Below are 55,292 nucleotides of genomic sequence, written 5' to 3'. Positions count from 1 at the left end.
CGTCGTCGAGGGAACAGTCCGGCGGATTGCCGGTGAGCAGGCGGATATCGCGGTCCAGTCCAACGGCTCCACCAGCACCGTCACCGTCAACACCGCGGTGGATGTGCCTGTATTGGAGTTGCTCGACGTTAGTCTCTCAGCCCGCGCAGTTGCACTGCCGGAGCAGGAATGATGGGTCTTCGTGCAGGCAAGGAAGCTGGATCCGGCACCGTCCTGATGACCGGCGTCGCCTTGGCTGCCCTGCTGCTGCTCTCAGTTGTAGTCCTGTTTGCGCAGGCGTCAGTGGCGGCCTCGAGGGCAGCTACGGCCGCGGACCTGTCCGCGCTTGCGGGGGCTGATGCTGCGCGCGGTCTCCGAGACGGGAACCCGTGCGCGGTAGCCGCCGAAGTAGCTTCCCTCCAGGACGCCCGGCTGACGGGATGCGTGATCGAGGGAGAATCAGGACACATCGTGCGGATTTCCACCGAGGTCGATTCCATTCCCGCGCTTCCCCCGGCATCGGGGCGTGCCCGAGCCGGTCCACCGTCATCAGATCCCTAGTGGAAGGAGGATTGCCCGCCCGACATGTCCTTGCCTGGCGCAGGCTCCCCGTCCGGGGCCTGCGCCAGCAGCATGCTGAGCAGGGTGAGTGCACCGTGCTTACTCAGCGGGTTGTTGCGGTTGCCGCACTTGGGAGACTGAACACACGAGGGGCAACCGGTGTGGCACTCACACGAGCGGATGGCCTCAGCGGTAGCACCGAGCCAGGTCTTCGCCGCCTCAAAACCCCGTTCAGCAAAGCCCGCGCCGCCCGGATGGCCGTCGTACACAAAAATGGTGGGGAGCCCGGTATCAGCATGGAGCGCAGTGGACACTCCGCCGATGTCCCATCGGTCACTCGAGGCGACCAGCGGCAGCAGACCGATCGCGGCATGCTCAGCGGCATGAAGAGCGCCCGGCAGGTCAGCCGCGCTGATCCCACTGCTCTCAAGCAGGCGGTTATCGCACTCGAACCAGACGCTCTTCGTGAAGAGATCCCGCGCACCGAGCTCCAGCGGTTCCTCCCCGAGGATCTCGTTCGAAACAAAGGCCTTGCGCTGGAAGGAGATCACCTGGGTGGTTACCTTGACCTCCCCGAAGCACACCCGGATGGGGCCCCACGAGGTGTTGCGCAGCTCGGAAATCACCTCAATCTGCGTGACGTCCCGGGCCTGTGTGTAGTAGTCGGGATTGGAACGGGTCACTATGGCGCAGTGATCCTGTTCGTTTAGTTCCTCCACCACGTAGCTCTGGCCCTGATGAACATAGACGGCGCCCGTGTGAGCCTGATAGTGGCTCTGCGGTGAATCCATGGTTCCAAGAACGGTGCCGGTTTCGCTCTCGATGATATTGATCGGGCCGCCGCCGTCCGCCCGCAGGTTCACCATGCCGGCAGCACTCTGCGGGTGCGTCCAGAACCACCCTGCCGGACGGTTGCGCAGCAGCCCCTGATCCACCAACTGAGCCAGCAGGGCAGGAGCCGTTTCCCCGAAGAGGGGAAGGTCCTCAACCGTCAGCGGCAGTTCCGCCGCTGCTGCACAGAGGTGCGGTCCCAGCACATAGGGGTTGGCGGGGTCGAAGACCGTTGCCTCCACACCAACGTCGAACACCGCTTCGGGATGGTGCACCAGATAGGTGTCCAGCGGATCGTCGCTGGCCACGAAGGCGGCGAGCGCGTCCTGACCTGACCGCCCGGCCCGCCCGATCTGCTGCAGCAGGGACGCACGGGTCCCCGGCCAGCCCGCCACGAGGACGGCATCCAGACCTGTTATGTCGATCCCCAACTCCAGCGCGGACGTGCTCGCCACACCGAGCAACCGGCCGGACCGCAGCGCACCCTCCAACTGACGGCGCTCCTCGGGCAGATACCCTGACCGATAGGCCGCGACGCGCGCCGGCAGCGTGGGATCCACTTCGCTCAGCAGCCGTTTGGTATTTGCCGCGATACTCTCGGCACCTCGGCGGGACTTGATGAAGGCAATGGTCCGAACCTGCGCAGAAACCAGATTGGCCAGTAGATCGGAGGTTTCCGCAATGACGGTCCTGCGCTGCCGGGCGCCGTTCTCGCCCCGAAGATCGGTCAGCTGCGGTTCCCAGAAAGCCACCGTCGTCGACCCGTGTGGCGACGTGTCCTCGGTGAACGCCTGAACTGGAGTGCCGATCAGCTTGCCGAAGGACTCCGCGGGGGCAGCCGATGTCGCCGAGGCCCCGATGAACACGGGGTCCGCGCCGTAGTAGGCACAGACGCGTCGCAACCTGCGCAACAGGTTGGCGACGTGGGAACCGAAAACACCGCGGTAGCTATGCGCTTCGTCCACGATCACGTAGGTAAGGCGCCGGAAAAACCTTGCCCACCAGGTGTGATTCGGCAGGATGCCGTAGTGAAGCATGTCCGGGTTCGCCAGAACCAGGTTGGCGTGGTCGCGGATCCAGCGACGCGCACCGGAGTCGGTGTCGCCGTCGTACGTATCTGCGCGGACCGTAGCCAGCCCCAGAGAGGAGATGGCTGAGAGTTGGTCAGCGGCCAGCGCTTTTGTCGGCGAAAGATACAGCGCGACGGCGCCGGTCGGCTCAAGCGACACTCTCTCCTCAAGTGCCGAACGGTGGATGGCGTCAAGGACCGGCAGTTGATAGCTCAGAGACTTGCCCGAGGCAGTACCCGTGGCAATGACGACGTGGGACCCCGCATGGGCGGCATCCGCCGCAGCACTCTGATGCTTCCAGGGCTCTACTATTCCTCGGGCCTGGTAGGCCTCCACCACCTCAGGGTGCACCCATGCCGGCCACGGGCTGTGCACTGCGTCGCGGGCAGGGAGTTCCCTGACAGAAACGAGCTGCTCAGGATCAACTCCGCCGAGCAGCGGAATCAGGGAATCATGGGCAGCCACTTGCCCAGTTTGTCACCCCGGCACAAATCAGCGGCGGATCACAAAAGCATCAGCCAGGTGCGTCCACCCCAAATACTGGTACAGCTGGCGTCCCTCCTCGGATGCCATCAGCAGGCCGGTTTCAACATCGTCTTCCAGGATGTCGGCGGTCAGCGCGCGCATGACAAAGCTGCCAAGGCCCCGCCGCCGGTGCTGCGGAGACGTGATGATGCGGTCGTAGACTGCGTGTTCATCCTGCTTGGCCACCGAACCCCGGGCAGCCTCCTCACCGTTCACGGTCACCGAAACACGCCTGCAGTCATCCTCGCGAATGTGCTCGAGTTTGAACTCGTCGTCCGGTGGCCGGGGGGCTTCGACATCCTGGCCGTCCATCTCTGCGCACATCAGAGCCTGCTGGCGGTCCGTGACCCGAAGACCGAGCGGAGCCGCGGCTTCGAGGAGTTCCTGCGCGCGGTTGGTGACGACGGTCAGCACACGAAGCGGATCTTCGCGGGTCTCTCCGGCGAGCTCGAGCAATTCTCCGATCGTGGGCTCATAGACGATGGTTTCGAGGTGGTTCTGTTGGTCCGTGAGCAGAACGGACAGGCTGCTCCCGTTCTCCTGCGGCGTGTAGCCTCGGCATTTTGCCCAGCCGAAAACCCAGGTGCGGACAAGTTGATCGGAAAGAGCGGCTCCCATTCCTGAACGATAGTGGGGACCAGACCGTAAAGACATAGCCCGGGAAAGAGGTTGCCGATTTGAGACCTCGCGGGCGGCCTGCCGGTACCCTTGAATGCGTGTCAATGAACCGGATTGTCCTGTATTACGCGTTCACTCCGCTGTCCGATCCCGAAGCGGTGCGGCTCTGGCAGCGCGCCCTGTGTGAAAAATTGGGACTCCGCGGCCGCGTCCTCATCTCCAAGGACGGCATCAACGGCACCGTCGGCGGGGAACTGAACGCCGTCAAGGAGTACGTGAAGGCAACCCGCGAGTACCCGGCGTTCAAAAAGATGGACATCAAATGGTCCGAGGGCGGGGCGGAAGACTTCCCCCGGCTCAGCATCAAGGTCCGCGAGGAGATCGTGTCCTTCGGCGCGCCGGGGGAGTTGAAGGTGGATGAAAACGGCGTGGTGGGCGGCGGCACCCATCTCAGGCCGGAGCAGGTGCATCAGCTGGTCAGCGAACGCGGCGACGACGTCGTCTTCTTTGACGGCCGCAATGCCCTCGAAGCGCAGATCGGCAAGTTCCGGAACGCGATTGTCCCGGAAGTGAACACCACCCATGACTTCGTGCGCGAACTCGATTCCGGGAAGTACGACCACCTCAAGGACAAACCGGTGGTCACATACTGCACCGGGGGCATCCGCTGTGAGGTGCTTTCCAGCCTGATGGTCAACCGCGGATTCAGCGAGGTCTACCAGCTTCAGGGCGGCATTGTGCGCTACGGAGAGACGTACGGGGACGCGGGTCTCTGGGAAGGCTCGCTGTACGTCTTCGACAAGCGCATGCACGTAGAGTTCAGCAAGGATGCCAAGACGATCGGCAAGTGCGTTCGCTGCTCCGCGCCCACCAACAAGTTCGAGAACTGCTCGAACCTGAGCTGCCGGAACCTGACGCTGTACTGCGCCCAGTGTGCCTCCGACCCCGCCACGCTTCGTTGCCCCCAGGGGTGCGAGACGGACGAGGCGGAAGCCACCGCAGTGGGCGCCGCCTGAGCTGAGCCGGCTTTCCCCCGCTCTCACCCGGCCGCCAGCTCAAGCACGTGTCCCTCATGCAGCGCAAGGTACACACGATCGCGTAGAGCGTTCGCTTCGGCATCGGTGAGTGTCCGGTCCAGTGCCTGCAGCGTCAGGCGAATCAGCAGATTCACCTGCCCCGGCTGGGCGTCAAGACGGACGACGGCGGCAGCCGGCAGCTGCTCCACCGGCGTGCGGGCGCGGATCACCAGCGACTCCAGGATCTCCGCCTCCGGACCGAGCGCTTCCCGGGCCGCATCTCCCAGCGTTTCCTCGTCTGCGTCGGGATTGCAGAGAATCGAAAGATCGCGGCGGACAGCCGGCATGAGGGAGACGGGGCGCCATGGTTGAAGATCCAGCATCTGAGCGGCGATACGGGGGTCGGGTGAGCGCAGCAGCCGGATGTCATCCACGCCCTTTCGCAGCATGAGTGCCCGGTCCAGTCCCATTCCGAGCGCGAGGCCGCTCCAGCGACGAGGATCCAGTCCCGAGGTGCGAAGAATTCCCGCACGCACGAGGCCGCACTCAGCCAGTTCGAGCCAGCCGGCGGGCGTCTCTACGTCGATCTGCAGGCCGTGCGACGTATAGGAATGGTTGGCGGGAACGGTCCGCCAGCGAGCCCCGGGCAGGACTGCCTCGACAACGGCGGCGGCCATACTACGCAGGTCAGCCTCACCCAGCAGCCCACGCGCCTTCAAGCGCCATAGGTCAACCTGGTGCGGTGTGCCTACGTGCGTGCGGTCGACGGCGTCGCGGCGGTAAACCAGGCCCGGAAGGACATGGAGCCGATCATACGGCTGCTCAATGTCTGCGAGGGAATCAAGAACGGCGGGGATTCCGGCGGACGTGTGGCTTCGAAGCATTACTGTGGGGCTGGCGTGGCGCGAGTACCGGACGTCCCGGGTGACGTCGTTCGGCGCATAGCCCAACCGGTCGTAGTTGTCCGCCGTGGCAACGAGGCCAGTGGTTCGCTGCAGCTCGGCGGGAATGCTCCAGGCCCGCGTCAACGAAGTGATGACGCCGTCGAGCAGGTCCTGCAGCGCGTGAGGTCCCTGTTCCGGATCGGTGAGGTCACGGATGGACAGGGCGGCGGTGAGCTGGGGGATGGAAAGGTACATGGTCGGTCCTTCGGGAAGTGTCTAAGGAGGGGGTGGAGGAAACCCCCGGCCGCGGACACCGTGCGGACCTGGCTGCTAGAAGACGTACAGCGGATAGCCCTCACGGCCGACAGGCGGCCGGGGGCTGGTAAATCGCTGGCTGGTAAGCATGGAGCAATGGTACGCGACGGACAGATGTTGCGGAACGCTACGGCGCTTCTGCCGGCTTCCCGCCGGGGACCAGCCCCGCGGTCCACACCATTTCCGCACCGGAGTTGGTCACGCGGAGGGTGAGCTCGTCCGCCGCCGCACGAAGCTCAAGAGGCGCTGTCACTGCCGGACTGTCGCAGCTCGTGGTGCCATTGCTGATAGTCGTTCCGTCTGCAAGTAGTTCCAGGGCCATCGCGTCCCCGCCCGCACACGCCATGGTCAACTCGTACCACCCTGGTTCGACGTCATAGAAGGATCCGCCGCTCGCCGCGTCCCCCTGATGTCCGCCGGCGAAAGACATTCCGCGTTCCGTCCCCAACATTGACTGCGACCAGGACTCCAGGTCCACCGAGGACGGATCAACCTCCGGTTCGGCCGCCGTGCAGGCGCTGGTCATCAGGGCAACGAAAAGGCCGGAGACTGCGAGCGCTACCCGCCGCGGTTGAGTTCCCATGCGCTCAGTAAACAGCATGGAAGGCTCCGGCCCAATAGGCTTGCTCCGTGTCGATCATTGCCGCAGTACCCCACGCCCCGCGCAGCGATGACCAGAGTCTGCTCGACCGTCTTGCAGCGGACCTGACCGCGGCGAACTACACGGTCGACGGCGTGGCAGACCTCGTGGGCACTGATGCCTACGCCTCGCTGGAGCGGGACCAAACGGTTCCCGCTCTCCTGGCCGCACGCGCCGCCCAGCGCAGCGAAGGGGAGGACAGCGCCGGAAGACCGGACAGCACAGAAAGCCGGCTTGCCGCCGTCGTACTGGTTTTCCTGCTCGGCGAGGCGCTGCCCACGGCCGTCCTGGACGGCGCACTTCCGTCAATTGGTGCGGGCGGGTTGCGCTCGCTGGGACTGGTTGAAGAGTACGACGGCGGTCTCCGCGCCCTGATCGACCTGCGCCCCTACTCGTCAGACACCGGAGGCGGAATCTGGGTAGCCTCGGACCTCGGCTCCCACGTCCGGCCCGGGGTCCTGCGGACCGACCATGTGCTCGGGATCGGCCGGGCGTCGCTGACGCTCGCCCAGTTCGCAACACGCGCGCCGGTCGAACGCGCGCTGGACCTCGGCACCGGCTGTGGAATTCAGACCTTCCATCTCCTGGCGCACGCGGAGCACGTCACAGCGACTGACGTCTCGGAACGTGCGCTCGCAGTCACGCGATTCAACTTGCTGCTCAACGCTGCGGCACTGGGGATCGATCCGGAAAACCTGGAGGCCCGGGTTTCGCTTCGGCGGGGCAGTCTGCTGGAGCCGGTGAGCGGCGAGACGTTCGACCAGGTGGTATCCAACCCGCCGTTTGTCATTACACCGCGCCACTCCGGCGAAACCAGGGATGAGCAATTCACTTACCGGGACGGCGGCCTCGCTGGTGACGACATCGTCTCCTCCCTGATCCGCGACCTTCCATCCGTTCTGATCCCGGGCGGATCGGCGCAGCTCCTGGGAAACTGGGAGATCCCGGACGGTTTCACCTGGCAGAGCCGGTTAGCGGGATGGCTGCCGGAAACCGCAGACGCCTGGATTGTTCAGCGGGAACAGCTCACGCCCACCCATTACGCCGAGACGTGGCTGCGCGATGCTGCCGAGAACCGGAACCCGACCCGCTTCGCCGACCGCTTCAGCGACTACCTCGCCGACTTCGCCTCCCGTTCCGTCGAGCACATCGGCTTTGGCATGGTGTGGCTGCGGAACGCCGGAGGACCGGCGACGCTGCGCCGGTTCGAGGAAATCACTTACGAGCTCGAACAGCCCATCGGACCGCATCTCGTCGCAGCGGTTGAACGGCATGACTGGCTCGGAAACTGCCGCGACCTGGCCGACGAGCACCTGCTCGTCGCCGGGGACGTCACGGAAGAGCGGCACCAGCGTCCGGGCGCTGAGCATCCCGGGGTGATCCTGCTGCGGCAGGGCGCGGGCTTCAGACGCACCACGCTGCTCAGCACGGAGCTGGCCGGTTTCGTGTCAGCGTGCGACGGCGACCTCACCGCCGGCCAGATCATCGGCGCCCTTGCGTCGCTGTTGGACCGCGACGACGACGCCTTCGCTGCTGCACTGCTGGACGAGGTGCGCAACCTGGTTGCGGACGGCTTCCTCGTCCCCGAACCGGTGTCTCCAGCCAAGCCGTTACCCTAGTGCAGGTAGGCGTACCGCATACTGAGAAGGGCAGGACGCCCACCAATTCGAATATTGAGCTCAGAATGAGCGGTTGTTCTGCTGTTTAAGAAGCACCTGTATCGAGGAGTGAAGTGCCAGCTAAGGCAACGGACAAAAAGCCCGGCAAGAAGCTCGTCATCGTCGAGTCTCCAACCAAGGTCAAGACGATCGCCGGCTACCTCGGCGAGGGCTTCGAAGTCGCCGCATCGATGGGACACATCCGGGATCTGCCCCAACCATCGGACCTGCCCGCGGAGCTGAAGAAGAGCTCGCTCGGCAAGTTTGCGGTGGACCTCGAGAAGGACTTCGAGCCGTACTACGTAGTATCGGCAGACAAGAAGAAGCGCGTCGCCGAGTTGAAGGCGGCTCTGAAGGACGCCACCGAGCTGTACCTCGCAACTGACGGTGACAGGGAAGGCGAGGCTATCGCCTGGCACCTGCTCGAGGTACTGAAGCCGAAGGTCCCCGTGTACCGGCTCACCTTTCCGGAAATCACGCGTGAGGCCATCCAGCGTGCCATGGAGGAGCTGCGCGATCTCGACATTCCAATGGTTGATGCCCAGGAAACGCGTCGAATTCTTGACCGGCTCTATGGCTATGAAATCTCCCCGGTGCTGTGGCGCAAGGTTGCGCGCGGCTTGTCTGCTGGGCGCGTTCAATCGGTAGTCACCCGTCTGGTGGTCGAGCGTGAACGTGAGCGTATGGCATTCCGTGCGGCGTCGTACTGGGATCTCACGGGTACGTTCTCGCCGGAAGACACTTCGAAGGGCGAGTCCTTCAGCGCGAAACTCATCTCCGTGGACGGCACCCGGGTTGCCACAGGCAAGGACTTCAGTGACCTCGGTCAACTGAAGTCGCAGAACGTCACTGTGTTGAACGAGGCAGCCGCTACCGCCCTTGTCGAAGGGCTTGAGCAGGCCGCATTCGAGGTTCGCTCGGTTGACACCAAGCCGTACACGCGCCGCCCCGCCGCGCCCTTCACCACCTCGACGCTGCAGCAGGAAGCCGCACGCAAGCTTCGCTACTCATCACGGGTCACCATGCAGGTTGCCCAGCGCCTGTACGAGAACGGTTACATCACCTATATGCGTACGGACTCTGCGGCGCTGAGCGATCAGGCGATCAACGCCGCGCGACGGCAGGCCTCGGAGCTTTACGGTCCCGAGTTCGTGCCTGATGCTCGCCGCGTCTACAAGGGAAAGTCCAAGAGTGCGCAGGAAGCCCACGAGGCCATCCGTCCGGCCGGTGACTCCTTCCGCACACCCGCCCAGGTGGCCAAGGAACTGCACGGTGACGAGTTCAAACTCTATGAGCTGATCTGGAAGCGCACCGTCGCTTCCCAGATGGCGGATGCAAAGGGTTCGACGGCGTCGGTACGCCTGGGGGCCCATACGCCCGATGGCAAGGACGCGGAATTCTCGGCCTCCGGTACCGTCATCACCTTCCGCGGCTTCATGGCCGCCTATGAGGAGGGCAGGGACGCTTCTCGGGACGAGGATGACGCAACAGGCGGGACCGATCAGTCCGGACAGGGCGGCCGGTTGCCGAACCTCACCACGGGCGATGCCCTCGGCGCCGAAGCTATCCAGCCCATCGGTCACGAAACCTCCCCGCCGCCGCGCTACACAGAAGCGTCGCTGGTGAAATTGATGGAGGAACGCGGTATTGGCAGACCCTCCACCTATGCGGCAACAATTTCCACCATCATGGACCGCGGATACGTCCGAACGCGCGGACAGGCGTTGGTGCCGAGCTGGATCGCGTTCTCCGTGGTCCGCCTGCTCGAGGAGCACTTCCACGACTATGTGGATTATGACTTCACTGCTGCACTGGAGGAAGACCTCGACCGCATCGCGCGTGGCGAGGAGAGCCGCGTCCAGTGGCTCAACTCCTTTTACTACGGGGACCGCAAGGACACCGGGCTAAGCACGATCGTGAACGACCTCGGGGAAATCGATGCACGCCGCATCAACTCGGTCGAAATTGCCGAGGGCATCATCCTGCGCGTGGGCAAGTTCGGCCCGTACCTGGAGAAGCCATTGCCCGCTGATGCGCCCGAGGGCACCGAGCCGCAGCGGGCCAACGTGCCCGAGGACCTCGCTCCGGATGAGCTGACGGCGGAGAAGGCCGTTGAGCTGATGAACACTCCAGCGTCCGAGGAACGCGTCCTTGGCACGGACCCCGAAACCGGGCGCACCATCGTGGCGCGTGACGGTCGCTACGGCCCCTACGTAATCGAGCTCATTCCCGAGCCCACTGCCGAGGACCTGGCCAACCAGCCGGTGGAATACTACAAGAACGGCAAGCCCAAGCCACCCAAGAAGCCCGTCAAGGTGAAGCCGCGCACCGGATCGCTCTTCAAGTCGATGACCGTTGAGACGGTCACTCTTGAGGAAGCGCTGAAGCTGATGAATCTTCCCCGCGTCCTCGGTAAGGATGCTGAAGGTCATGAGGTCACCGTCCAGAACGGACGCTTCGGGCCCTATCTGAAAAAGGGTTCGGACTCCCGGTCGATCGGTTCGGAAGAGGAAATCTTCACGATCACGCTGGAGCAGGCGCTTGAAATCTACTCCCAGCCGAAGCAGCGCGGCGGGCGCACTGCGACGCCGCCGCTGGCCGAATTCGGCGATGATCCCGTGTCGGAGAAGCCCATTGTCGTCAAGGAAGGCCGGTTCGGCCCGTACATTACGGACGGCGTCACGAACATCACCGTGCCGAGGTCCACTGCCATCGAGGAGCTGACCCGGGAAACTGCTGTGGCGTTGCTGGCAGAGAAGCGGGCAAAGGGACCGGCGCCGCGCAAGTCCGGCGGCCGCGCACCCGCGAAGCGCAAGGCCACCGCACGCAAGTAGTTCCAATCTCCGACGCCGGCTCGGCTGACGGTTGAGCCGGCGGAACCGGCGCGCGACATAATGGGGGTATGCGGCTAGGCGTCCTCGATATCGGGTCCAATACAGTGCATCTACTTCTCGTGGATGCTCATCCGGGGGCGCGGCCCGTGCCCTATGCATCCCACAAACGTCCGCTCCAGTTGGTGAGCTACCTCGACGCAGAGGGACTGATCAGCGACGAAGGGCAAGCGGAACTGGTCGGTTTCATTCGCGAGGCTCGTGCGTTTGCAACCGATCATCGCGCAGAGGATTTTCTCGCGTTCTGCACCTCGGCCATCCGCGAGTCGGGGAACGGCGAGGACGTGCTTCGTCGCGTTGAGGCGGAGACCTCCGTGGTCCTGCAGGAGCTTTCCGGTGACCAGGAAGCGGCCATGACCTTCCAGGCGGTGCGGCGCTGGTATGGCTGGAGTACTGGGTCGCTCCTCAACCTGGACATCGGCGGGGGTTCATTTGAAATGGCGATGGGCCGCGACGAACTTCCTGAAGTTGCCCGCTCGGTCCCACTTGGTGCGGGGCGCCTTACACGTGAGTGGCTGCCCGGTGACCCGCCTGCGCCCCTCGACGTCAAAAATCTGCGCAGGCACATCCGGCAGACCCTCAAGGAACCGGCGGCCAGCTTCGCCCGTCTCGGTACACCGCATCTGGTTGCCGGGACGTCGAAAACCTTTCGATCCCTGGCCCGCATCGCCGGGGCTGCGCCGTCGGCGGCCGGACCCTTTGTTCGCCGTACCCTGCGTCTGCAGGATCTTGCACTGTGGGCGAAGCGTCTGGAAGCAATGTCAGCGGCGGACCGGACAAACCTGGACGGGGTGTCCGAGCTGCGGGCCCGACAGGTTCTTGCCGGTGCGCTTGTGGCTGAGGCAGCGTTTGAAATCTTCAATGTGTCCGAGATGGATATCTGCCCCTGGGCGCTGAGGGAAGGCCTGATCCTCCGCCGCTTCGACACTCTCATGTTTGAAGCGGATGAACCCATGCCCTCTGTTGGGGTTGGCCATGTGCGTTTGGGGACCCATTGAGCGCAAGTACATTAACGCGGGGCCGGTCGAGTGAGCAAAAAAGTGTGCCGGTGAGCCGCAGCGTGATTGGGGGAAACACTGCTGCGGCTCACCGGCACAGACCGAGCCAGGGAGAGCCCGGTCTCATCACTCGCACCTTTATGAGGTAATAACGACTGTACTGCTATTTCTGGATATTCAGCCCCATGCAGGCTGTGAGGATGCTGGGAATCACTTCCTCATGACACGATGGGCCGATGGCTATCAACATCCCACAGCACATTTCCTTTCTAGGCTGCGGCTCCATGAATGGCGCAATTCTGGCGGGCTTGCTTGCCGCCGGGCTTTCTCCGGCGCAGGTGACCGCCACTGTACGAAATCCTGAGAAGGCGGCCGATCTCTCCCGAAGGAACGGCGTGTCCGTTCTGTCATCAGTGAAGGACCCGGATGCCAACCGCACAGCGGCGGCCAAGGCCGACGTCGTACTGCTGGGGGTGAAGCCAGTTGGCATCCTTGACCTGGCACGGGAAATCTCACCGGCACTGAAGCCGGGCACGGTGGTGATCAGTGTTGCCGCTGCTATCTCCCTCGCCATGCTTGAGGCGGCTTTGCCGGAGGGCCAGCCGGTCATCAGGAGCATGCCCAACACGCCGTCGAGTCTTGGTCGCGGCGTGCTGTCCATTTCCGCCGGCACCAGCGCGACGCCCGAGCTCATGGAGCAGGCGCGCACCGTCCTGGGAGCCGCGGGCACCGTCGTCGAGATCCCGGAAGCGCAGGTCGATGCCCTTTCTGCGGTGAGCGGCTCCGGGCCGGCGTACGCGTTCTACCTTGCCGAGGCAATGGCGGCCGCCGGGGTCAAGCTCGGCCTCGATGAGGAACTCGCGAAGCTGCTCGCTACCGAGACCGTGGCCGGTGCCGGATTCATGCTTGCGGAGGAGGGTGCTGACGCAACGGCACTACGCACGGCAGTGACCAGCCCGAACGGAACAACGGAGCGCGCGATTGCCACCTTCGATGAGCAGGGCCTGCCGGATATCGTGGCTGCGGGCGCCCGGGCGGCAGCTGAGCGTGCCGCTGCCATCACCCGTGAACTCGGCGGTTGATCGTTCAGCGGTAGCCGGACGGGCGGTAGGCAGGCACTCAGGGGCGGGCGGCGAAGCGCTCGAGGAGGTCCACGTGTCCCGAGACGATCAGCATGTCGCGGCTGGTCACTTTAGTTTCCGGCCGGGCGTAGGTGAAGTCCTCACCGGGTGACTTCACACCGACCACAGTGATCCCGTACTTTGAGCGCACCGCCGATTCGCCAAGGGTGAAGCCCTGCGTTTCTTTCGGCGGGTACATCTTCACGATGGCAAAGCCGTCGTCGAACTCGATGAAGTCGAGCATCCGCCCGCCCACGAGGTGAGCGGCCCGCTGCCCGGCGTCGGCTTCGGGGTAGATCACGTGATTGGCGCCGATGCGCTTCAGTATCTTGCCGTGTGAGGGTGTGATGGCCTTGACCCAGAGGTTGTCAATATTGAGGTCCACCAGATTGGCGGTGATGAGGACGCTTGCCTCAATGGAGGTTCCCACACCGACGACGGCGGCGGGAAACTCCTGTGCGCCGAGCTGGCGAAGCGCGTCGATATTGGTGGCGTCGGCCTCCACCACGTGGGTTAGTGTGCCCGACCACTTCTGAACCAGTTGCTGGTCCTTCTCGATCGCAAGGACCTCACGGCCCTGCTTCACCAACTGTTCCGCCGTGGCTGAGCCGAATCGTCCCAGCCCGATCACGAGTACGGGCGCATTGTGTGCTGGTCTGTCAGCCAATGATCGGCCTCTCTTCGGGGTAGTGGTAGAGCGTGCTGCGCTGCCGCAGGGCAAGCGCAGAAGCAACGGTAATCGTTCCGAGGCGTCCGGCGAACATGAGGGCCGAGAGCACGTACTTTCCTTCCGGTGGAAGTTCGGCGCTGAGGTTGGTGCTGAGCCCGCAGGTTGCGAAAGCAGAAATGACCTCGAAGAGGACCCGGTTCAGCTCCTCTCCGGAGATCCACAGGATCAGGCCCGTGCCGATGAGCACGATCGTTGCGCCGGTGAAGATGACAGAGATGGCCACCCTCATGGCGCCCTGCGGAATCTTCCGTCCGTAAGCGCTGACGTCCGAGTCGCCGCGGGCTTCGGCGAGGATCGCGAGGAACATGACGGCGATGGTTGTGACCTTGATGCCGCCAGCCGTGGAGGCCGACCCGCCTCCGGCAAACATGAGGGCGTCAGTCAGGAGCATCGTTGTCGGCTCCATCTGTCCCTGATCGACCAGGTTGAAGCCGCCGGAGCGGGTCATAATCGAGGCAAAGAGCGCGTTGATCACCTTGTCGCTGCCGCTCAGGTCGCCGATGGTTCGGCTATTGGACCATTCCATCAGCCCCCACAGCACCATCCCGGCGAACACGAGGATGAGGGACACGTTGATGGTGAGCTTGGTGTGCAGGCTCCACTTCCGGACGTGGTGGCGGAACTGGACGAGGATGAGGATGACCGGGAATCCGAGGCTTCCGACGAACACACCGATCATCAGCGGAATGAGGATCCAGAGATCGGTTTCGTAGGGCACCAGGCCGTCCGAGTGCGGAGTGAATCCGGCGTTGTTGAAAGCCGAGATGGCGTAGAAGAATCCGTGCCAGACTGCTAGCCAGAACGGTTCGCCGAGGATTATGAAGCGCGGGATCAGGGCCAGCGCAAGCACCAGTTCCACCACGACGGAGGTGGTGATGACGATTCGCAGCAGTGTGCCCACTTCACCGAGGCGGCTGGCGTTGTTCAATGCGGATTGCGCGAGTAACTTGCCGCGGACGCCGAGCCGCTTGCTGACCACCAGTGCCAGGAGCGAGGCGAGGGTGAGGGTTCCGAGCCCGCCGACGAAGATGCCGATGAGGATGATCAACTGACCGAAGAACGACCAGTGGGCTGCCGTGGACACCACAGTCAGTCCCACTACGCACACTGCGGAGACCGCTGTAAACATGGCGTCGTGCAGGGGAGTGACTTCGCCGGTGCTGCTGGCGAACGGGAGGCTGAGTAATCCGGTGAAAATGAGGACAACCAGGGCAAAGACCAACAGCGCAACGCGTGCCGGTGAACTGTTTACTACGCTGTCGATGAAGTCGCGTGCCCGGCCAAGCAGCTGCAGATGAACCTGGTCTTCCCCTCCTAACCAGGAGGGGTGTGTTCGTGCCATGCTTGCTGATCCGCTCCGTTTCTCCTGCTGAGTCCTTCGAGTAGTAAATCACTTCCACTCCTGCGCCGTGGGCAGGACGGGTCCGGATCGCGTAGCCTGCTTGAGTGGCCAGTAGCTCCGTTCCCGCCGTTGCAACGAGAGTGGTGTGGGACGAATCCATGCTCGCGTACAACTTCGGTGCCCATCACCCCATGAATCCGCAGCGGCTTGAGCTGACTGCCCGACTCATTCGCGAGCTGGGTTTGTTCGACCTTCCGCAGGTTTCCGTGGAGGTTCCGGATGTGGCCGATGAAGCCAGTCTACGGACGGTCCATGACGCCTCGTATGTGCAAGCCGTCAAGGCGGCGGACGAGGATCCCGAGGCCTGCGATGGCACATCGGGGTTTGGAACTGACGACACTCCTGCCTTCGCCGGAATGCATTCCGCCAGTGCCCGATTGGTTGGCGGTTCTCTTGCTGCAGCTGATGCAGTCCTGTCCGGCACCGTTCAGCATGCCGTGAACTTCGGCGGGGGAATGCATCATGCCGGCCGGGCCCGGGCAAGCGGGTTCTGCATTTACAACGATGCCGCTGCAGCGGTCCAACGGCTGCTGGATGCCGGTGTGAAACGCGTGCTCTATATCGACGTCGATGCTCATCATGGAGATGGGACCCAGGAGATTTTCTGGGATGACAAACGCGTCATGACCATCTCGCTTCACGAGACCGGCATGAGCCTTTTTCCGGGAACGGGATTCCCAAACGAGATCGGCGGTGCGTCGGCTTCCGGGTACGCGGTCAATGTCGCGCTGCCCACTACCACCGGGGATTCCGGATTCCTGCGGGCGTTCCATGCCGTTGTGCCGCAGCTGGCCGCCGCATTCGCGCCTGAGGTGATCGTCAGTCAGCACGGTTGCGACGGTCACGTGGACGATCCCCTCACCAACCTGCGCATCACCGTCGATGCCCAGCATGCCGCAGCGGTAGCGGTTCGTGATCTCGCCTCGCAGCACTGTGACGGCCGTTGGATCGCGACCGGTGGCGGCGGGTACAACATCACTTCGGTTGTGCCGCGCTCGTGGACCCTCCTTACGGCGGTGGCAGCCGGTGCCGACATCACACTGACGACGCCGGTACCCGCCCCGTGGCGGACGTATGTCGCCGAGCGCTTTGGTCGCGAAGCACCTTCCTTAATGGGTGATGGCTCTGACACCTGGTGGCAGTCGTGGGAAGCCGGGTTTGACCCAAACGAGAATTTGGACCGGTCGATCATGGCAACACGCAAAGCCGTATTTCCGCTTCACGGGCTGGATCCCTGGTTCGATTGACCTGGTTCGATTGACCCTCTGGATGGTGTTGGCTGACGCACGGCTGCTGCCAGCAACCCCTGTGGGAAACCGAGGGATGCCGCTTTCGACATATACGGATATGGTAATGGGATGGTCATGGATGATGTGTTCGGGGTCATCGCCGAAGCCACCCGCCGCCAGATTCTGGGCTCATTGCGGGACGGGGACAAAGCGGTGGGTGAGTTGGTGCTAGAGCTTGAAGTGAGCCAGCCCACGGTTTCGAAGCACCTCAAAGTTCTGCGGGAAGCAGGGCTTGTCACCATGCGGGCGCAGGGCCAGAAGCGCTTTTATTCACTCGAGCCGGAGCCATTGCTCACCGTTGCCTCCTGGCTTGCCGAGTTCCAGTTGCCCGCTCAGAAGGTCAACTCCTCGCTCCCGCCAGCCGTCCTGGAACCGGAACTCGATGCGCTGGTCTCAGTAGGGCCGGGCGTTACTCCCATCGATGGCGCTCAACCGTTCGGGCGGACCGTCGGCAGAGCTGCCGAACGCGCTGCCGACCTTCTGTCCCAGTTTCCGAAGCTGCGCCGCCGCAAGGAGTAGCCGCCGTGGGTGCTCCGTGCCCACGGCCTTCTGCTTACCTGCTGACTGTTCAGGGCGCGGGGATTTGGGCTCGCCGGCACTAGTCGTTTCAGCTGTCCCTGCTGCCTGAGACGTCCGGCTAAGTGCGCGCGATTTGTTCAGCAGAGTGTCCAGTAGTGGTTGCGTTGGGGTTGTTGGTGTGGGTCGAGGTGTGGGGGTGGGATGAACCAGGGGAGGCGGTCCCGTATCTGGATGGTCCATTCGTTTTGATGGATCAGATGGTGGTGGTGGCTGCACAGAAGTATTCCGTTGTCGGTGCTGGTGGTTCCGCCGTGTGACCAGGGTTGGATGTGGTGGGCTTCGGTCCAGTGGGCAGGCATGGTGCAGGTGGGGAAGGCGCAGCCTTGGTCTCGGGCGATGAGGGCTTTGCGTTGTTTGGCTGTGAAGAGCCGTTGTGTGCGGCCGAGGTCGAGGATTTCGCCTTGTCCGCCGAGGACGACCGGGATGATGTCGGCGTCGCAGGCGATTTTGCGGGCTGTGCGGGCGTTGACGGGCCCGGTGTAGGCGAGCGAAGCGCCGCCGGCTGAGGAGAAAGAGGCGTCGGTCGACGGTCCGGTGGCGGATGGGCCAGCAGAAGTGCCGGTGAACGTACCGGTGGCGGGGGAAAACACTCCGGTGCGGGTTTCGAGGTCGCCGAGGAGTGTTTGGTAGTCGATGGTCACGAGTACCTGCGGCCGCTGCCCGCCGGTGGCGGGTAGCTTGTCGGTGGCCAAGGCTATCTGGCAGGCTCCGACGAGTCCGTCCAGGAGCAGCTGTGCCCGTGTCCTGGTCTCGGCGGGTGCTTCGGACTGTTCGCCGCCCGCTTCGCCGTTGGTGCTGCTGTCGCTGGTGTGGCCGTCGCCACCCGCTCCGCCGCTGGTGCTGGCGTCGCTTCCGCTGTCTCCGGGGTTGGTGGTTCGGGGGTTGGTGGCGGTGTTCATGATGGTGGTGAGGTATTCGTATTGTTCATCGGTGGCGGCGATGTCGAGTAGGTGGAGGCCGCGTTTTTTGCCGCGGAGGAATACGCCTTGGCGGGCGGTGAGTTCCTTCTCGCTCGGTTCCGGTCCGTCGGGGTCCAGGTGCGCTTCGACGCGGCCGATGAGTTTGGTGAGGAAATCGGGATCGAAGCGGGTGGCGCTGGCGGTGAGTTGGGCTTCGATCGTGTTGAGCACGGCTGGTTCGGTGGTGAACTGTGCGCGGTCCAGTGCGCTGTTGATCATGGTGGCTGCTTTGCCGGACACCACTCCGGCTGAGACCGCCGCTGCGAGGTGTGCACAGGCGGCGGGTAGGGGTTCTCCGGTGAGTGTGGTGCGGGGGATGAGTTTCGCGCCGAGGCGGAGCCGGCGGTTGGCTTCGCTTCTGCTGATCCGTAGCCGGTCCTGCAGGTATCCGGCGGTGCACCGGTAGGCCGAACGCCCACCGGACTGACCGGACAAACCGAACGCGAAACCGACACCACCACCGGTGGGGGTCCCGTTGTCGGTCGTGGTGTTGTTGGTGTCGGTGGGCTTGCCGCCCGCTGCGGCGCTGCTGCGATCCACTGCCGTTGCCGCAACGAGCTGAAGGTACTCGACCGTCCGGGACAGATCCTCGATCCCGGTCAAATGCTCGGCGACGTTGATCCTGTCCCATTCCCGCGAACTCGGCCACCAAACGCGAGGTGTACGCGGCAAGGAGCTGCTTCAGCTCGCTGATCGAAGGTTCGGAGCAACCGGCCGGATCATCGAATCCGAAGGCTGGGAGAGCGCGCAGCCGTTCGCCGGGGAGGGCGTCGAGTGCGGCTGTCAGGCTCATACTTCATTCTATTAGAAGATATCTTCGAAAGAAAGGGGATGTGGGAAACTTTCAGCGTTGGAGAACTTTCAGCGTCAGCCGTCACATACCGATACCAAAGTTCACAATTCAGATGGCGCCGTCTAACCTCGTTTCATGACAACCCGTTGGTATGCGTATTTTGCGTTGGCTCTGGAGGAGCCTGCGGCCTGACACGCTGACCAACACCTTCAGAGCCAATAGGGCAGGACACGTTTCCTGCCCTTCGTCGTTTCCACGGCGGGTTCTGTAGGACAGCCCCGCCGGAGAACCACCTTCGAAAGCCGGGACCATGAAAACCCTTACTTCAGCCTCTTCCAATCTCAATGTCCGCAGCATTGATCCGCTGCCCACGCCCGCCGCAGTTCTCGCTGAACTTCCTGTCAGTTCCGAGGTTGCAGCATCAATCCGCCGCTCGCGCGAAGAAATCCGGGCAGTCCTCAATGGCGTGGATGATCGCCTGCTCGTCATCGTCGGTCCCTGCTCAATCCATGACCCCGACGCCGGTATCGAGTACGCGCGCATGCTGGCTGACGCCGCGCAAATGCACCGCGAAGATTTGCTGGTGGTTATGCGGGCATACTTCGAAAAGCCCCGCACCACGGTGGGTTGGAAAGGGTTGATCAATGACCCGCACCTGGATGGGAGCCATGATATTGCCGCCGGCCTGCGAACGGCCCGTAGGTTCCTTCAAGAGGTTGCCGCCCTGGGACTTCCACTTGGCACCGAGTTCCTCGAGCCGATCAGCCCCCAATACATTGCGGACCTGATCAGCTGGGGTGCAATCGGCGCCCGGACCACCGAGAGCCAGATCCACCGCCAGCTGTCCTCCGGCCTGTCCATGCCCGTGGGGTTCAAGAACGGAACCGACGGTGGCGTCAGGGTGGCACTCGACGCCTGCGCTGCCGCAGGTGCACCGCAGACCTTCCTGGGGGTCGATGAGGGCGGACGCGCAGCCCTCGTCTCGACCACCGGAAACCCGGACACCCATTTGATCCTTCGCGGCGGATCCGACGGCCCGAACTACAGCCCCGCCCACATTGCGCACGCCTCTGCCGCGCTTGCTGCGGCAGGTCAGAACCAGTGCCTCATCGTGGATGCCAGCCATGCGAATAGTGGCAAGGACCATCGGCGGCAGGCGGACGTCGCCCGGGAACTTGCGGATGCAATATCCGGTTCCGGCACCATAGCCGGCGTCATGCTGGAAAGTTTCCTCGTAGAGGGCGCGCAGAAACTTGATGTGACAGCTGGAGGCAGACTTGCCTACGGCCAGAGCGTGACCGACGCCTGCATGGGCTGGGGTGTTACGGCATCGGTGCTTGGCGATCTCGCGAGAGGTTCGCGCCGGCGTCGTCAGGGTGGCGTTTCGTGACCTTGGCGTGCTTTCACTTTGGTCACAGGAACCACTAGAGTATCTCCCTAGACGGATAATCCTCAGGTCTCAAGGCGACACGCCGTCCGGCGTTCCATCAAGTGCGGTGGGCGCGCCTCTCAGGGTTAGCTCCAGAGAAAAGGACAGTGGTGAGATGGCGAGCGGCAGCAACTTCTCCGACGTGCGCTTCCTGACAGTTGCGGAAGTTGCCGAAGTGATGCGGGTATCGAAGATGACCGTATACCGGCTGGTGCACTCAGGGGACATGCCGGCGGTTCAGTTCGGGCGTTCCTACCGGGTGCCCGAATCCGCTGTGCAACAGTATCTGCGCTCCGCATCCGTGGAGGGTGAGTCGGGTACAGGCTAGGGTCGCGGATGGTGCCGGTCAGGGAGACCGGTCTGAGCGGGTACTCTGTTAAGAAGCGTTTTGCGTAGACGGTCGTATGTGCGGCCGCATGATGTACGTCACCGCGATGTGCGTCTTTTGTCAGATTCGAACGCCCCTGCCGCAGTTCATGCGGTAGAGGTTGTCCGGAACCGGAATGAATAGTTTGTGAGGACTCTATGGGTTCAGTAATCAAGAAGCGCCGCAAGCGGATGGCGAAGAAGAAGCACCGCAAACTGCTTCGCAAGACCCGCCACCAGCGCCGCAACAAGAAGTAGCATCGCATCCGGTCCGCCAGTGAGGCGGACCGGTTTTGCATTTAAGGACTAGCCTCTCATGCGGGTGAAGCCGCGCCACAGGCCGTAGATGGCACCGGCTCCCGTTGCTGCCTTGAGCCCCAATGTTGCCGCACGGCGGCCGCTTCGAAAATCATAGATTGGCCAGTTGGAGTCACGGGCGTGCTTGCGAAGGCGATGGTCAGGGTTGATAGCGATCGGGTGGCCAACAATGCTGAGCAGTGGCACATCGTTGTAGGAATCGCTGTACGCCCAGCAGCGGGACAGGTCCAGGCCCTCTTTCCGGGCAAGTTCGTTGACGGCCGTGGCCTTTGCCGGCCCGTGGAGGAACTCACCCACGAGCTTGCCTGTGTAGAAGCCCTCAGAGACCTCTCCCACAGTGCCGAGTGCACCCGTGAGCCCAAGCCGGTTGGCGATCACGCTGGCCACTTCGACGGGAGTGCCCGTGACCAACCAGACGCGGCGCCCGTTGCGGAGGTGCTGTTCCGCGAGGGCACGCGCTCCCGGCCAGATCTTCGACGCGATCATTTCGTCATAGACTTCTTCGCCAAGGGCCAGCACATCTTCATGCGCAATGCCGATAGCGAAGGCAAGAGCGGCATCACGGACAGCATGGATGTCGGTCATGTTCTCGCCGCGCATCACGAAGCGCAGCTGTTTCCAGGCCAGCCCTGCGGCAAAACGGAGCGTGAAAGCGCGCCGCTGGTACATCTTGCGCGCCACATGGAAGAGACTGGCGCCGCGCATCATCGTGTTGTCGACGTCGAAAAATGCTGCTTCCCCGGCCGGTCCGCCCAGCGGAGAAGATTCGGCAGGCACAGTCTCCGTGGAAGACCCGGGCTCGACTGCGGGTCGGAGGCTGGCTGCGGACATAGCACGAGTCTAATCACTGGTTGGCGTTCAGCGTGTCCGCGGACACCCACAGCAACCAGCCGATTTTTCACGCTTCGAGGGCGTTCCGTAATGGCGACCTGCACGGAGCCCGCGGCCAGTAAGCTTGTGGACCATGACTCAGCAGACCCAACCGCCTGTCGCGGAATGGAGCACGGGCCTCGTGTTGGTGACGAGGCCGGACTGCCACCTCTGTCACGCCGCCCGGGAGATAGTGAGCCGCGTGGCTGCCGAACTGGGCGTGCTTTGGCGGGAAGAGTCGATTGCCGATCACGCCGATCTGCTGGAACGATTCTCGGAAGAGGTGCCGGTTCTGCTTCTCGACGGGGTCCAGCGGGACTTCTGGACAATCGACGAAGCGCGCCTGCGCAGGCTACTCACCTGAGCCGTTGTGCTCAGCGCCCTCCTGACTTTGAGGGCTTCCACCAGGGACCTAAAGTGGGACTATCCCGCCGTCATCCTCCGGCGGGCGGGCGGAGCAGTTCAGGCCGCCGGCGAACAAATAACGGAGAGATGAACCAGTGACCATGTCGGAGCTTCCCGGATTACGGTCCGCCGCGAGCGATCAGCAGGGCAGGCAAATTCCGCCTGCATCGCTCGCCCGCCTGACCATTTATCTGCGCGCCCTCAACTCCCTTCTGGCGGAGGGGATTGAACGAGTGTCTTCGGAGGAACTGGCAGACGCGGCGGGCGTGAATTCGCCCATGCTCCGCAAGGACCTCTCCTACCTGGGTTCCTACGGCACGCGGGGTGTCGGCTACGACGTCCAGTACCTGAACAGCCAGATCTCCACAGCCCTGGGACTGACCCAGGACTGGCGGGTGGCCATCGTCGGAGCCGGAAACCTCGGGCGTGCGCTCGCCGGGTACTCGGGGTTCCAGTCGCGGGGCTTCGAGGTGGTCGCGCTGTTCGACGCAGATCAGATGATCGTCGGTACGGAGGTCGGCTGGCTGCGCGTCAGCCCAGTGGAGGATCTGACAACCGTGCTTCACAGGACGCGCGCCAATATGGCTGTTCTCGCGGTACCAGCGGGCGTTGCACAGCAGTTGTGCGATGAACTTGTTGCGGCCGGGGTGACAAGCATCCTAAGTTTCGCGCCGGTAGTGCTGCAGGTTCCTGACCGGGTGCAGCTGCGCAAGGTGGACATGGCCACGGAGCTGCAGATCCTCGCTTACCACGCACAGCGGGCGCAGGATCCGGATCTTGATGCCGGTTCCAGCGCCCGCGCGGCCCAGTAGGGCCGGTCCAGCAAGCTTCTGCGCGCTAGTGCGTGATTTGCTGCCGCTTGAAGTAGGCGTTGGACGGCTTGAGCCAGCACAGCACAACTCCGGCGACGCCAAGCAGCACCACGAGCACGTTCAGCGCGATGGAGAATCCGCTTGGCTGCAGGCTTTCCCCACCCAGCTGCGCCTGGACTTCAGCGTTGCCCTGCAGCGCGGCGAGCGTCACCCAACTCATGATCATGAGCAGAACCGAAATACCCGCAAGAACAGTGGCGGTTATGCGTGCCCAGTTGTGTCCCTTGCGGATGAAGACGGCCAGCAGGACGTATACGCCGGTGGTAAGGATGCCGACAACGATCCCGATGCCGACACCGATTGCAGCCGCTCCCGCCGGCCCACCCGTGGTGCCTGATCCCATCAGGGTGGTGATGAAGTTGAGAACCCCAGCGGCGATGATCAGCCAAAAAGCCAGATTGACTTCCTTGGGGAGGGGCGGCCGCGCCTGTTCCGGCATGCGGGCTGCACTCGGGTAGGCATACCCTGCGGGCTGGGCCGACTGGTAGGAGTATGGAGATGCAGGTTTCTGCGGTTCGGGGGAGAGGCCCGCACCGGAGTTCTGTGTTGGTCCGGGCTCATTGGGATTGAGTGACTCAGTTCCGGAGAGCTGGTGCGGATCGCGTTCTGAAGGATCGTGTGATGGCGTACTCATGCGCTCAGCGTACCGCCGTCAAGCTTTCGCCGTCGGGCTTTCAGGACAGAAGAAACGAGGGGGCGTGCCGGAAAGCCGGCACGCCCCCTCGAAGGGATTCGTGAGCAAAGAGCCTAGTTGGCCGAGGGTGCCACGAAAGCGGCGTCAAGGTTGATGGTCACCTTGTCGCCCACCAAAACACCGCCGGCCTCAAGAGCTGCGTTCCAGGTCAGGCCGAATTCCTTGCGGGAAATGACCGTCTGGCCGGAGAATCCAGCGCGGGTGGCACCGAAGGGGTCAACAGCAACACCGTTGAACTCGGTATCGATGGCAACTTCCTTGGTGATCCCGCGGATGGTCAGGTCGCCGATCAGCTTGTAGGTCTCGCCGGCGCCTTCGACCCGCTTGGACACGAAAGTTATCTCGGGGAACTGCTCAGCGTCGAAGAAGTCGCCGCCGCGAACGTGGGCGTCGCGGTTCTCATCGTTCGAGTTGAAGGATTCGGTCTTGATGGTTGCGGTGACCTGCGAATCCTCGAGTGAGGATCCAACCTGCAGCGTGGCGTCGACGGTGTCGAAGTTCCCGCGTACCTTGCTGATCCCGGCGTGGCGGACGCTGAAGCCCACTTCGCTGTGCGAGCCGTCGAAGTTCCAGGTGCCCTGAGTGAGTCCGGTGGGGATAGCCATGATGTTTCTCCTGATCTGTCGTGCTTTGGGTTGGTGTGCGGCCGAGGCGACCGAACGAGCGTGTACCTCTAATAAACATGCATTTGCATCTTTTATTCCATCAATTGCTTCAATGTTCAAATATTTTTCTCTACCGCCTCTTCCGACAGCCAGTCGCCGGCCGATTTAGCCCTCTGGCGCGAGGGATGCGAAACTTGATGACATGCCCTCAGCCACCGTTCACCTCGTGCGCCACGGCGAAGTCCACAACCCGGACGGGATCCTCTATGGCCGCCTGCCCGAGTTCCATCTGTCAGAGCTCGGTCGTGAGATGGCCGAGCGGGTTGCGGGCTACTTTGCGGAGCGCAGGAACGACGGCGCCGACATCGTGCATCTCGTCGCCTCACCCCTCACGCGCGCACAGGAGACCGCTGAACCGACAGCTCGTGAGCTCGGCCTCACCGTTGTAACCGATGAGCGCATCATCGAGGCGGAGAACCGGTTCGAGGGGATGGCGCAGGTCGCCCAGCAGATCAAGCACCCCCGGCACTGGAAGTCCCTGCGAAACCCGTTCACTCCATCCTGGGGTGAGCCGTACAGTGCCCAGGTTGAGCGCGTCATGTCCGCTGTCCATGATGCGCGGCGCGCGGCGTTGGAAGCTTCCGGCGGCAAGGACGCCGAGGCGATCATGGTCAGCCATCAGCTGCCCATCTGGGTTGCGCGGCTGGCAGCCGAGAACCGGCGGTTGTGGCATGATCCGCGCCAGCGTAAATGCACGTTGAGCTCCGTAACCTCCCTCTATTTCGACGGCGACCAGCTCACTGGCGTGCGGTATGAGGAGCCCTGTGCTGATCTATTGCCGCGCGCGAAGAACATCCCGGGAGCGTAATACAATTACTACACGTTGTAGAACTCGTGGAAGCCGTTGTGACTCAAACTGAAGCCGCCCCGCGCCGCCGGCCAGGCCGCGCACTGATGTGCCTTGCCGCGTCGGCGATTGCCGCCGTCGTTGTCCTTTCTGGCTGTGCTGCACAGGACCCGCTGGCCCAGCAAGCGGCCGAGGGCAGCAACAAGAATTACATTGCCGGCGATGGTTCCGTCACCGAGTACGCCGCTGCCGAACGCGGTGAACCCGTCCAGATCGAGGGGACCCTCTACAACGGCGAAACTGTTTCCTCATCCGCGTGGCCAGGAGAGGTGACGGTACTGAACTTCTGGTACGCAGCGTGCGCACCCTGCCGGGAAGAGGCTCCGGACCTCGTTGCGCTGCATGAGGAGTACCAGTCGGAGGATGTGCAGTTCTACGGCGTCAACATCAGGGACAGCAAGGAGAACGCCGAGGCCTTCGAGCGCAACTTCGGCATTCCCTACCCCAGCTTCAACGATTCCGACGGCGGGGTCCTCCTGGCGATGACCAGCCACGTCCCGCCGCAGGCTGTGCCGACAACTCTCGTGCTTGACAAGGAGGGCCGCGTTTCGGCCCGCATACTGGGCCTGGCCGACAAGGGAACCCTCAGCGCACTCATTGACTCCGCGCTGGCCGAGTAGTGGCTGTGTCCGCTTCCCTCCCACTCGGTGCCGCTATGGCCCTCGCGCCGGCCGGGAATGCCTTTGCCGATACGGTCCTGAACGGTTCAATGCTCCTTGCTCTGCCAGTGGCGCTGCTCGCAGGCCTGGTGTCCTTCGTATCACCGTGTGTGCTGCCCCTGGTGCCCGGGTACCTCGGCTACGTCAGCGGACTCACCGGTGTGGATCTGGAGCAGCAGAAGCGTGGACGGATGGTCGCGGGAATCGGGCTGTTCGTCGTCGGGTTCTCCGCAGTGTTCATGGCGTACGGAGCGCTTTTCGGTCAGCTGGGAGCCTGGCTGGCAGGCTCGCAGGAGTGGCTGATCCGGATCTTCGGGCTCGTGGTGATTGTGCTCGGCATCGTCTTCATGGGCGGGTTGTCCTGGTTCCAACAGGACCGGAAGCTCCACGCCCGCGTACCGAGCGGCCTCTGGGGTGCGCCGCTGCTGGGCCTCACCTTCGGTCTTGGCTGGGCGCCCTGCATCGGGCCCACGCTCTCAGCCGTGCAACTGCTGGCTTTCTCCAACGACGGCGCCAGTGCCGCCAAAGGCGCGCTCCTCACCTTCGTGTACTGCCTGGGCCTGGGACTGCCCTTCCTGCTGATCGCGCTCGGACTGCGGCGGGGGATGGGAGCCATGAAATTCTTCCGACGCCACCGGCTGCTGCTGCAGCGAACCGGCGGCGGAATGTTGATACTGGTCGGCGTGCTCATGGCGTCCGGTGTCTGGAACCTGTGGATCAACGAGCTTCAGCAGTGGCTCGGCGGCGTGACGTTACCGATCTGAACAACTGATGGCTAAACCAAAGGAAGACTCCATGGCAACGAAGGAGCGAGAAGACGGCGTCGCGCTGCCCGCTCTTGGATTCCTCGGCACCGTGCGCTGGATGTGGACTCAGCTGACGAGTATGCGTACAGCCCTCTTCCTGCTGCTCCTGCTGGCGGTCGCCGCCGTGCCCGGTTCGCTCTTCCCGCAACGCCCGGCAAACCCGGCAGTCGTCACCCAGTACATTCAGGACAATCCGGAGACCGGACCCATTCTGGACTGGTTCCAGTTGTTCGATGTCTACTCGTCCGTCTGGTTCTCAGCGATCTACCTGCTCCTGTTCATCTCACTGATCGGGTGCGTCATCCCGCGCGCGATGGTCCACGGCCGTGCCTGGCGGTCGAAGCCGCCCCGGACTCCGAGCAGGCTCTCGCGGATGCCCGCTCACGGGACATTCGTCCTGCCGGCCGCGCAACAGTCCCAGCCCAGCCGCCGGGGAGGGGAGCGGCCCGTCTCGGCGGGTGCCGCCGTCGTCGACGCCGCAGCTGTGCTGAAGAAGCGCGGCTACCGGGTGGATGTGCGAGATGAAAACAGTGCGCGGCCCTCCGTCGGCGCAGAGCGGGGATTCCTGAAGGAGCTCGGGAACCTGGTGTTCCACGTGTCCCTTATCGGCGTGCTCATTTCCGTTGCCGTGGGTGGGCTGTTCGGATACCGGGGGCAGAAAATCCTGATCGAGGGTGAGACCTTCGTGAACACGCTGGTGGGTTATGACTCCTTCACGCCGGGCACCAACTTCTCCGAAGACAACCTGGACCCGTATTCGATCACGCTCGAGGACTTCGAGGTGCAGTTTGACCGGCAGCTCACGCATTACGGCCAGCCCATCGACTTCACCGCCACCATGACCACCAGGACCGCTCCGGGGGCTGAACCGGAAGAGCAGATCCTGAAGGTCAATGAACCGCTGACCATCGGCGGCACCAGCGTGTACCTGGTAGGCAATGGCTACGCCCCCGTCATTACGGTGCGCGACGGCGAGGGCAACATTGCGCACCAGGGACCTGTTGTGTCCATTCCACAGGACGGACTCTTCACCTCCCTCATCGTGCTGAAAGTACCGGACGCACAGCCGGACCAGCTCGGTTTTGTCGGGTTCTTCCTGCCCACCGCAGCAGTTGACGAGAACGGCGTCTCCTTCTCCCGCGACCCGGACCCCTTCCTTCCGCAGCTGAACCTCAATTCCTACTACGGTGACCTCGGACTCGACGACGGAAATCCGCAGAACGTCTACGTTCTGGACACGGACACCCTGACCGAGCTGAACAGCCGGAACAGCGAGGCGGGCGGCATTGTGCTCGACGCCGGGGAAACGTTCGAACTGCCCGATGGCAAGGGCTCCATCACCTTCGACGGGCTGCGCCGCTATGCAGCCCTGGACATCACGCATGACCCGGCTGAGCTGGGCGCCCTGGTGTTTTCCTCGCTTGCGCTTGCCGGGCTCAGCGCGTCCCTGTTCATCGGCCGACGCAGGGTCTGGATTGCCACCGGCACACGCACTGACGGCAGCATCACGGTCGAGTACGGCTTGCTGGCGCGCGGTGAAGACCACCGTCTGGCGGGCGAAGGGGCAGCGATCGAAAAACTGCTCCGGCAACGCTGGCTGGCAGACAGCACCGAAGACGACGAGAATGAGACAGCGCACGCGGGGGCGTCAGCGCCCGGAAGCGGTAAGGACAACTGATGCAGAACATAAACCAGACCCTGGGACAGTACAGCGAGCTCTTCATGCTGCTCGCTGCCCTGGCGTACACAGTGGGATTCCTCGCGTTCACCTGGGACCTCGTCAAGAGCAGCCGGCGCATCCGCGAGATTGAAGCCGGTCTCGCGGAATCCGCCAAGGACCGGGAGCTGGTGCTTGCTGGCGCCGTGGCCGGAGGCAAGCGCGGAAAGGCATCCGCTGACGGCGCTCCAACGGGCTCAACCGCCGACGACGCCATGGACTATCAGGGAGAGCGACGCTCCGCCGCCCGCATCGCCGTCGCGCTCACCATCGTTGCTGCGGTGATCCATGCAGTAGCTGTTGTCACCCGCGGCGTTGCCGCTGGCCGCGTGCCGTGGGGCAATATGTACGAGTTCTGCACCACCGGCGGGCTGGTGGTCGCCGTCGTCTTCCTGTTGGTGCTCACCCGCAAGGACCTGCGCTTCCTCGGAACCTTCGTGATTGGCCTCGTGGTAGTCATGCTGTGCGCGGCCACCATTGGATTTCCGACGCCGGTGGCTAACCTGGTGCCTGCGCTGCAGAGCTACTGGCTCATCATCCACGTGTCCGTGGCCGTTGCTGCCTCCGCCCTTTTCACCCTGACCTTCGCGATGTCCGTACTTCAGCTGATCCAGGCCAGCCGGGTTGCACGTCTCGCCTCCGGCGGTGAAGACCGGCTGCCGTTCATGCGGCTGGTTCCCTCCGCGCTGAGCCTGGAGAATCTCTCCTACCGGATCAACGCGATCGCGTTCGTGCTGTGGACCTTCACCCTCATGGCGGGCGCAATCTGGGCGGAGAAGGCCTGGGGCCGGTACTGGGGCTGGGACACCAAGGAAGTCTGGACCTTTGTGATCTGGGTGGTCTACGCCGGTTACCTCCACGCCCGGGCAACCCGTGGCTGGACCGGGACAAGGGCGGCCTGGCTCTCGATTGTCGGCTACCTGTGCATCGTCTTCAACTTCACGATCGTCAACATCTACTTCTCGGGACTGCACAGCTACGCCGGAGTCTGATCCAACGCGAAGTTAAGCCTTCAGCTCCTGATGATGCGTTGCTGTCTCGCCGTTGATATGGCGGCGGTGCGGTTGTCCACGCCGAGCTTGTCGTAGATATGGACCAGATGCGTCTTCACGGTTGCCTCGCTGATGAACAGCTCTTTGGCAATACGCCGGTTCGGCATGCCGGTGGCAAGGAGTTCCAACAGCTGGATCTCGCGGGCGCTCAGGGACGTCGTCGGGCTTGAGATGCGGCCCATCAGACGCGCGGCTACTTCCGGTGCGAGCGCTGTCTGTCCGCGGGCCGCGGACTGCACCGCTCGACGGATTTCTTCCGGCGGAGCGTCTTTCAGCAGATATCCGCCGGCTCCGGCCTCCACAGCAGCGATGATGTCCGCGTCGGTGTCATAAGTGGTCAGGATCAGCACCTGCGGCGGGTCAGCCAGCGCGCGGATGCTCCGCGTCGCCGTGACTCCGTCCATGCCTTCGCCCATCTGGAGGTCCATGAGGACAACATCCACCGGGTGACCGAGGGCCGCGCGTTTTTGTACTTCTGCCAGGGCGGCAGCGCCGTCAGCCACATCTCCGGCCACGAAGACGCCGTCGAAGTCGTTGAGCATTGCCCTCAGGCCGGCCCGGACAACCGGATGGTCGTCCACCAGAAGTACGCGGATCTCAGTCATCCGCTGTCCCGTCATCAAACGGCAGCAGGGGCAAACGGATGCCGACGACGGTGCCCTCACCTGCCTCGGATTCGATGTCAAGAACTCCGCCCAAGGCGCTGATCCGCTCCCGCAGGGCCCTCAGCCCGAATCCGGTTCCATCTGTCCGCTTCATCGCAGACTCAAGTGCACCATCCACATTGAACCCCCTGCCGTTGTCGTAGATATCGAGCGTTACCTCTGAGCCCACGAAGGTGAGCGTGACGACGGCGGTGCCCGCCCCTGAGTGCTGCAGGGCGTTGGACAGAGCCGATTGCGCGGCACGCAGGAGAGCAACCTCGTACGGAGCCGGCATCCGGACGGGTGTGCCGTCAATCTCAAACCGGCAACGCAGGCTGGTGCCCTGGGCTGCTGCCTGCTGTTCGACGCTTGCGCAGGTTCTGCGCAGGCTGCCGACGAGGAATTCGGGATCACCTTCAGCCGCACTCAACCCGCGCACAAAGCGGCGCGCGTCCGCAAGATTGTCGGACGCCGCCTGCTGCACCGTGCGAATGCGTTCCCGCGTCGTATCCGTTGCCCCGGCTTCGAGTGAGGCTTCGGCTGCACGTGAGATGAGGACAATGCTGGACAGGCCCTGCGCCAGCGTGTCATGGATTTCCCGGGCCAGACGCTCCCGTTCAGTGAGCACTCCGGCCTGGTGCTGCGTCCGTGCAAGCTCAGAACGGGTGCGCCGGAGCTCCTCGAGCGCCTGCCGCTGGTTGACGCCCTCCAGGTAGAGGCTCTGGTAGACGATCGTCATGACTACCGCGAAGACCGCACCGAACGTCGGACCGAGGATCATCGGCGCCTGGAGCTCTCCCTCGCGGCTCCACTGGGCCGCAATGACGACGCCGGTCAGGAGGACGATCGCAACCACTGCATGCCTGGTGCTGAGCAGGTGCAGGTGCAGGAAGAAGAGGGCGAATGCCAGCCAGGAGAAGTCGGCACTGAGCACCATGAGGACAATCCAGAGCCCGGTGACTCCGGCCAGCCAGAACCGGGCGTAGCGGGTTCCATGCGACGACGACGGCGGCACCACCTGCCGCTTGGCGGCCCGCTTCTCGCTGATGGTTCCGGCCAGGTACAGTCCGCCGAGGCACAGGGAGAAGAGAAGAACCGGATACACGACTGCCGGGCCGGGTTCGGAACTTGCGGTCGCCGCCACTCCCACCAGAAGCAGTGCCAGGAAACCGGCGTGAAGGGTGATCCGGAGCATCCGCAGGACGGTTGGAGCGGCCATGTATCCGGCCGTGCTCGCGGGGTCTCGCATACAGCAACCCTAGCCGCGCCGGGCGACAGCGACATCAACCGAATGGTTGACCGACGATTGCGGAGGCCGGCGCCCACTGCCCGCGGAGTGTTTACCGCACAATGGCGGGAGGATGCCTGCTAACCCGCGATCGCCCTCAGCAGGGGCGCCATCCGGTAGGGAATCGGTTGGCGCAGGAACATGCTGGTCCTGGTCCGCAGGATTCCCGGACACAGGCGGATTTCCTCGGACACCCGGTAGAGATCGTCAGGGTCCCGGGCCACCACGCGGCACAGCAGGTCTGTCTCGCCTGCAGGCGCAAGGCATTCGATGACCTCTGGAATGGCGCGCAGTCCCTCAACAGCGAGGTCTATGCGGTGCTGATCCAGCTCGGCAGCGACATGCGCGGAAATTCCCATGCCCAGTGCCTCCGGATCAATCCGTACGTTGTGCGGCCTGAGGACTCTTTCACGCTCGAATCGGTCGAGGCGGGCCTGGACGGTGCCTCGGGCCAGGCCCGTCCGCTGGGCGATCGCGAGAATGGTCATCCGAGGCTCGGCGTCGAGTGCCTCGAGCACAGCCCGGTCAATGGCATCTCTGGTGTGGCGCGGTTCCTTGTTCATCGGTCTGCGGAGCTCTCCAGGTGGGGGCTGGTCAGATTGACCACTATTGTCGGAAGGATTTCATTCAGCGTAGTCATTCTGACTATCCAGACCAAGGGCTGTTGTGCAAATCTTTGCACAGACCGTCAAATAGGTGACATGGAAGTGGAAACGGGACACCATCTCGGGAACACTGTGCCGCGGCTGTCAGGGAACATCAACCCGCAGCCGTGTCAGGTAGCCCACAAGGCTTTGCCTGAGCGCTACGCAAGACCGCCTACGTACCGGCCTAGGCGGTCTTGCCGTCGCTGGCCGTGCCCTCGTCGTTCTTCTTCTTCTCCGCTTCGCGTGCACGTTCCTCAGCGTCGCGCTTTCGCTGTTCGGCCTCGCGGGCTTCCTGGCGACGCCTGACCTCGAGGTCTCGCAGAAACTGGGGATCATCATCCGGTGCCGTGGGGCCCCGCTTCTGGCGCTGGGCTGGGCGGTCGTCCCTGCCCGGCCGACCGAAGAGGAACCAGAGGCCGGCGCCCAGAAGGGGGACGAGGAGGATGGTGAAGAACCAGGCGGGTTTCGAAATGCTGCGCACCGATTCTGCCCGGCTCATGATGCAGTCGAACAGCGCGTAAATGATGACGGCGATCCCCAGGATCACGAGGAGCAGCAGCAGGCGGGGCATGCATCAATTGTAGGCGAGTAAACTTGAGACGTGCCTTTCCTAAAATTCACCGCTCTGCGCCTCGGCTTCGTCGCGGTGTTCTCCGTGATCTGCTATTCCTTGGGTCTGGGCGCGATCTTCTCGGTGATAGCCGGTGCAATTCTGGCGTGGTGCGTCACATACCTGTTCTTCCGCGAGATGCGCAATCGTGCCGCGTCCTCCCTGCAGCGCCGTTTCCGTGACGGAGCTCCGCCGGTCCGTTCAGCCAGTGAATTGCGTGATGCGGACGCCGAGGACAGCCTGGATCCCAACACCCCGGTGAATTCCGACCGCCGCAAGCCCTAGCTCCGCCGTGGAGGCGTAGCCCGGCCGCTCAAAGCTAGGCCAGCACTCCCGAGAGCACCACACCGGCGCCGAAGAGCACGCTGAAGCCGAGGTTGATGATGCTCGTCTGCTTCAGGACCGGAATGAGGCTGCGGCGCTTTTTGCCCTTGAGCATCAGCCAGCTCGGCATCAGGCACAGAGGGATGAGGAGCAGCACCAGCAGCACCCACGGGTAGTCGTAGACCAGGAGCAGCGGCAGCAGCAGGGCCACCGCGAGCATCATCACATAGCTGATACGGGCGGCGGTATCGCCGAGACGGACAGCGAGGGTAAGCTTGCCGGCTTCCCGGTCGGTGGGAATGTCCCGCACGTTGTTGGCCATCAGCAGCGCCATGGCAATGATTCCCGTGCAGACCGCACCGACCCATGCCGGGCCGCTCAGTTGACCTGCCTGCGTGTAGGTGGTTCCGAGGGTAGCGACCAGTCCAAAGAAGACGAAGACAAACAGGTCGCCCAAGCCCATGTAGCCATAGGGATTGCGCCCGCCCGTGTAGCCCCACGCAGCGGCTACGCAGCCGAGGCCCACGAGCAGCAGGAACCACGCCTGGGAGAGCACAATCAGTGCGATTCCAGCGAGCATCGCCAGCGCGAAACATCCGAAGGCCGCCCACTTCACCTGCCGCGGCTTCGCGGCCCCGGAACCCGTCAACCTCAGCGGGCCGACGCGGTCGTTGTCCGTGCCGCGGATTCCGTCGGAATAGTCGTTGGCATAGTTCACTCCCACCTGCAGGAGGATGGCGACGAGTGCGGCGAGCAGGGCGTTGACGGGTTTGAACGCGCCGAGGTCAAAAGCCGCAGCGCAGCCGATAATGACGGGCGCCACCGCCATGGGAAGTGTGCGGGGGCGCGCTCCCTCCACCCATTGCGCAGCTGTTGCCACGGTGCTCCTCCGGTTATCTGTTCTCTGGATTTTCGCTTGGATGCCCTGAACCTGCGGGCGGATTCGCTACAGCGCTGACTGCTCGAACAGTGCGCGCACGGCCATCCGGTCGGGTTTGCCATTGGGCAGCATTGGGAGTTTATCGAGCGTCAGCACAATCCTTGGGGCCGCGTGTGACCCAAGATGCTCCTGCGCATGCTGCCGCACTGCGTCCGGATTGACCGAGCCTACGACGGCGGCAGCCACCTGTGCGCCCCACTCCGGATGCGGTACCCCCAGCACCAGTGCTTCGCTGACCCCCGGCATGCCCTCAAGGACACTGGACACTGCGACCGCGGACACCTTGAGTCCGCCTGTGATGATGACGTCATCCACGCGGCCGTGGACGGTGAGGACGCCGCCGTCAATAGTGCCGTCGTCGTCCGTTCGGAACCAGCGCCGGCCGGAGTTGAAGGGAAATTTTTCCCGGGTGAGATCCGGCTGGCCCAGGTAGCCGTCCGCCAGGACCGGTCCGCTGATCCAGAGCCGGCCCTCGTCGTTGGTGAGCTGCACGCCTTCGAGGGGGACGCCGTCGTACACGCACCCGCCGCAGGTTTCACTCATGCCGTAGGTGCGGACGATCTTCAGGCCGTGTGCGCGGGCTCTGCTGCGGAGGGCGTCGGTGACCGCCGCCCCGCCGAGCAGGATTGCGTTGAAGCGCTGGAGCGCCTTGATGGTGTCGGGGGCCGGGTCCTCAAGCAGCCGGTGGAGCTGCGTGGGAACCAGGGACGTGAAGCGCACTTTGTCGGTCAGCTCACCGGCAGCTTCCGTGAATCGCTCCGGGCTGAACGTCACGGTAAGGTCCATCGCCCACGGCCGTGTCCCCGCGTACAGCGAGCGCACCAACACCTGGAAGCCGGCCACATAGTGCACGGGCAGGGTGAGCAGCCACTGGCCCTCGGACTTCAGGGCGTAGGCGGTCCCCATGGCGGATGCGGCAAGGGCGTCGACGCTGAGCATGGTCTGTTTTGGGGTGCCGGTGGAGCCGGAGGTGCTGAGCACTGCGGCGATCTCATCGTTGGGCAGTTCGCCATTGAAGCTCTGATGCCCATCGGAGTGCGGTGCTACCGCGGGTCCTTCACCGGCAAGGGCCGCTGCGAGAGGTGCAAGCAGTGTATGTGGGTCGAAGCCGGGCGGAGTGTGAACGGGGAAGAGTTCCATGGGCGCCTAGAAGTAGTAGGGGAAGCTGGACCAGTCGGGACTGCGCTTTTCGAGAAACGCTTCCTTGCCCTCGACCGCTTCATCGGTCATGTAAGCCATGCGCGTGGCCTCGCCGGCGAAGACCTGCTGGCCGGCCAGGCCGTCATCGGCCAGGTTGAACGCGAACTTGAGCATGCGGATTGCCTGCGGGCTCTGGTTCGCGATGTCTGCCGCGTACTCAAGCGCCACGTCCTCGAGCCGCTCGTGGTCAACGGCCTGGTTCACGGCGCCCATGGCCACCATGTCCTCGGCCGAGTACTCCCTGGCGAGGAAGAAAATCTCGCGGGCCTTCTTCTGGCCGATCTGGCGCGCGAGGAGCGCCGAGCCGTAGCCGGCATCGAAGCTGCCTACGGTCGCGTCGGTCTGCTTGAACTTGCCGTGCTGCCTGGAGGCGATCGTTAGGTCCGACACAACGTGAAGGCTGTGCCCGCCGCCTGCTGCCCACCCGTTGACGACGGCGATGACCACCTTGGGCATGGTCCGCATCAGCCGCTGGACTTCAAGGATATGGAGCCGGCCGGCGCGTGCCGGGTCGATGGTCTCCCTGGTCTCACCCTCTGCGTACCTGTACCCATCCCGCCCACGGATCCGCTGGTCACCGCCGGAGCAGAAGGAGTGCCCGCCGTCCTTGGGAGAAGGGCCGTTGCCTGTGAGGAGGACCGTTGCAACGTCCGGGGTCATTCGTGCGTGATCCATTGCGCGGTACAGCTCATCCACCGTGCCAGGGCGGAAGGCGTTACGGACCTCAGGCCGGTTGAACGCAATGCGGACAGTCGGCAGATCGCGTGTGCCGGCGCCGCGGTTCTGGCTGCGGTCCACGTGGCGGTGGTAGGTGATGTCCTGCAGATCCTCGAACCCCTCCACGAGCCGCCAGCGGGCAGGGTCGAAGACATCGGATACCTGGGGTGGGAGATCTGTGGTCACCAATCGAGTCTAGCTTTGGAGACGGGGGGAACTTCAAAGTGGTGGGCCGGCTAGCTCACGCAGAACTCATTACCTTCCGGATCCGTCATCGTGTACCAGATGTGCGGGCCTTCATTGCCCTGGTACAGGAACCGTGCGCCACGCTTTTCCAGTGCGGCCCGCACGGCGTCCTTGTCATCACCGTCAAGACGGATGTCCAGGTGCGTGCGGTTCTTGACCGTCTTGGGCTCGGGGACCTTGACGAAGAGGACGCGTTGCCGCCCCGTTTTTCCGTCCTCGTCCGGCCGGCAGATTGCCTCACCGGTGCTCCAGACGCGGATGCCGTTGTGCTCGATGAGGTCGCTCTGCTGCGCATAACCTTCTGCGAGCATCTTGTCGATGAAGTCCTGGTCCGTAGGCTCCACCCTCCAGTCCAGGGTTTCCGCCCACCAGCCTGCCTGCGTGTGGGGATCTTCGCTGTCGATCACTATCTGGATGCTGTACGTCATGAAACAAGAGGGTAGGCGCGTCCGCCGGCTCAATCCGGAAGATTCCGGACGATTCGCGTCCGCGATACATGGCTGGAGCCGAGCTTCGAAGGGCTGGACCGCGACGGTGGGGAGGACTAGCGTGGCACCCACCCGCCGGAGTTGCCGGCGCCCGGATTCAGGAGGAAGCATGGCGAACCATACTTACAGCATTTCCGAGGTCGTCGGAACGTCGCCGGACGGGGTGGACGCGGCAGTCAACAACGCAGTGACCCAGGCAGCGAAGACCCTTCGGAATCTCGACTGGTTCGAGGTCAAGGAAATCCGCGGTCATCTTGTGGATGGCGCCGTCGCCGACTGGCAGGTCACCGTCAAGTTGGGCTTCCGGCTGGAGGACTGACTCGCCTGGACTGACTCGCGTGGACCGCCTGCCGACGGCCGACCTTCGGCGGTCGACCGCGGCCGTTAAAGAAACCGTTGACGAAAGCCCGCAGCAGGGGCAGGCTGTTTCCTACGTGGTTCTAACCCGCGCCCGTCTTCTCGCCGGCGTTGAGCCCGCCCCGATGCGAAGATCCCGGGGCGGCTCCGCCGGCGCTTTTTGCCCTATCCCATAGGCGAGCCGAACACGGAACAATCCCGATCCGTCATGTCAGTTGACCGCTCCGGCGCCCCGTGCGATTCTTTATAGAACGAACGGTCGGTAATTATGCCGCCCTTCCTGCACGCTCTGACGACGACGATGACGGAGGCTGGCATGGCCGAGGCTTTTCTGGTGGGCGGGGTCCGTACCCCGGTGGGACGGTATGGCGGAGCGCTATCGGCGGTTCGCCCGGATGACCTGGCGGCATTGACCCTGCGAGAACTGGTCCACCGCACCGGCCTGGACCCCGAGACAATCGACGAGGTCATCCTCGGCAACGCGAACGGCGCCGGCGAGGAAAACCGCAACGTCGCCCGCATGGCCACGCTGCTTGCCGGCCTGCCCAACACCATTCCGGGGATCACCGTCAACCGGCTCTGCGCATCCGGTCTGTCGGCCATCATTATGGCCTCCCACATGATCAAGGCAGGAGCTGCCGACGTCGTTATTGCCGGTGGTGTCGAGTCCATGAGCCGTGCGCCGTGGGTGATGGAAAAGCCGACGACGGCATTCGCGAAGCCTGGCGCCGCTTTCGACACCTCGATTGGCTGGCGCTTCACCAACCCCACCTTCGCGGCCCAGGAGAAGACCACGTTCTCGATGCCGGAGACGGCCGAGGAGGTTGCCCGCGTGGACGGCATCTCGCGGGAGGATGCAGATGCCTTCGCACTCCGTTCCCACCAGCGGGCCATTGCCGCAATCGAGTCAGGGCACTTCAAAGACGAGATCGTTCCCGTTAACACCACACACCGCAAGAAGAACGTCACCGTTGATACGGACGAGGGACCCAGACCGGACACCACGCTCGAGGTGCTCGCGGGGCTGAAGCCGGTTGTAGCAAAGGACGGCGTGGTGACGGCGGGCAATTCGAGCTCGCTGAACGACGGCGCGTCCGCCGTGATCGTAGCGTCCGAAGCCGCACTCACCCGGCTCGGCCTGACCCCGCGCGCCCGCATCGTCACGGGTGCCTCCGCCGGAGTGCCGCCGGAAATCATGGGCATCGGACCCGTCCCGGCCACGCAGAAGGTCCTCAAGCTCGCCGGCCGGTCCATCGGCGACCTCGACGCCGTCGAACTCAACGAAGCCTTCGCAACACAGTCCCTCGCCTCGATCCGCAGGCTTGGCCTCGACGAGGACATCGTCAACCGGGACGGCGGCGCCATCGCCCTGGGGCACCCGCTGGGTTCCTCGGGCTCGCGGATCGCCATCACCCTCATGGGCCGGCTGGAACGGGAAGGCGGAAGCCTGGGACTTGCCACCATGTGCGTGGGCGTGGGACAGGGAACGGCCCTGCTCCTGGAGCGTGTGTAGTGCAGACCCTGACAATCGACGACGGCGGGAACCGCCTCAGCGTCCAGCTCAACCGGCCCGAGGTCCGCAACGCAATCGACCAGCAGATGGTCGACGAGCTTCACGAGGTGTGCGCCGACCTTGAGCGCAACCCGCGGATGCTCGTGCTCTCCGGCACGGGCGGCGTCTTCGCCTCCGGAGCAGACATTGCACAGCTAAGAGAACGACGGCGGGACGACGCCCTCGCCGGAATCAACTCGACACTCTTCTCCCGGATTGCGAAACTTCCAATGCCGGTGATCGCGGCGCTGGACGGCTATGCGCTTGGCGGCGGGGCGGAACTCGCTTTCGCTGCGGACTTCCGGATCGGGACACCCGCACTGAAGATCGGCAACCCGGAAACGGGCCTCGGCATCCTGCCGGCGGCCGGCGCAACCTGGCGGCTGCGCGAGCTTGTCGGTGAGCCGCTCGCCAAGGAGATCCTGCTGGCAGGCCGCGTGCTGAACGCCGATGAAGCCCTCGCCGTCCGGCTCATCACCGAAATCCACCCGGCCGTGGATTTGCTCCCGGCAGCGCACCGTCTCGCTGATCGCATCGCGCGCCAGGACCCACTCGCAACCCGCATCACCAAAAGCGTGTTCCATGCGCCACCGGAGGCGCATCCCGTGATTGATCAGCTTGCACAGGGCATTCTGTTCGAGTCCGAGGCAAAGTTTGAGCGCATGCAGGCATTCCTCACAAGGAAAGACACCGACCGGGAGAAGAAAAAGTGAGCACAGTGGGGACCAACAGCGTTCCGGAGACCGTTGGCGTTCTGGGTGGCGGGCGGATGGGCGCGGGAATCGCACACGCATTCTGTGTGGCCGGTGCCGCCGTCGTCGTTGTTGAACAGAACGACGACGCCGCGGAGGCGGCGCGCGGACGGATCACTGCTGCGCTGGACCGCAGCATCGCCAAAGGGAGCACGCAGGAAAGCCTGGACGCGCTCTCGGCGCGGCTGCAGGTAAGCACCGATTACAAGGCTTTTGCGTCCTGCGGCCTGGTGGTCGAAGCCGTGCCGGAGGACCTTGCGTTGAAAACGGCCGCGCTGCGCGGCGTGGAGGAACAGCTCGACGACGGCGCCTGGCTCGCCACGAATACGTCCTCCTTGTCGGTCGGTGAGCTGGCAGGCGTCCTGCAGCGGCCCGACCGGTTCTGCGGCCTGCACTTCTTCAACCCGGTGCCGGCGTCAACGCTCATTGAGGTTGTCCTGGCGCCTTCCACCTCGGCAGAGCTGGCCGAGAAGGCCCGCGGCTGGGCCGAAGCACTCGGCAAGACTCCCGTGGTGGTCAAGGATGCGCCCGGTTTTGCCAGCTCCCGCCTGGGTGTTGCTATTGCGCTGGAAGCGATGCGCATGGTCGAGGAGGGCGTGGCGTCCGCTGAAGACATTGATACGGCAATGGTGCTCGGGTACAAGCATCCGGTCGGTCCGCTACGGACAACGGACATCGTCGGCCTCGATGTGCGGCTCGGGATCGCCGAATATCTGGAGTCGACGCTGGGGGAGCGCTTTGCTCCGCCGCAGGTCCTCCGGGACAAGGTTGCGCGCGGGGAGCTCGGGCGTAAGTCGGGTCAGGGGTTCTTCGCGTGGGACGAGTAGCCCATGCCGCAGGCAAGGGCTAAGGTTTTTTTATGACTGAGCGGACGACGCTGGCAGAGAAACCGCTGATCGGACCTGTTGAGCCGCCGCAGCTTCATATTATGACCTACAACATCCGGCGCCGGGTGGCTCATGTGAACCCGTGGAGCCACGATTTCTGGGGTCGCCGCGAACCGCTGGTCCGCCGGCTTCTGGCGGCCGAACAGCCCACCATCCTCGGTGTGCAGGAGGCGTTGCCGGACCAGATGCCGGCGATCCTGGAGGGGCTGGGCGAGGGTTACAGCAGCATCGGCCGCGGCCGTAACGCGGACGGCGGTGGTGAACAGTGCCCGATCGTCTACGATGCACGGCGCCTGGAACTGCTGGAATGGGATCAGGACGCGCTGTCCAACACCCCGGACACCCCAGGATCAAGTGGGTGGGGCAACCTCATCCCGCGGGTAGTTGTGACGGCTCGCTTCCGGGACCGTGAAACCGACAAAAAACTGACCGTCCTCAATACCCATCTCGACCACATGTCCCGAAAGTCGCGTCAGCGTTCGGCGGAGGCAATCCGGTCCCTGGTCGCGCGTACGGAGGGGGCCGTCGTCGTGACCGGAGACTTCAATACGGGGGCAGCATCGCAGCCCTACGAGGCCATAACCAGCGGTGAAGTGCTGGCGGACGCCTGGGATGAGGCCAAGGAGCGGCTGACCGAGCTGTGGGGGACGTTCCCGCACTACCGCGCTCCGAAGCAGGGGCGCAAGCGGATCGACTGGGTCATGGTGAACTCGGGGGTCACCGTTGTGGAGACGGGTATCAACACCACCCGCTACAACGGCGCGTGGCCATCCGACCACACGCCGGTGCAGGCGATCATTACTGTGGATTAGTCGAGGTGCTTCACTGCCTGCCGGATCTCGTGCAGGTACCCGTTCTTGTAACCCTTCGCGGTTGGGTGCAGCGCGCCCGGGTCCGTGAACGGCTGGATCCAGGGCTGCGGCGAACCGAGGCCGTGCCTGTCGAACCGCTTGACGACGTCGACGTAGGTGAAGCCGGCAAGTTCCGCCTGGGTGCGGATGGCAGCGTTCAGGGCGTCGGCGCCGTCGTTGAGGATCTGCTGCTCGGCCGGTGTGAGCGGCAGCGGCGGAACCGGCGCGCCCGTCGGGTCCAGGATGGGCAATCCTGTCTCCAGATTGATGGCGGGCACGAAAAGCGTGGTGCCGAACTCGGGTGAGAAGAGGTGCGGGTAACCCGTCACAACTACATCAGCGTAGAGAGCCGAGCCTCTGACTCCGTCATACAGTGCGCTGAGCCCGGCGGAAAGTTGGTTCTGCGCTTCGGTACCCACCGCCTGATTTACAGCGGCTGTACAGGTCAGCGTTCCGTAGCCGCAGGCAGCAATCACGAACTGGTATCCCACATCATTACCGCCGACTGTCAGGGTGACGAGGTCTGTCGTGGCGTTCAAGTTGCCGAGCGCTGAGAACACGTCGGAAATGGTGTCGCCACTGCAGGTCGCGTTGGTGACCAGGTCGATCCGTTTGCGCTCGTCGAGCAGTTCGGGGTAACCGAGCGCTGATTGAAGGCAGTCTGCCGGGTCTGGATCCATGTAGTAGTTGGCCCCAACCCCGGATGCGTACGAGTCACCGAGCGCGACATATTGGGTAGTTCCGCGATCGCCTGCCGACGCCGGCAAAACCGCTGAGCCTGCAAGGAGGCCCGAAGCCAGGAGTGTGCTGGCCGCAATTCGGAGAAGTTTCATCGCATCAACATACTCCTGAACCGGGGTGCCGGATAGAGCGAAGCGGCGCGCCGTGCCGCTTGTTATTCTTCAGCCATGGCTTCGATTGATCTGGCCCAACTGCATCGACACGGCTCGCACCGTAACGTCCCCTGGGACGGCGCCGTGAATGCACGGGATCTCGGTGGCGTCAGCCCTGACATCAAGGCCGGTCGGCTGTACCGGATGGGCCGCCATGAATGGCTCACCGACGCCGGTTGGCAGCAAGCGTACGACGACGGCGTCCGCACCGTTGTTGACCTTCGAAACCCTGATGAGCGAGGACGGCGGGAAACGGATCCGGTCCTGAACACCGCAGTCCTGGACCGGTTTCAGGTGGTGAACTGCCCTACTGAGGACCAGTCGGATGAGGAGTTCATGCAGCTGGTCGGGCCCTACCTGAACTCACCGGAGTACTACCTGGAGAACCTGCGCCGATGGCCGGAGAAGATCGCCGCAGTGGTGCGGGCCGTGGCGGAGTCGGAGGGCGCCGTCGTCGTGCACTGTGCTGCGGGGCGGGACCGCACCGGCATGGTGACCGCAGTGCTGCTGACCCTCGCGGGCGTTGACCATGAGCACGACCATGAGCACATTGCTGACGACTATGCGCTCGCCGTCCACGGCATCAACGAACACCACCTCGGGCAGGAGACGCCGCACGAGACGCCGAAGTCTCCCGAGGAACTGCACGACTGGGTCATGCACACCCGGGCGCATCTTCTGGAGCTGCTGGACGGCCTTGACGCCGAGGCGTATCTCCGTGACGCCGGGTTGTCGCAGGGGGAGCTTGACGCTGTCCGAGCGAAGTTGACGTTTTAGCGCCTATTTCTTCTCAAGCAGCAGATTGGTGATGCGCAGCGTGCAGAGGCGGCCGCCGTCGTCGTTGGTGATCAGCACCTCATGTGTAGCGAGGGTGCGCCCCAGATGGATGGGGGTGGCGGTGATGGTGATGGTGCCGCTGCGCGCGGACTTGTGATGGGTCGCGGAGACGTCCACGCCCACGGCAGTCTTGCCCAGCGTGCTTGCGTGGATGACGGCTGCCCAGGAGCCAACGGCTTCACCGACCGCGAGCGACGCCCCACCGTGCAGGAGGCCGAAGGACTGCCGGTTACCTTCCACGGGCATCGTCGCGACCACCCGCTCGACCGACTGTTCGAGGATCTTCACGCCCATCTTCTCGTCGAGTTCGCCGAGGGTAATCTGCCAGGGTTCGCCGGTCACTGAAGGCTCCTTGTGGGATGTGGAGGGATGGTGCGTTCATGTACTCTGGACATATTACCGAACGTCCGTTCAGTAATGTTTGTCATGTTTCTTGAGCTCCCCAAACGCGAAAGGTCAACGATGACTTCGACCGCCCTCAGCGTGGACATTGTCCCCAGCTTCATCCGCGACGCCTGGTGGACCCCCGACCAGCACACGCTGTCCGAAGACAACGCCACTGAAGTACGGGACGCCAGCACCGGCGAACTGCTTGCCATGGTGAGCACCAGCGGCCTGGACGTTGCCGACGTCGTCGATTACGCCCGGAACACCGGCCAGAGCGAACTCGGGAAGTTTACGTTCCACCAACGCGCACTGAAGCTCAAGGCGCTCGCCCAGTTCCTGAACGGACAGCGGGATCACCTCTACGAACTCTCTGCGCGGACCGGGGCCACGAAGGTGGACTCCATGGTGGACATCGACGGCGGAATCGGCGTCCTGTTCACGTTCGGTTCCAAGGGCCGGCGGGAACTGCCGAACTCGCAGGTTGTCATCGACGGGCCTGTCGAGGTTCTTTCGAAGGACGGGTCCTTTCTCGGCGAACACATCTACACCCGCATCCCCGGGGTTGCCGTGCAGATCAACGCGTTCAACTTTCCGGTGTGGGGAATGCTCGAGAAGCTGGCACCGGCGTTCCTGGCCGGAGTGCCGACCATCGTGAAGCCGGCAACGCCTACCGGTTATCTGACGGCCGCCGTCGTGAAGCTGATCATCGAGTCCAACATTCTGCCCGCCGGGTCGCTGCAGCTCATTTCGGGACCGGCCCGCGACGTGCTGGACACGCTTGATTACCGGGACATGGTGCTGTTCACCGGTTCCGCTTCCACAGCGAACAAGCTGAAGTCCCACGACAACGTGACCACGGGCGGCGTGCGTTTCTCGTCCGAAACCGACTCCCTCAACGCCGCAATCCTCGGCGAAGACGCGGTTCCCGGAACGCCCGAGTTCGACGCGTTCATCAAGTCCCTCGTCACCGAGATCACGGTCAAGGCGGGCCAGAAGTGCACGAGTATCCGCCGCAGCCTGGTTCCCAAGGCTCTGGTGAACGACGTCGTTGCTGCCGCCCGCGACCGCATTGAGCAGCGCATCACGCTCGGTGACCCGCGTGCTGAGGGCGTCACCATGGGCGCGCTTGCTTCGGTCGGGCAGATGCGCGACGTCCGCGCCGCCGTCGAGACCATGCTTGCAGCAGGCGGCGAACTCGCTTACGGAACCCTGGACTCTCCCCGGGTGACCCACGCTGACGGGACCGTGGACGTCGCTGAGGACGGCGCCTTCATGGCTCCCATGCTCCTGACCTGGGAAAACTCTGATGCGGTTGAACTTCACACGGTGGAGGCCTTCGGTCCCGTCGCCTCGGTGGTGGGGTATGAGGACACCGCACACGCCGTACGGCTGGCCGCCATGGGCGAGGGGTCACTGGTGGCGACGGTCTGCACCAACGATCCGGCCATTGCACGTGAGCTGGTGATGGGCATTGCGGCCCACCACGGCCGCGTTCTGCTGCTGAACCGTGAGGATGCGCGTTCCTCCACCGGCCACGGTTCGCCGGTGCCGCACCTGGTGCATGGAGGGCCGGGGCGTGCCGGGGGTGGCGAGGAGCTCGGCGGCATCCGCTCAGTGCTGCACCATATGCAGCGCACAGCCCTGCAGGGATCACCGAACATGCTGACCGCGATTACGGGCGTCTGGCACACCGGGGCGGACCGCAACTTCGATGAAGAGCACCCGTTCCGGAAGAACCTCGCGACACTGCGGATCGGTGATGCAGTGCGCTCGGACCTGCGTCAGGTGACGCTTGAGGACATCACGGCGTTTGCGAATGAGACCGGCGACAAGTTCTACGCGCACACCAACGAGGAAGCTGCAGCCGCGAACCCGTTCTTCCCAGGCATTGTTGCGCATGGCTATCTGCTGCTGTCCTGGGGAGCCGGGCTGTTCGTGGAACCTGCTCCGGGGCCCGTCCTCGCGAACTACGGCCTCGAGAACCTGCGGTTCATCACTCCCGTTGCTGCCGGTGACTCGATCCGCGTGACCCTTACGGCCAAGCGCATCACGCCGCGCGAGGACGAGGAGTACGGCGAGGTGTCCTGGGATGCGGTGCTCACCAACCAGAATGACGAGATCGTGGCGACCTACGACGTCCTGACCCTCGTGGAGAAGTAGGCCCGCCGGCCCGGACCGCCTATCCCACTGGGTGCCCCAACTGAGTGGGACACGGCGGTCCAATCCCACCCGGATGGACGTTCTACTGGGATTTTCGGGAAGCGAGGCCCTGCCGGACTAACCGAATGAACGAGTCGGGCTCCCGTAGGATCAATTTTGCGCTGACACGCAGGATCGGGATGCCCTTCACTGTGAGCAGGTTCCACCGCCGGCGGTCCTCCTCGAACTCCTTGTGACCGCTGTGGTGCTCCCGACCGTCTGCCTCTATTCCCAGAATCCCTTCAACAAAAAGATCAAGCCGCCCGACACCTGGGATGTAGACCTGCGAGCTGACGTGAAGACCCTCCTCCCCGAGGCGGTAGCGCGCGACTGTCTCAAGAATGGACTCGGCATGAGGATCAACCAGTCCGATGATCCGGCGCAGGGGAGCATCGCGGGCGCCGGTTGCAGAAGCGCGAAGCTGTTCGAGCGTGACCTTCTTCTGGACCACGGCGGACTCAACAATGCAGAGCGCATCCAGTTCCGGCAGGCACCTCATGCTCTGCACGCAGATGTCCGCAAGTGACAGCGGCTTGACCTGGCGGTGGACCCGGAAGACTCCTTCAAGCGGTCGGCCGTGATCGACGGTCACATGGACAAATGACGGTTCCCGGAACACCCATAACCCTAGGTGTTTCGCAGCGGTGATACAGGCAAGCTCGGCTCCCGCGCAGGCAGCGCTGACCAGTGCACTATCAGATCCCGGAAGTGCGTAGACGCCTCGGGCCGGCCGCAGAATACGCTGTGCGGATAGAGCTTCGTCAATGCGCTGACGGGGGACACCGTGGGCGAGCAGAGTACCTCGGCGCGCAACTCCTCCTTGTATCTGCAGGGCTGCGACGATGTCCATGCTTCCATACTGCCCAGGACGCATGGGGTGCGGATGGACTCGGACGGCTATGTGGATAACCCCTGCTCCCAGCGACCGGGTGAGACTGCTGGGATTGGGCTGCTTATTCCCAGCGGACGACGCATGTGGGTGGGATTCGCGGCAGGAGCTTCGGACTGTCCCGACGAGGAGGGCGTGGTGTGGCCGGGCTCAAGCGTGGTGGTGCAGTCCCTCAAAGACCATGGCAATGACATCGTCGGCAAGCTTCTGCGGCGTCAGCGGACCCCCCGGCTTGTACCACTCGACCACCGAGTTGATCGTGCCGAACAGCAGCCTCGTGGTGGTCCGCGGATCGATGTCCTTACGGATGGAGCCCTCGGACCGCGCAGCCTCAACCAGGGACGCCACCTGATGATCAAAGGCACGACGGCGCTCAAGGGCTTCGCGCTCAACCTCCGTATTGCCGCGCAGCCGCAGTAGGAGCGTCACAAAGGGAAGACGCTCGGTCAACACAGCGATGGTGCCGCGCAGCACGTACTCGAGCCGCTGATCCGCCTTGCCGGACGTTGCACTCGCATGCGTCAAGACGGCTTCGAGGCCTCCGAGCGCATGATCCAGTGCCAGGCGCAGCAGATCGCCCTTCGACGGCACGTGATGGTAGATCGCCGACTTGCTGATGCCCAGGTTCTCCGCAAGGACGCCCATCGACGTGGCCTCGTAGCCATGCCGGTTGAAGACATCGACGGCGATGTTGAGCACAGTTTGCTGATCGTATCCGGGACGTCCGCGACGGGTTGCGGCCTGTGAGCTGGGCATACGGGCTATTTTCGCATGAACGTTCGGTCAGGCCCCACTGCGGTCCGCACGTCAGACTCCAAAGAGTGCAGCACGCAGTTACAGCTTCGGCCGCAGGTCATAGATGCGCTTCAGCTTCCCGCTTGAGCGTGCCAGGGAACCGCTCTCGACGACGGACACCGCGCAGCTTGACCCGATGTGGATCTTGATCTGTTTGCTCAGCTCGGACGCTGCAGCAGCAGCGTCGTCGGCGCTCACGCCTTCGCGCGGCTCGATGCGGACAGTCAGCTGGTCCATCCGCTGCCCCTCCGGACGTGTGAGCTCCAGTTGGAAATGCGGGCTGAGCGCAGGGATTCGAAGTGCAATCTCCTCAATCTGCGTAGGGAAGAGGTTCACGCCACGCAGGATGATCATGTCATCGCTGCGCCCGGTGATCCGGTCCATCCGCCGCATGCCGGGGCGGGCGGTGCCCGGAAGCAGTCGGGTCAGGTCATGCGTGCGGTACCGGATGATCGGCAGCGCTTCCTTGGTGAGCGAGGTGAAGACAAGCTCACCGGACTGGCCGTCATCGAGCACCGTGTCAGTGAAAGGATCGATGATCTCCGGCCGGAAGTGGTCCTCCCAAATGTGCGAGCCGTCTTTCGTTTCAACGCACTCTCCGGCGACGCCGGGGCCCATCACCTCGGAGAGCCCGTAGATGTCGCACGCGTCGAATCCCATTCGCTGCTCAAGTTCGGTGCGCATCCGGTCAGTCCAGGGTTCCGCCCCCAGCACCGCGGTCTTGAGGGACGTGCCCTTCGGATCAACGCCGGCCGCAACCATCGCGTCCAGGATGGTGAGCAGATAGGTGGGGGTGCTGAGGATGGCGTCCGGCTCGAAGTCCTGGATGAGCTGCACCTGGCGTTCGGTTTGCCCGCCGGAGATCGGGATGACGGTGCAGCCAAGCTTCTCTGCTCCGAAGTGTGCCCCCAGCCCGCCCGTGAAGAGCCCGTAGCCGTAGGCATTATGGACCTTGTCGCCCTTCTTGACCCCGCTGGCCCGCAGGCACCGCGCAACCAGCGACGCCCACCGGTCAAGATCCCCGGAGGTGTAACCGACAACCGTGGGCCGCCCGGTGGTGCCCGACGACGCGTGAATGCGGGCCACGCGCTCCTGCGGAACCGCGAACATCCCGAAGGGGTATGTCTGCCGGAGGTCTTCCTTGGTGGTGTAGGGGAACTTGGCCAGATCGGAAAGCTCCCGAAGGTCCTCAGGGCGCACGCCGGCGTCGTCGAACTTGCGGCGGTACAGGTCCACATTCTCGTACGCGTACTTCACCGTCCACTGCAGCCGCTCCAGCTGGAGTTCCTCGATGCGCCCGCGGTCATAGGTCTCCTCGGGATCCAAGGTGGCTGCATCCGCTGCTGTCGCCTTGATGGCCGTGGTGCTCATGGGGTCCTCTTCTCGGGCTGGTTCGTGGCTGAAGCACCGCGGTCGGCTTTGTTGGGAACGGTGCGCGATCGGCCGCGGAACTCGGCAATCAGGCGGGTGCCGCCGTCGTCGTTCGCGGCAGTGATCGAAATGTCATAGAGGCCGCTCCGGCCGGCGGAGGCTTTTCGGTCAGCGACCGCGGTCAGCACATCGCCCGGAAAGGCGGGGGCAAGGAAATTGATGTCGACGCCGGATGCGACGGTGATCGTCTCCGTCTCACCGGGAGGATTGCAGGCGAGCGCGAAGGCCGAATCCGCGAAGGCAAAGACCATGCCGCCGTGAGCGATCCCGAAGCCGTTGAGCATTTCCTCGCGCAGGCGCATGGTGATGGTTGCATGCCCGTCAGCGAGACGGAGAACTTCGATTCCCATCCAGCGGGAGGCGTGGTCCTGTTCGAGGATGGGGTGCGCAGGGCGGACGTCAGTGTCCTTCATACAGGCCTCTCAGAATTATTTACCGATCGTTCATTAGGTAATACCGGAACCGCCTCCACTGTCAAGCAGATGAAGGCATTATGGCGCGCGTGGTACCGGCAGAAATTGGCTGCAAACACGCCGGGTGGTGTCAGTCTCCCGGCGGTGCCGGCGGGTCCGGTCACCCCGGTGGTGCGGGGCTTGCCGGTGGTGCCGGAGTGGTTGGTGGTCCGACGGCGGGTGCGGAGGGGAGCGAAGGTTCAGGCACGGCCGGCCCTGAAGGTTCGGGAGAGGGCGGAGCGGGCGCCGGTGTCGTTGGGGGTGGAGGTTCGACCGGGGCGGGTCCGGTGGGTTCCGGTTCAGGTCCAGGCTCGGGCGGCGGAGCCTGGCTCGGCGCTGGGTCTGGGGGATCGGTCACGGGTGGAGGAGTAGATGCGGGATCCGGCACGGGCTCACGCGACGTATCCGGTTCCGGAACGGGAATCGGAGCGGGAACGGGGACCGGCGCAGGTGGCGGCACCGGACCCGGGGTGGGCTGCGTCGGTTCAAGTTCTGCCTGCTCCGGTGTTGGTGTCGAGGGATCTGTTGGCGTGGCCGGAGTTGAGCTCTCGTTCAAGGTGCGCTCGAAGTACGCCCGGAGATTGGCTATCGCTTCTTCGATCTCCTGCTGTTGTGCAGGCTCGATTGCGCCGATGAAACCAAGCGTTGCCAGCCGCCTACTGAGAGCGTCGAGTGCATCCAGTGCCTCCGCGAAATCGCCGTCAACAGACAATTGCGTGACGTCCAGGACATCGGCCTGTAATTGCCGCGAGGCGGCGGCACCGTAATCGGGAGCGAGACTGCACCCGCCGCTGAAAAGGATCAGGCTCAGCGCCGCCGCTGCAGCGCCCAGGCGGGTTCTTCGGCTCCTCATGGGGTCACGCTTTCCTGTAGTTCTTCCAGCAGCACACCGAGTTCTCCTGTTGCCGGAGGGTAGTTGACCGGCTCGGAACCAGCTCCGGACATAAGAGCGGGTACAAGGATGACTGCTGCAATCAAGAGCATCAGTGCCGCTGCGAGTGCAATCAACGCCCAACGAAGCACCCTAGGCTTTCTTCGTCCCTGCGGAGCTGTGGGGACAGCTGTCGCGGAATTTCCCGGCCCGCCGTCGTCCTCCCGGCCGCCGTCGTCGTCAGGTGCATGCAGCGCTGTCCCGGGCCGCTCCTGCACCGGCTGCTGCGCCGTGGTCGGCTGCGGGTCCTGCCGGATGCGTTCCTGCTGCTCTGTGGGAGGTTCCGATGCTTCCGGCGAGTCCTTGCGGAACCCGCCCATTCCGTCCGCTGTCATGGAGGGTGAACCGAGTGCGCGGGAAACATCCTCCGCGGACGGGCGGGACGCCGGATCCCGGTGCGTCATACCCCTGAGCAGTGGGCTCCAGTGGCTACCCAGATGGGCAGGGATCACCGGGTCTCGGTGAAGGCGCGCTGCGGCTGACGCTGCCGCCGGGCCAGGGAAGGGCGCCTCTCCTGTAAGGCACTCAAGCAGCACCAGTCCGAGAGAGTAGATGTCGCTGGCAGCGGTGGCCCCGAGACCTTCCGCCTGTTCCGGACTGAAGTAGGCGGCGGTACCGACGGATTGCCCCGTCGCAGTCAGATGAGCTTCTTCCACGAGGCGGGCGATGCCGAAATCCGTGAGCTTGGGATGCTCGGCCCGGTGTGGATTGCTGCTTGTGCCGAGGAGAATGTTGGCCGGTTTCACATCGCGGTGGATTACCCGCTGACTATGGATATAGGCCAGAGCCTGGGCCACGCCCCTCCCCATGGCCTGCGTCTCTTCCGCAGTGAGGGGAGCATGGAAGTTGGCCCGGTGAAGATCCTCACCCTTGATCAACTCCATCACGAGGAAGGTCCGGCGGTGCAGGTCAACCGTGTCAGTGCCGATGTCGAAAACGGTCACCAGATTGCGGTGGTTCAGCCCCGCCAGAATCTGGGCTTCCGCCCGTTGGCGAGCTTCATCCTCGGGGCTGATCGAACCGGTGTGGAACACCTTGATGGCCACATCCCGATCAAGCACTTCATCCCGCGCCTGATGCACCGAGGCCATGCCTCCCTGACCGAGGAGGGCATCCAGCCGATACCGCCCGCCAAGGACCTGGGGTAAGCCGAGGCCGGGTTGGGAGCCTGGGTCTCCCACCGTCGTTGCAGCATGTGCCGATCCGGCACTCTTGCTGTCCATCTGTCAACTATACCGGCGCCGGGCTGTTCTGGCCCGGCGCCGGGAACCAGCGGCCCGGACGACGGGCCGAGCTCCTCCCACGCCTGAAGTTTCCATACAGAGTGTTCGGAGCCCCGGCACCGAAGTATCGCAGCAGCGCTGGAAATTCGGGAGGCTATCCTGTGGCGCTCGCTCCTGAAAGCACCCGGGTGGCACCCAACGCGTCAGCGACAAAAGCGTAATCCCACGCGACATCCTTCCATTGTTCATACCGCCCGCTCGCACCGCCGTGGCCGCCGTCCATCTCGGTCTTGAGGACAATCGGTTCACTTCCGGTGGTTTCCTCTCGCAGCCTCGCCACCCATTTGGCCGGCTCCACGTACAGCACGCGGGTGTCGTTGAAACTCGTCACTGCGGCGATGCGCGGGTACTCGGCTGCGCGGATGTTCTCGTACGGGGTGTATTCCTTCATGTACCGGTAGACCTCGGGGTCCGTGATGGGGTTGCCCCATTCCTCCCATTCCAGGGCAGAGAGTGGAAGTTCCGGATCCAGAATGGTGGTCAGGGCGTCCACAAAGGGCACCTGCGCCACAATTGCGCGGTACTTCTCGGGAGCCAGGTTGGCGACGGCGCCCATCAGGAGCCCGCCGGCGGAGCCGCCGATAGCGGCAATCCTGCTCGGGTCCACCCAACCGGAGCCGGCCAGGTGCGTGGTGGCATCGACGAAGTCCGTGAAGGTGTTCTTCTTCTCGAGCTTCTTCCCCTTCTCATACCAGGTGCGCCCCATCTCTCCGCCACCACGGATATGTGCGACGACGAAGATCACTCCGCGGTCCAGCAGCGACAGGCGCGAGATAGAAAAAGCCGGATCCATGCTGATTTCATAGCTGCCGTAGGCGTAGACAACGGCGGGGTTGCTTCCGTCCTGCTGCAGATCCCGGCGCCGAAGGACGGAGAGCGGGATCTGCGTGCCGTCCGCCGCCGTCGCCCACTGGCGTTCGGCGACGTAGTCCTCCGAGCGGTATCCGCCGCGCACCTCCGTCTCCTTACGCAGGGTGAGTACACCGCCGTCGAGCAGGTAGTCATAGACGCGCGGTGGAGTGAAGTAGGAGGCGTAGGAAAGCCGGATCACAGGGGACTCGAACTCGGCACCCGCCAGGTTGCAGGTGTAGAGCGCCTCGTCGAAGGCAGGCTCGAGCGGCACCGGCTGCGCAGGCGTGCCGAGGCCCACCCGGGGCAGGATCTGCACGCGCATGGTGGTGTCCTTGCGTACCGAAACCAGGACGTGCGTAGCGGTGACGGTGGCACCGTGGACGCGGACGGCGTCGTCGTGCTCGATCACCGGCAACCACTCCTGCTCGGCCAGCGGGCGCTGGAACTGCTCGGCGTCCACGAGGCTGACCATCGAGTTCTTCGCGCCGCGATCATGCGTGAGCAGGTAGTGCAGACGGCCCTCGATCCGCAGCGGCTCCGGCTCGTAGAGGACGCGGTCAGAGCGCGGAATCAGCGTGGTGAGACCGGCCTCCTGATTCTCAAGGTCCAGCACCCGGTACTCGCTGTACTCGGAGCAGCCGATGCCGATGAGCAGCTGGGTGCGGTCCGCGGCGAGGTCGAAGCCCGTCCACATGGCGACGTCGTCCTCCTGGTACACCAGCTCGTCCTGTTCGACGGCGGTGCCAAGCCGGTGCGATTTCACCTGGTAGGGGCGCCAGCTGTCATCAACGACGGTGTAAAACACCTGGGATCCGTCCGGTGAGAACGCAAGACCGTAGAAGATGTTGGGGATCTCGTCGGGCAGGAGCTGGCCGGTGGACAGGTCCTTGATGCGCAGGGTGAAACGCTCATCCCCGGCGTTGTCCACGCTAAAGGCCAACAGGTTCCCGTCCTCGCTGACGGTGAGGCCGCCCAGTGAGAAGAAGGGCTTGCCTTCCGCCTCTGCGTTGCTGTCGATGAGGACCTGTTCGCCCTCGACTGGTTGGCCGGCGACCACCTCAGGGGGCGTCCAATCCCGGGCGACGTCCCCGGTGTCCGATGCCCGTACCCGGCAGTGAATGCTGTACTGCTTTCCCTCTTCGGTACGGGAGTAGTACCACCAGTCCTTCTTACGGGCGGGGACGGACAGATCGGTTTCCTGCGTGCGGTTCTTGATCTCGCTGAAGATCTCCTGGCGAAGCTGTTCCTGCCCGGCGGTGACTGCCTCGGTGTAGGCGTTCTCGTCCTTGAGATGCTCAACCACCTCGGGGTTGTCCTTGGCTCGCATCCACTCGTAGGGGTCAATCACGGTGTCCCCATGGTGGGTTCGTTCGGTGGGGACTTTCTTGGCAACGGGAGGGGTGAGAGTCATGGCTCCATCCTGCCAGAGGTAGGCCGTCCTGCCTGAGAGCGGGCAACTCAGCCGGGAGCGGCCGTGGTGGATCCCCGGACAATCAGGTCGGACTCGAACAGAACCTCGGCGCGACTGCTGCGTCCGCCGGAGAGTTCCGTGAGCAACGCCTGGACGGCGGCTTCGGCCATCGCTGAGACGGGTTGCCGCAGCGTGGTCAACGGCGGGTCGGTGAAGGCCATCAGGGGCGAGTCATCGAACCCGACAATGGACACGTCCTCGGGCACGCGGAGCCCCCGCGAGCGTGCGGCGCGGATGGCGCCAAGAGCCATGACGTCGGAGGCGCAGACAATGCCGGTGTGGCCGGAGTCCAGAAGCTCGACGGCGGCGCTGTGGCCGCCCTCGATGCTGAACATAGTGACGGCGGTGTGTTCGGCGGGATCGATCTGGTCGAGGTGCTGTTCCAGGCCGACGCGGAATCCTTCCGCCTTCCGGCGACTGGGGATGAAGTGTTCGGGGCCTGTGGCGAAACCGATGTGCCGGTGCCCAAGCGAGGCAAGGTGACGGACGGCGGTCTGGACGGCGACGGAATCGTCATTCGCGATGGCCGGGGCATCAATTTCCGGCCGTGTTCCATTGACCAGCACAAAGGGGATGCCGCGCGCACGCAGCCGTTGATATCGCTCAACGCTTGCACGGCCGTCCGCATGGGCGGCGCACACGAAGATCAGGCCGCGTGCGCCCTGATCCAGGAGAAGGGACACATACTCGTCCTCGGGAACGCCGCCGCCCGGCAGTGTGCAGAGTGCGGGAATGTAGTCATTGGGAGCAACCAGAGCGCTGATCGCGCCGGCGAAGGCAGGAAAAATCGGGTTGACCAGGTCAGGCACCACAATGCCGATCTGCCCCTTGGCCCTGCCGGACAGGCGGTCGGGCCGCTCATAACCGAGGTCATCCATGGCCGTCAGTACCGCCTGGCGCGTCTCCCTCGAGGCCCCGCTCCGCCCGTTCAGCACCCGCGAAACCGTGGGCACGCTCACCCCGGCGTGGCGTGCTACATCCTCCAGCCGGGGCTTTTCTGTCTGGGGAGGAAGGGTCACTGGTCCATCGTATCCGGCTGATACGGACCACTGAAAAGTTTCATGAAAGTTTCAGTAATCTCTTGACCGGCCAGCGACCCCTTTCTAGGGTGAGAAGCGCCTACTACCAAGATCGGACGTGCACTGGAGCGCGTCGAGGAGGATCCATGTCCAACGCACCATCCGTTTATCGCGGCCGACGGCGCGCGGCCGGGCTGGCCGCCGGTGTCTTTGCCGTACCGCTGCTCGTCAGTCTCGTGCCTGTTCCGGCGCTCGCCGATCACAGCGCTCTGCCGGCGTCCGTCACCCTCGTGGGCTCACTGCAGTCCGAGCTCGGCTGCCCCGGCGACTGGCAGCCCGAGTGCACGGCGACGGCACTGAACGAAGTCGAAGGCTCGCCCGGCACCTACAGCGCCACCTTTGACCTCCCCGCAGGGGATTACGCTTACAAAACGGCCCTCAATGGCACCTGGGCCGAGAACTACGGCGACGGCGGTGCGGCAGGAGGTGCCGATATCGCCCTGACGTCCCAGGGAGGGCAGATCACCTTCACCTACAACCACAGCACCCATGTGATTACCAGTGATGTTCCGGCCTCGCTGGTCTCCGGCGCCGCAGCCCACTGGCTTGCGCCCGGCGTCCTGGCGTGGGACCTTGCGGACGCCCCGGAGGGCTCCTCTTACCGCCTTTACTACGCGCCCGACGGCGGGTTGGAAGTGGTTGACGGCGCGGTTCCGAATGGGAATTACGTTGACCTGCAACGCAGTTCCGACTCGCTCGGCGCCGAGCTGGCCGCCACGTCTCCGCACCTG

56 protein-coding genes (2 of these 56 only partly in view) are annotated in these 55,292 nt (G+C 64.0%); 28 read left to right on the top strand and 28 right to left on the bottom strand.

Annotated elements, in window-relative coordinates:
• Nucleotides 1-172, top strand: the end of a protein-coding gene (locus ABFX19_RS02215; RefSeq protein WP_277357749.1) for a TadE family type IV pilus minor pilin. The gene continues 197 nt to the left of window position 1, outside the view; 172 of the gene's 369 nt are visible here — the last part of the coding sequence; its start codon lies off the left edge, out of view; it ends in the stop codon at nucleotides 170-172.
• On the top strand, nucleotides 169-540 hold the full coding sequence (locus ABFX19_RS02210) for an Rv3654c family TadE-like protein (protein ID WP_346027311.1): 372 nt from the start codon (nucleotides 169-171) through the stop codon (nucleotides 538-540). Before ABFX19_RS02215 ends, ABFX19_RS02210 begins: the two co-directional genes overlap by 4 nt.
• Here ABFX19_RS02210 and ABFX19_RS02205 read toward each other — a convergent pair.
• Complete coding sequence (locus ABFX19_RS02205; RefSeq protein WP_346027310.1) at nucleotides 537-2,906, bottom strand: DEAD/DEAH box helicase; 2,370 nt, start codon at nucleotides 2,904-2,906, stop codon at nucleotides 537-539. The two genes, ABFX19_RS02210 and ABFX19_RS02205, sit on opposite strands and share 4 nt — an antisense overlap.
• Nucleotides 2,907-2,933: 27 nt before the next feature.
• Complete coding sequence (locus tag ABFX19_RS02200; protein WP_277357746.1) at nucleotides 2,934-3,584, bottom strand: GNAT family N-acetyltransferase; 651 nt, start codon at nucleotides 3,582-3,584, stop codon at nucleotides 2,934-2,936.
• Nucleotides 3,585-3,682: 98 nt separating this feature from the next.
• Between ABFX19_RS02200 and trhO the strand changes: the two genes are divergently transcribed.
• Nucleotides 3,683-4,600: an oxygen-dependent tRNA uridine(34) hydroxylase TrhO gene (trhO, locus tag ABFX19_RS02195; protein ID WP_487046886.1), complete on the top strand. Its 918-nt coding sequence runs from the start codon at nucleotides 3,683-3,685 to the stop codon at nucleotides 4,598-4,600.
• A gap of 23 nt (nucleotides 4,601-4,623) precedes the next feature.
• Here the strand turns inward: trhO and srmL are convergent, their stop codons facing one another.
• On the bottom strand, nucleotides 4,624-5,739 hold the full coding sequence (gene srmL / locus ABFX19_RS02190; protein ID WP_346027309.1) for a PheS-related mystery ligase SrmL: 1,116 nt from the start codon (nucleotides 5,737-5,739) through the stop codon (nucleotides 4,624-4,626).
• Nucleotides 5,740-5,926: 187 nt separating this feature from the next.
• Entirely contained in the window at nucleotides 5,927-6,382 is a 456-nt protein-coding gene (locus ABFX19_RS02185) for a hypothetical protein (protein ID WP_346027308.1), read from the bottom strand.
• A gap of 47 nt (nucleotides 6,383-6,429) precedes the next feature.
• On the opposite strand from ABFX19_RS02185, the gene ABFX19_RS02180 reads away from it, so the two are divergent.
• The 4 genes from ABFX19_RS02180 (at nucleotide 6,430) to proC (ending at nucleotide 13,068) form a co-directional block, all read left to right on the top strand.
• A complete protein-coding gene (locus ABFX19_RS02180) occupies nucleotides 6,430-8,058 on the top strand; it encodes a DUF7059 domain-containing protein (protein WP_346027307.1) in 1,629 nt (542 codons plus the stop codon).
• A 113-nt stretch (nucleotides 8,059-8,171) separates the two neighbouring features.
• Nucleotides 8,172-10,931, top strand: a complete 2,760-nt coding sequence (gene topA / locus ABFX19_RS02175) for a type I DNA topoisomerase (RefSeq protein WP_346027306.1) — start codon at nucleotides 8,172-8,174, stop codon at nucleotides 10,929-10,931.
• A 68-nt stretch (nucleotides 10,932-10,999) separates the two neighbouring features.
• Nucleotides 11,000-11,986 (top strand): Ppx/GppA phosphatase family protein, encoded by a 987-nt coding sequence (locus ABFX19_RS02170; protein ID WP_277357741.1) that lies wholly within the window; start codon nucleotides 11,000-11,002, stop codon nucleotides 11,984-11,986.
• Between the two features lie 248 nt (nucleotides 11,987-12,234).
• On the top strand, nucleotides 12,235-13,068 hold the full coding sequence (gene proC, locus ABFX19_RS02165) for a pyrroline-5-carboxylate reductase (RefSeq protein ID WP_346028022.1): 834 nt from the start codon (nucleotides 12,235-12,237) through the stop codon (nucleotides 13,066-13,068).
• A 37-nt stretch (nucleotides 13,069-13,105) separates the two neighbouring features.
• On the opposite strand, the gene ABFX19_RS02160 is transcribed toward proC, so the two are convergent.
• Entirely contained in the window at nucleotides 13,106-13,774 is a 669-nt protein-coding gene (locus tag ABFX19_RS02160) for a potassium channel family protein (RefSeq protein ID WP_056543507.1), read from the bottom strand.
• Complete coding sequence (locus ABFX19_RS02155) at nucleotides 13,767-15,179, bottom strand: TrkH family potassium uptake protein (protein WP_277357740.1); 1,413 nt, start codon at nucleotides 15,177-15,179, stop codon at nucleotides 13,767-13,769. Before ABFX19_RS02155 ends, ABFX19_RS02160 begins: the two co-directional genes overlap by 8 nt.
• 158 nt (nucleotides 15,180-15,337) lie before the next feature.
• On the opposite strand from ABFX19_RS02155, the gene ABFX19_RS02150 reads away from it, so the two are divergent.
• Nucleotides 15,338-16,486, top strand: a complete 1,149-nt coding sequence (locus tag ABFX19_RS02150) for an acetoin utilization protein AcuC (RefSeq protein WP_346028021.1) — start codon at nucleotides 15,338-15,340, stop codon at nucleotides 16,484-16,486.
• 111 nt (nucleotides 16,487-16,597) lie between these two features.
• Nucleotides 16,598-17,047: an ArsR/SmtB family transcription factor gene (locus ABFX19_RS02145; RefSeq protein WP_346027305.1), complete on the top strand. Its 450-nt coding sequence runs from the start codon at nucleotides 16,598-16,600 to the stop codon at nucleotides 17,045-17,047.
• A gap of 137 nt (nucleotides 17,048-17,184) precedes the next feature.
• On the opposite strand, the gene ABFX19_RS02140 is transcribed toward ABFX19_RS02145, so the two are convergent.
• The gene (locus ABFX19_RS02140; protein ID WP_346027304.1) at nucleotides 17,185-18,738 is read right to left on the bottom strand and encodes an HNH endonuclease signature motif containing protein; all 1,554 of its coding nucleotides are present in this window, start codon (nucleotides 18,736-18,738) and stop codon (nucleotides 17,185-17,187) included.
• A 431-nt stretch (nucleotides 18,739-19,169) separates the two neighbouring features.
• Here ABFX19_RS02140 and ABFX19_RS02135 point away from each other — a divergent pair, with 431 nt between their 5' ends.
• The 3 genes from ABFX19_RS02135 (at nucleotide 19,170) to ABFX19_RS02125 (ending at nucleotide 20,912) form a co-directional block, all read left to right on the top strand.
• Nucleotides 19,170-20,249 carry a 3-deoxy-7-phosphoheptulonate synthase gene (locus tag ABFX19_RS02135; protein WP_346027303.1) on the top strand — a complete coding sequence of 360 codons (1,080 nt, stop codon included), beginning with the start codon at nucleotides 19,170-19,172 and terminating at the stop codon, nucleotides 20,247-20,249.
• Nucleotides 20,250-20,403: 154 nt separating this feature from the next.
• On the top strand, nucleotides 20,404-20,616 hold the full coding sequence (locus ABFX19_RS02130; protein WP_056543520.1) for a helix-turn-helix domain-containing protein: 213 nt from the start codon (nucleotides 20,404-20,406) through the stop codon (nucleotides 20,614-20,616).
• 197 nt (nucleotides 20,617-20,813) lie between these two features.
• Complete coding sequence (locus ABFX19_RS02125; RefSeq protein ID WP_003792170.1) at nucleotides 20,814-20,912, top strand: 30S ribosomal protein bS22; 99 nt, start codon at nucleotides 20,814-20,816, stop codon at nucleotides 20,910-20,912.
• Nucleotides 20,913-20,960: 48 nt separating this feature from the next.
• Here ABFX19_RS02125 and ABFX19_RS02120 read toward each other — a convergent pair whose 3' ends face one another.
• On the bottom strand, nucleotides 20,961-21,803 hold the full coding sequence (locus ABFX19_RS02120) for an HAD family hydrolase (protein WP_346027302.1): 843 nt from the start codon (nucleotides 21,801-21,803) through the stop codon (nucleotides 20,961-20,963).
• A 133-nt stretch (nucleotides 21,804-21,936) separates the two neighbouring features.
• Here ABFX19_RS02120 and ABFX19_RS02115 point away from each other — a divergent pair, with 133 nt between their 5' ends.
• Nucleotides 21,937-22,206, top strand: a complete 270-nt coding sequence (locus ABFX19_RS02115) for a glutaredoxin family protein (protein WP_346027301.1) — start codon at nucleotides 21,937-21,939, stop codon at nucleotides 22,204-22,206.
• 142 nt (nucleotides 22,207-22,348) lie between these two features.
• The gene (locus tag ABFX19_RS02110) at nucleotides 22,349-23,059 is read left to right on the top strand and encodes a redox-sensing transcriptional repressor Rex (protein ID WP_346027300.1); all 711 of its coding nucleotides are present in this window, start codon (nucleotides 22,349-22,351) and stop codon (nucleotides 23,057-23,059) included.
• Between the two features lie 25 nt (nucleotides 23,060-23,084).
• On the opposite strand, the gene ABFX19_RS02105 is transcribed toward ABFX19_RS02110, so the two are convergent.
• Both ABFX19_RS02105 and ABFX19_RS02100 read right to left on the bottom strand, forming a co-directional pair.
• Entirely contained in the window at nucleotides 23,085-23,753 is a 669-nt protein-coding gene (locus tag ABFX19_RS02105) for a hypothetical protein (protein ID WP_277357735.1), read from the bottom strand.
• A 113-nt stretch (nucleotides 23,754-23,866) separates the two neighbouring features.
• Nucleotides 23,867-24,418, bottom strand: a complete 552-nt coding sequence (locus ABFX19_RS02100) for a YceI family protein (protein ID WP_346027299.1) — start codon at nucleotides 24,416-24,418, stop codon at nucleotides 23,867-23,869.
• Nucleotides 24,419-24,620: 202 nt separating this feature from the next.
• Between ABFX19_RS02100 and ABFX19_RS02095 the strand changes: the two genes are divergently transcribed.
• From ABFX19_RS02095 to ccsB, 5 genes are all read left to right on the top strand, one after another.
• The gene (locus ABFX19_RS02095; protein ID WP_277357733.1) at nucleotides 24,621-25,286 is read left to right on the top strand and encodes a histidine phosphatase family protein; all 666 of its coding nucleotides are present in this window, start codon (nucleotides 24,621-24,623) and stop codon (nucleotides 25,284-25,286) included.
• 86 nt (nucleotides 25,287-25,372) lie between these two features.
• Nucleotides 25,373-25,945 (top strand): TlpA family protein disulfide reductase, encoded by a 573-nt coding sequence (locus ABFX19_RS02090; RefSeq protein WP_346028020.1) that lies wholly within the window; start codon nucleotides 25,373-25,375, stop codon nucleotides 25,943-25,945.
• Nucleotides 25,946-25,980: 35 nt separating this feature from the next.
• Nucleotides 25,981-26,748: a cytochrome c biogenesis CcdA family protein gene (locus ABFX19_RS02085; protein ID WP_346028019.1), complete on the top strand. Its 768-nt coding sequence runs from the start codon at nucleotides 25,981-25,983 to the stop codon at nucleotides 26,746-26,748.
• Between the two features lie 31 nt (nucleotides 26,749-26,779).
• Nucleotides 26,780-28,468: a cytochrome c biogenesis protein ResB gene (resB, locus tag ABFX19_RS02080; RefSeq protein WP_346027298.1), complete on the top strand. Its 1,689-nt coding sequence runs from the start codon at nucleotides 26,780-26,782 to the stop codon at nucleotides 28,466-28,468.
• Nucleotides 28,468-29,499 (top strand): c-type cytochrome biogenesis protein CcsB, encoded by a 1,032-nt coding sequence (ccsB, locus tag ABFX19_RS02075; protein ID WP_277357731.1) that lies wholly within the window; start codon nucleotides 28,468-28,470, stop codon nucleotides 29,497-29,499. Before resB ends, ccsB begins: the two co-directional genes overlap by 1 nt.
• Before the next feature lie 20 nt (nucleotides 29,500-29,519).
• Here ccsB and ABFX19_RS02070 read toward each other — a convergent pair whose 3' ends face one another.
• The 4 genes from ABFX19_RS02070 to ABFX19_RS02055 form a co-directional block, all read right to left on the bottom strand.
• Entirely contained in the window at nucleotides 29,520-30,164 is a 645-nt protein-coding gene (locus ABFX19_RS02070) for a response regulator (RefSeq protein ID WP_277357730.1), read from the bottom strand.
• Complete coding sequence (locus ABFX19_RS02065; RefSeq protein ID WP_277357729.1) at nucleotides 30,157-31,452, bottom strand: sensor histidine kinase; 1,296 nt, start codon at nucleotides 31,450-31,452, stop codon at nucleotides 30,157-30,159. The genes ABFX19_RS02070 and ABFX19_RS02065 overlap by 8 nt, the downstream gene beginning before the upstream one ends.
• Nucleotides 31,453-31,571: 119 nt before the next feature.
• Complete coding sequence (locus ABFX19_RS02060) at nucleotides 31,572-32,054, bottom strand: Lrp/AsnC family transcriptional regulator (protein ID WP_277357728.1); 483 nt, start codon at nucleotides 32,052-32,054, stop codon at nucleotides 31,572-31,574.
• Nucleotides 32,055-32,322: 268 nt separating this feature from the next.
• Nucleotides 32,323-32,709: a PLD nuclease N-terminal domain-containing protein gene (locus ABFX19_RS02055; RefSeq protein WP_346027297.1), complete on the bottom strand. Its 387-nt coding sequence runs from the start codon at nucleotides 32,707-32,709 to the stop codon at nucleotides 32,323-32,325.
• A 30-nt stretch (nucleotides 32,710-32,739) separates the two neighbouring features.
• Between ABFX19_RS02055 and ABFX19_RS02050 the strand changes: the two genes are divergently transcribed.
• On the top strand, nucleotides 32,740-33,033 hold the full coding sequence (locus ABFX19_RS02050) for a DUF4229 domain-containing protein (protein ID WP_056543557.1): 294 nt from the start codon (nucleotides 32,740-32,742) through the stop codon (nucleotides 33,031-33,033).
• Between the two features lie 34 nt (nucleotides 33,034-33,067).
• On the opposite strand, the gene ABFX19_RS02045 is transcribed toward ABFX19_RS02050, so the two are convergent.
• The 4 genes from ABFX19_RS02045 to ABFX19_RS02030 all read right to left on the bottom strand — a co-directional run bounded on the left by ABFX19_RS02045 (nucleotide 33,068) and on the right by ABFX19_RS02030 (nucleotide 36,603).
• Nucleotides 33,068-33,952: a 1,4-dihydroxy-2-naphthoate polyprenyltransferase gene (locus tag ABFX19_RS02045; RefSeq protein ID WP_056543559.1), complete on the bottom strand. Its 885-nt coding sequence runs from the start codon at nucleotides 33,950-33,952 to the stop codon at nucleotides 33,068-33,070.
• Between the two features lie 66 nt (nucleotides 33,953-34,018).
• Nucleotides 34,019-35,152 (bottom strand): AMP-binding protein, encoded by a 1,134-nt coding sequence (locus tag ABFX19_RS02040; protein WP_346027296.1) that lies wholly within the window; start codon nucleotides 35,150-35,152, stop codon nucleotides 34,019-34,021.
• Between the two features lie 6 nt (nucleotides 35,153-35,158).
• Nucleotides 35,159-36,115, bottom strand: coding sequence for a 1,4-dihydroxy-2-naphthoyl-CoA synthase (locus ABFX19_RS02035; RefSeq protein WP_346027295.1), 957 nt, complete (start codon nucleotides 36,113-36,115; stop codon nucleotides 35,159-35,161).
• 50 nt (nucleotides 36,116-36,165) lie between these two features.
• Entirely contained in the window at nucleotides 36,166-36,603 is a 438-nt protein-coding gene (locus ABFX19_RS02030; protein WP_346027294.1) for a VOC family protein, read from the bottom strand.
• Between the two features lie 169 nt (nucleotides 36,604-36,772).
• On the opposite strand from ABFX19_RS02030, the gene ABFX19_RS02025 reads away from it, so the two are divergent.
• The 5 genes from ABFX19_RS02025 to ABFX19_RS02005 all read left to right on the top strand — a co-directional run bounded on the left by ABFX19_RS02025 (nucleotide 36,773) and on the right by ABFX19_RS02005 (nucleotide 41,023).
• On the top strand, nucleotides 36,773-36,982 hold the full coding sequence (locus tag ABFX19_RS02025; protein ID WP_056543571.1) for a dodecin: 210 nt from the start codon (nucleotides 36,773-36,775) through the stop codon (nucleotides 36,980-36,982).
• A 354-nt stretch (nucleotides 36,983-37,336) separates the two neighbouring features.
• Complete coding sequence (locus ABFX19_RS02020; protein WP_346027293.1) at nucleotides 37,337-38,533, top strand: thiolase family protein; 1,197 nt, start codon at nucleotides 37,337-37,339, stop codon at nucleotides 38,531-38,533.
• On the top strand, nucleotides 38,533-39,285 hold the full coding sequence (locus ABFX19_RS02015) for an enoyl-CoA hydratase/isomerase family protein (RefSeq protein WP_346027292.1): 753 nt from the start codon (nucleotides 38,533-38,535) through the stop codon (nucleotides 39,283-39,285). Before ABFX19_RS02020 ends, ABFX19_RS02015 begins: the two co-directional genes overlap by 1 nt.
• Before the next feature lie 56 nt (nucleotides 39,286-39,341).
• The gene (locus tag ABFX19_RS02010; protein ID WP_277357784.1) at nucleotides 39,342-40,151 is read left to right on the top strand and encodes a 3-hydroxyacyl-CoA dehydrogenase family protein; all 810 of its coding nucleotides are present in this window, start codon (nucleotides 39,342-39,344) and stop codon (nucleotides 40,149-40,151) included.
• 32 nt (nucleotides 40,152-40,183) lie between these two features.
• Complete coding sequence (locus tag ABFX19_RS02005; protein ID WP_346027291.1) at nucleotides 40,184-41,023, top strand: endonuclease/exonuclease/phosphatase family protein; 840 nt, start codon at nucleotides 40,184-40,186, stop codon at nucleotides 41,021-41,023.
• Here the strand turns inward: ABFX19_RS02005 and ABFX19_RS02000 are convergent.
• Nucleotides 41,020-41,895 carry an SGNH/GDSL hydrolase family protein gene (locus ABFX19_RS02000; protein WP_277357721.1) on the bottom strand — a complete coding sequence of 292 codons (876 nt, stop codon included), beginning with the start codon at nucleotides 41,893-41,895 and terminating at the stop codon, nucleotides 41,020-41,022. The genes ABFX19_RS02005 and ABFX19_RS02000 overlap by 4 nt on opposite strands.
• A 75-nt stretch (nucleotides 41,896-41,970) precedes the next feature.
• Between ABFX19_RS02000 and ABFX19_RS01995 the strand changes: the two genes are divergently transcribed.
• Complete coding sequence (locus ABFX19_RS01995) at nucleotides 41,971-42,732, top strand: tyrosine-protein phosphatase (RefSeq protein WP_346027290.1); 762 nt, start codon at nucleotides 41,971-41,973, stop codon at nucleotides 42,730-42,732.
• Nucleotides 42,733-42,735: 3 nt separating this feature from the next.
• On the opposite strand, the gene ABFX19_RS01990 is transcribed toward ABFX19_RS01995, so the two are convergent.
• Nucleotides 42,736-43,086 (bottom strand): PaaI family thioesterase, encoded by a 351-nt coding sequence (locus tag ABFX19_RS01990; RefSeq protein ID WP_277357783.1) that lies wholly within the window; start codon nucleotides 43,084-43,086, stop codon nucleotides 42,736-42,738.
• A 168-nt stretch (nucleotides 43,087-43,254) separates the two neighbouring features.
• On the opposite strand from ABFX19_RS01990, the gene paaZ reads away from it, so the two are divergent.
• A complete protein-coding gene (gene paaZ / locus ABFX19_RS01985) occupies nucleotides 43,255-45,339 on the top strand; it encodes a phenylacetic acid degradation bifunctional protein PaaZ (RefSeq protein ID WP_346027289.1) in 2,085 nt (694 codons plus the stop codon).
• A gap of 82 nt (nucleotides 45,340-45,421) precedes the next feature.
• Here paaZ and ABFX19_RS01980 read toward each other — a convergent pair whose 3' ends face one another.
• The 8 genes from ABFX19_RS01980 to ABFX19_RS01945 form a co-directional block, all read right to left on the bottom strand.
• Nucleotides 45,422-46,228, bottom strand: coding sequence for a type IV toxin-antitoxin system AbiEi family antitoxin domain-containing protein (locus ABFX19_RS01980; protein WP_277357718.1), 807 nt, complete (start codon nucleotides 46,226-46,228; stop codon nucleotides 45,422-45,424).
• 189 nt (nucleotides 46,229-46,417) lie between these two features.
• Entirely contained in the window at nucleotides 46,418-47,023 is a 606-nt protein-coding gene (locus ABFX19_RS01975) for a TetR/AcrR family transcriptional regulator (protein ID WP_346027288.1), read from the bottom strand.
• Between the two features lie 78 nt (nucleotides 47,024-47,101).
• On the bottom strand, nucleotides 47,102-48,433 hold the full coding sequence (gene paaK, locus ABFX19_RS01970; RefSeq protein WP_277357716.1) for a phenylacetate--CoA ligase PaaK: 1,332 nt from the start codon (nucleotides 48,431-48,433) through the stop codon (nucleotides 47,102-47,104).
• Nucleotides 48,430-48,906 carry a hydroxyphenylacetyl-CoA thioesterase PaaI gene (gene paaI / locus ABFX19_RS01965; protein WP_346027287.1) on the bottom strand — a complete coding sequence of 159 codons (477 nt, stop codon included), beginning with the start codon at nucleotides 48,904-48,906 and terminating at the stop codon, nucleotides 48,430-48,432. The genes paaK and paaI overlap by 4 nt, the downstream gene beginning before the upstream one ends.
• A gap of 160 nt (nucleotides 48,907-49,066) precedes the next feature.
• The gene (locus ABFX19_RS01960; RefSeq protein ID WP_346027286.1) at nucleotides 49,067-49,798 is read right to left on the bottom strand and encodes a hypothetical protein; all 732 of its coding nucleotides are present in this window, start codon (nucleotides 49,796-49,798) and stop codon (nucleotides 49,067-49,069) included.
• On the bottom strand, nucleotides 49,795-51,099 hold the full coding sequence (locus ABFX19_RS01955) for a serine/threonine-protein kinase (RefSeq protein WP_346027285.1): 1,305 nt from the start codon (nucleotides 51,097-51,099) through the stop codon (nucleotides 49,795-49,797). Before ABFX19_RS01955 ends, ABFX19_RS01960 begins: the two co-directional genes overlap by 4 nt.
• 154 nt (nucleotides 51,100-51,253) lie before the next feature.
• Nucleotides 51,254-53,422, bottom strand: a complete 2,169-nt coding sequence (locus ABFX19_RS01950) for a S9 family peptidase (RefSeq protein WP_346027284.1) — start codon at nucleotides 53,420-53,422, stop codon at nucleotides 51,254-51,256.
• Between the two features lie 47 nt (nucleotides 53,423-53,469).
• Nucleotides 53,470-54,501 (bottom strand): LacI family DNA-binding transcriptional regulator, encoded by a 1,032-nt coding sequence (locus ABFX19_RS01945; RefSeq protein WP_346027283.1) that lies wholly within the window; start codon nucleotides 54,499-54,501, stop codon nucleotides 53,470-53,472.
• Between the two features lie 146 nt (nucleotides 54,502-54,647).
• On the opposite strand from ABFX19_RS01945, the gene pulA reads away from it, so the two are divergent.
• Nucleotides 54,648-55,292, top strand: partial view of a pullulanase-type alpha-1,6-glucosidase gene (gene pulA, locus ABFX19_RS01940; RefSeq protein WP_346027282.1) — the beginning only. It continues 2,424 nt past the right edge of the window; only the first 645 of its 3,069 coding nucleotides appear in the window; the start codon lies at nucleotides 54,648-54,650; its stop codon lies beyond the right edge, outside the window.

The sequence above is a fragment of the Arthrobacter parietis genome (assembly GCF_039530425.1).
Lineage (GTDB): Bacteria > Actinomycetota > Actinomycetes > Actinomycetales > Micrococcaceae > Arthrobacter_D > Arthrobacter_D parietis.
Note: the sequence above shows the minus strand (reverse complement) of the source record. Positions and strands in the feature narration are given on the sequence as shown.

Excerpts from the sequence above, each read along its gene's own strand:
- ABFX19_RS02210 (WP_346027311.1), top strand. The coding sequence starts at position 169 with ATGATGGGTCTTCGTGCAGGCAAGGAAGCTGGATCCGGCACCGTCCTG.
- ABFX19_RS02200 (WP_277357746.1), bottom strand. The coding sequence starts at position 3,584 with ATGGGAGCCGCTCTTTCCGATCAACTTGTCCGCACCTGGGTTTTCGGC.
- srmL (WP_346027309.1), bottom strand. The coding sequence starts at position 5,739 with ATGTACCTTTCCATCCCCCAGCTCACCGCCGCCCTGTCCATCCGTGAC.
- ABFX19_RS02185 (WP_346027308.1), bottom strand. The coding sequence starts at position 6,382 with ATGGGAACTCAACCGCGGCGGGTAGCGCTCGCAGTCTCCGGCCTTTTC.
- ABFX19_RS02170 (WP_277357741.1), top strand. The coding sequence starts at position 11,000 with ATGCGGCTAGGCGTCCTCGATATCGGGTCCAATACAGTGCATCTACTT.
- ABFX19_RS02155 (WP_277357740.1), bottom strand. The coding sequence starts at position 15,179 with ATGGCACGAACACACCCCTCCTGGTTAGGAGGGGAAGACCAGGTTCAT.
- ABFX19_RS02150 (WP_346028021.1), top strand. The coding sequence starts at position 15,338 with ATGCTCGCGTACAACTTCGGTGCCCATCACCCCATGAATCCGCAGCGG.
- ABFX19_RS02145 (WP_346027305.1), top strand. The coding sequence starts at position 16,598 with ATGGTCATGGATGATGTGTTCGGGGTCATCGCCGAAGCCACCCGCCGC.
- ABFX19_RS02135 (WP_346027303.1), top strand. The coding sequence starts at position 19,170 with ATGAAAACCCTTACTTCAGCCTCTTCCAATCTCAATGTCCGCAGCATT.
- ABFX19_RS02130 (WP_056543520.1), top strand. The coding sequence starts at position 20,404 with ATGGCGAGCGGCAGCAACTTCTCCGACGTGCGCTTCCTGACAGTTGCG.
- ABFX19_RS02125 (WP_003792170.1), top strand. The coding sequence starts at position 20,814 with ATGGGTTCAGTAATCAAGAAGCGCCGCAAGCGGATGGCGAAGAAGAAG.
- ABFX19_RS02120 (WP_346027302.1), bottom strand. The coding sequence starts at position 21,803 with ATGTCCGCAGCCAGCCTCCGACCCGCAGTCGAGCCCGGGTCTTCCACG.
- ABFX19_RS02115 (WP_346027301.1), top strand. The coding sequence starts at position 21,937 with ATGACTCAGCAGACCCAACCGCCTGTCGCGGAATGGAGCACGGGCCTC.
- ABFX19_RS02110 (WP_346027300.1), top strand. The coding sequence starts at position 22,349 with ATGTCGGAGCTTCCCGGATTACGGTCCGCCGCGAGCGATCAGCAGGGC.
- ABFX19_RS02105 (WP_277357735.1), bottom strand. The coding sequence starts at position 23,753 with ATGAGTACGCCATCACACGATCCTTCAGAACGCGATCCGCACCAGCTC.
- ABFX19_RS02100 (WP_346027299.1), bottom strand. The coding sequence starts at position 24,418 with ATGGCTATCCCCACCGGACTCACTCAGGGCACCTGGAACTTCGACGGC.
- ABFX19_RS02095 (WP_277357733.1), top strand. The coding sequence starts at position 24,621 with ATGCCCTCAGCCACCGTTCACCTCGTGCGCCACGGCGAAGTCCACAAC.
- ABFX19_RS02090 (WP_346028020.1), top strand. The coding sequence starts at position 25,373 with ATGTGCCTTGCCGCGTCGGCGATTGCCGCCGTCGTTGTCCTTTCTGGC.
- ABFX19_RS02085 (WP_346028019.1), top strand. The coding sequence starts at position 25,981 with ATGGCCCTCGCGCCGGCCGGGAATGCCTTTGCCGATACGGTCCTGAAC.
- resB (WP_346027298.1), top strand. The coding sequence starts at position 26,780 with ATGGCAACGAAGGAGCGAGAAGACGGCGTCGCGCTGCCCGCTCTTGGA.
- ccsB (WP_277357731.1), top strand. The coding sequence starts at position 28,468 with ATGCAGAACATAAACCAGACCCTGGGACAGTACAGCGAGCTCTTCATG.
- ABFX19_RS02070 (WP_277357730.1), bottom strand. The coding sequence starts at position 30,164 with ATGACTGAGATCCGCGTACTTCTGGTGGACGACCATCCGGTTGTCCGG.
- ABFX19_RS02065 (WP_277357729.1), bottom strand. The coding sequence starts at position 31,452 with ATGCGAGACCCCGCGAGCACGGCCGGATACATGGCCGCTCCAACCGTC.
- ABFX19_RS02060 (WP_277357728.1), bottom strand. The coding sequence starts at position 32,054 with ATGAACAAGGAACCGCGCCACACCAGAGATGCCATTGACCGGGCTGTG.
- ABFX19_RS02055 (WP_346027297.1), bottom strand. The coding sequence starts at position 32,709 with ATGCCCCGCCTGCTGCTGCTCCTCGTGATCCTGGGGATCGCCGTCATC.
- ABFX19_RS02040 (WP_346027296.1), bottom strand. The coding sequence starts at position 35,152 with ATGGAACTCTTCCCCGTTCACACTCCGCCCGGCTTCGACCCACATACA.
- ABFX19_RS02030 (WP_346027294.1), bottom strand. The coding sequence starts at position 36,603 with ATGACGTACAGCATCCAGATAGTGATCGACAGCGAAGATCCCCACACG.
- ABFX19_RS02025 (WP_056543571.1), top strand. The coding sequence starts at position 36,773 with ATGGCGAACCATACTTACAGCATTTCCGAGGTCGTCGGAACGTCGCCG.
- ABFX19_RS02020 (WP_346027293.1), top strand. The coding sequence starts at position 37,337 with ATGGCCGAGGCTTTTCTGGTGGGCGGGGTCCGTACCCCGGTGGGACGG.
- ABFX19_RS02010 (WP_277357784.1), top strand. The coding sequence starts at position 39,342 with ATGGGCGCGGGAATCGCACACGCATTCTGTGTGGCCGGTGCCGCCGTC.
- ABFX19_RS02005 (WP_346027291.1), top strand. The coding sequence starts at position 40,184 with ATGACTGAGCGGACGACGCTGGCAGAGAAACCGCTGATCGGACCTGTT.
- ABFX19_RS02000 (WP_277357721.1), bottom strand. The coding sequence starts at position 41,895 with ATGAAACTTCTCCGAATTGCGGCCAGCACACTCCTGGCTTCGGGCCTC.
- ABFX19_RS01995 (WP_346027290.1), top strand. The coding sequence starts at position 41,971 with ATGGCTTCGATTGATCTGGCCCAACTGCATCGACACGGCTCGCACCGT.
- ABFX19_RS01990 (WP_277357783.1), bottom strand. The coding sequence starts at position 43,086 with ATGGGCGTGAAGATCCTCGAACAGTCGGTCGAGCGGGTGGTCGCGACG.
- paaZ (WP_346027289.1), top strand. The coding sequence starts at position 43,255 with ATGACTTCGACCGCCCTCAGCGTGGACATTGTCCCCAGCTTCATCCGC.
- ABFX19_RS01980 (WP_277357718.1), bottom strand. The coding sequence starts at position 46,228 with ATGGACATCGTCGCAGCCCTGCAGATACAAGGAGGAGTTGCGCGCCGA.
- ABFX19_RS01975 (WP_346027288.1), bottom strand. The coding sequence starts at position 47,023 with ATGCCCAGCTCACAGGCCGCAACCCGTCGCGGACGTCCCGGATACGAT.
- paaK (WP_277357716.1), bottom strand. The coding sequence starts at position 48,433 with ATGAGCACCACGGCCATCAAGGCGACAGCAGCGGATGCAGCCACCTTG.
- paaI (WP_346027287.1), bottom strand. The coding sequence starts at position 48,906 with ATGAAGGACACTGACGTCCGCCCTGCGCACCCCATCCTCGAACAGGAC.
- ABFX19_RS01960 (WP_346027286.1), bottom strand. The coding sequence starts at position 49,798 with ATGAGGAGCCGAAGAACCCGCCTGGGCGCTGCAGCGGCGGCGCTGAGC.
- ABFX19_RS01955 (WP_346027285.1), bottom strand. The coding sequence starts at position 51,099 with ATGGACAGCAAGAGTGCCGGATCGGCACATGCTGCAACGACGGTGGGA.
- ABFX19_RS01950 (WP_346027284.1), bottom strand. The coding sequence starts at position 53,422 with ATGACTCTCACCCCTCCCGTTGCCAAGAAAGTCCCCACCGAACGAACC.